The organism is Algicola sagamiensis DSM 14643 (genome assembly GCF_000374485.1).
Taxonomy (GTDB): Bacteria; Pseudomonadota; Gammaproteobacteria; order Enterobacterales; family Alteromonadaceae; genus Algicola; species Algicola sagamiensis.
In genome coordinates this window covers 57,672-115,342 of sequence record NZ_KB894497.1, presented here as the reverse complement: position 1 = coordinate 115,342, position 57,671 = coordinate 57,672, and the positions used below count along the sequence as shown (strand labels likewise).

General features: G+C 43.1%; 50 protein-coding genes, 6 tRNA genes and 1 pseudogene (2 of these 57 cut by a window edge). 19 read left to right on the top strand and 38 right to left on the bottom strand.

The features are described 5' to 3' along the window. A protein-coding gene (locus C505_RS0111865) for a porin (RefSeq protein WP_018692828.1) crosses the window boundary here: on the top strand, positions 1–95 show its 3' end. The gene continues 1,003 nt to the left of window position 1, outside the view; 95 of the gene's 1,098 nt are visible here — the last part of the coding sequence; the start codon falls outside the window, past its left edge; it ends in the stop codon at positions 93–95. Between the two features lie 185 nt (positions 96–280). On the opposite strand, the gene C505_RS0111860 is transcribed toward C505_RS0111865, so the two are convergent. From C505_RS0111860 to C505_RS0111755, 22 genes are all read right to left on the bottom strand, one after another. Further along, positions 281–778: a hypothetical protein gene (locus C505_RS0111860; protein ID WP_157368998.1), complete on the bottom strand. Its 498-nt coding sequence runs from the start codon at positions 776–778 to the stop codon at positions 281–283. 314 nt (positions 779–1,092) lie between these two features. Continuing rightward, entirely contained in the window at positions 1,093–2,913 is a 1,821-nt protein-coding gene (typA, locus tag C505_RS0111855) for a translational GTPase TypA (RefSeq protein WP_018692826.1), read from the bottom strand. A 149-nt stretch (positions 2,914–3,062) separates the two neighbouring features. Then, complete coding sequence (locus C505_RS0111850) at positions 3,063–4,292, bottom strand: aspartate kinase (RefSeq protein ID WP_018692825.1); 1,230 nt, start codon at positions 4,290–4,292, stop codon at positions 3,063–3,065. A gap of 95 nt (positions 4,293–4,387) precedes the next feature. Further along, a complete protein-coding gene (alaS, locus tag C505_RS0111845) occupies positions 4,388–6,988 on the bottom strand; it encodes an alanine--tRNA ligase (protein WP_018692824.1) in 2,601 nt (866 codons plus the stop codon). 4 nt (positions 6,989–6,992) lie between these two features. Then, positions 6,993–7,484, bottom strand: coding sequence for a regulatory protein RecX (locus C505_RS0111840; RefSeq protein ID WP_018692823.1), 492 nt, complete (start codon positions 7,482–7,484; stop codon positions 6,993–6,995). 2 nt (positions 7,485–7,486) lie between these two features. Further along, the gene (locus C505_RS0111835; protein WP_018692822.1) at positions 7,487–8,251 is read right to left on the bottom strand and encodes a hypothetical protein; all 765 of its coding nucleotides are present in this window, start codon (positions 8,249–8,251) and stop codon (positions 7,487–7,489) included. Positions 8,252–8,308: 57 nt separating this feature from the next. After that, a complete protein-coding gene (gene rluB, locus C505_RS0111830; RefSeq protein ID WP_018692821.1) occupies positions 8,309–9,175 on the bottom strand; it encodes a 23S rRNA pseudouridine(2605) synthase RluB in 867 nt (288 codons plus the stop codon). Between the two features lie 21 nt (positions 9,176–9,196). Continuing rightward, positions 9,197–9,790, bottom strand: a complete 594-nt coding sequence (gene scpB / locus C505_RS0111825; protein WP_018692820.1) for an SMC-Scp complex subunit ScpB — start codon at positions 9,788–9,790, stop codon at positions 9,197–9,199. Positions 9,791–9,816: 26 nt separating this feature from the next. Continuing rightward, positions 9,817–10,656 carry a segregation and condensation protein A gene (locus C505_RS0111820; RefSeq protein ID WP_018692819.1) on the bottom strand — a complete coding sequence of 280 codons (840 nt, stop codon included), beginning with the start codon at positions 10,654–10,656 and terminating at the stop codon, positions 9,817–9,819. After that, positions 10,656–11,279: an L-threonylcarbamoyladenylate synthase gene (locus C505_RS0111815; RefSeq protein WP_018692818.1), complete on the bottom strand. Its 624-nt coding sequence runs from the start codon at positions 11,277–11,279 to the stop codon at positions 10,656–10,658. The genes C505_RS0111820 and C505_RS0111815 overlap by 1 nt, the downstream gene beginning before the upstream one ends. Next, a complete protein-coding gene (gene rnm, locus C505_RS0111810) occupies positions 11,276–12,145 on the bottom strand; it encodes an RNase RNM (protein WP_018692817.1) in 870 nt (289 codons plus the stop codon). Before rnm ends, C505_RS0111815 begins: the two co-directional genes overlap by 4 nt. 170 nt (positions 12,146–12,315) lie before the next feature. Beyond that, positions 12,316–14,220, bottom strand: coding sequence for a SurA N-terminal domain-containing protein (locus C505_RS0111805; protein ID WP_018692816.1), 1,905 nt, complete (start codon positions 14,218–14,220; stop codon positions 12,316–12,318). 284 nt (positions 14,221–14,504) lie between these two features. Continuing rightward, on the bottom strand, positions 14,505–14,780 hold the full coding sequence (locus C505_RS0111800; RefSeq protein WP_026317916.1) for an HU family DNA-binding protein: 276 nt from the start codon (positions 14,778–14,780) through the stop codon (positions 14,505–14,507). Positions 14,781–15,017: 237 nt separating this feature from the next. Further along, positions 15,018–17,381 (bottom strand): endopeptidase La, encoded by a 2,364-nt coding sequence (gene lon, locus C505_RS0111795; protein WP_018692814.1) that lies wholly within the window; start codon positions 17,379–17,381, stop codon positions 15,018–15,020. Between the two features lie 209 nt (positions 17,382–17,590). Then, positions 17,591–18,865: an ATP-dependent protease ATP-binding subunit ClpX gene (gene clpX / locus C505_RS0111790; RefSeq protein WP_018692813.1), complete on the bottom strand. Its 1,275-nt coding sequence runs from the start codon at positions 18,863–18,865 to the stop codon at positions 17,591–17,593. A gap of 116 nt (positions 18,866–18,981) precedes the next feature. Further along, positions 18,982–19,617 carry an ATP-dependent Clp endopeptidase proteolytic subunit ClpP gene (gene clpP, locus C505_RS0111785; RefSeq protein WP_018692812.1) on the bottom strand — a complete coding sequence of 212 codons (636 nt, stop codon included), beginning with the start codon at positions 19,615–19,617 and terminating at the stop codon, positions 18,982–18,984. Positions 19,618–19,693: 76 nt separating this feature from the next. After that, positions 19,694–21,001: a trigger factor gene (gene tig / locus C505_RS0111780; protein WP_018692811.1), complete on the bottom strand. Its 1,308-nt coding sequence runs from the start codon at positions 20,999–21,001 to the stop codon at positions 19,694–19,696. Between the two features lie 243 nt (positions 21,002–21,244). After that, positions 21,245–21,321, bottom strand: a tRNA-Pro gene (locus tag C505_RS0111775). Between the two features lie 8 nt (positions 21,322–21,329). Then, positions 21,330–21,414: transfer RNA gene (locus tag C505_RS0111770), tRNA-Leu, on the bottom strand. A gap of 9 nt (positions 21,415–21,423) precedes the next feature. Continuing rightward, a tRNA-His gene (locus tag C505_RS0111765) sits at positions 21,424–21,499 on the bottom strand. A gap of 18 nt (positions 21,500–21,517) precedes the next feature. Then, positions 21,518–21,594 (bottom strand) — tRNA-Arg (locus C505_RS0111760). 33 nt (positions 21,595–21,627) lie between these two features. After that, a tRNA-Pro gene (locus tag C505_RS0111755) sits at positions 21,628–21,704 on the bottom strand. A 271-nt stretch (positions 21,705–21,975) separates the two neighbouring features. Between C505_RS0111755 and folD the strand changes: the two genes are divergently transcribed. After that, the gene (gene folD, locus C505_RS0111750) at positions 21,976–22,839 is read left to right on the top strand and encodes a bifunctional methylenetetrahydrofolate dehydrogenase/methenyltetrahydrofolate cyclohydrolase FolD (RefSeq protein ID WP_018692810.1); all 864 of its coding nucleotides are present in this window, start codon (positions 21,976–21,978) and stop codon (positions 22,837–22,839) included. A gap of 68 nt (positions 22,840–22,907) precedes the next feature. Here the strand turns inward: folD and C505_RS0111745 are convergent, their stop codons facing one another. Continuing rightward, complete coding sequence (locus C505_RS0111745; protein WP_018692809.1) at positions 22,908–23,252, bottom strand: Grx4 family monothiol glutaredoxin; 345 nt, start codon at positions 23,250–23,252, stop codon at positions 22,908–22,910. Between the two features lie 663 nt (positions 23,253–23,915). Here C505_RS0111745 and C505_RS0111740 point away from each other — a divergent pair. After that, positions 23,916–24,500, top strand: a complete 585-nt coding sequence (locus C505_RS0111740) for a Fe-Mn family superoxide dismutase (protein WP_018692808.1) — start codon at positions 23,916–23,918, stop codon at positions 24,498–24,500. A 31-nt stretch (positions 24,501–24,531) separates the two neighbouring features. On the opposite strand, the gene rimI is transcribed toward C505_RS0111740, so the two are convergent. The 7 genes from rimI to punR all read right to left on the bottom strand — a co-directional run bounded on the left by rimI (position 24,532) and on the right by punR (position 29,335). Next, complete coding sequence (rimI, locus tag C505_RS0111735; RefSeq protein WP_018692807.1) at positions 24,532–24,999, bottom strand: ribosomal protein S18-alanine N-acetyltransferase; 468 nt, start codon at positions 24,997–24,999, stop codon at positions 24,532–24,534. Continuing rightward, positions 24,996–25,262: a hypothetical protein gene (locus C505_RS0111730; RefSeq protein WP_018692806.1), complete on the bottom strand. Its 267-nt coding sequence runs from the start codon at positions 25,260–25,262 to the stop codon at positions 24,996–24,998. The genes rimI and C505_RS0111730 overlap by 4 nt, the downstream gene beginning before the upstream one ends. 110 nt (positions 25,263–25,372) lie before the next feature. Continuing rightward, positions 25,373–25,449 (bottom strand) — tRNA-Trp (locus C505_RS0111725). A 104-nt stretch (positions 25,450–25,553) separates the two neighbouring features. After that, on the bottom strand, positions 25,554–26,363 hold the full coding sequence (gene cysE / locus C505_RS0111720; protein ID WP_018692805.1) for a serine O-acetyltransferase: 810 nt from the start codon (positions 26,361–26,363) through the stop codon (positions 25,554–25,556). Between the two features lie 127 nt (positions 26,364–26,490). After that, entirely contained in the window at positions 26,491–27,654 is a 1,164-nt protein-coding gene (locus tag C505_RS23660; protein WP_083938336.1) for an OmpA family protein, read from the bottom strand. An 88-nt stretch (positions 27,655–27,742) separates the two neighbouring features. Next, positions 27,743–28,318: a thymidine kinase gene (locus C505_RS0111710; protein WP_018692803.1), complete on the bottom strand. Its 576-nt coding sequence runs from the start codon at positions 28,316–28,318 to the stop codon at positions 27,743–27,745. A gap of 114 nt (positions 28,319–28,432) precedes the next feature. Continuing rightward, positions 28,433–29,335, bottom strand: a complete 903-nt coding sequence (punR, locus tag C505_RS0111705; RefSeq protein WP_018692802.1) for a DNA-binding transcriptional activator PunR — start codon at positions 29,333–29,335, stop codon at positions 28,433–28,435. Between the two features lie 100 nt (positions 29,336–29,435). Between punR and punC the strand changes: the two genes are divergently transcribed. Further along, on the top strand, positions 29,436–30,647 hold the full coding sequence (punC, locus tag C505_RS0111700; protein ID WP_018692801.1) for a purine nucleoside transporter PunC: 1,212 nt from the start codon (positions 29,436–29,438) through the stop codon (positions 30,645–30,647). A 31-nt stretch (positions 30,648–30,678) separates the two neighbouring features. Here the strand turns inward: punC and argE are convergent, their stop codons facing one another. Continuing rightward, positions 30,679–31,824, bottom strand: coding sequence for an acetylornithine deacetylase (gene argE, locus C505_RS0111695; protein WP_018692800.1), 1,146 nt, complete (start codon positions 31,822–31,824; stop codon positions 30,679–30,681). A gap of 201 nt (positions 31,825–32,025) precedes the next feature. Here argE and argC point away from each other — a divergent pair, with 201 nt between their 5' ends. Genes argC through argH form a run of 5 tightly spaced genes read left to right on the top strand, consistent with a single transcriptional unit; the run spans position 32,026 to position 37,940 of the window. After that, on the top strand, positions 32,026–33,054 hold the full coding sequence (gene argC / locus C505_RS0111690) for an N-acetyl-gamma-glutamyl-phosphate reductase (protein ID WP_018692799.1): 1,029 nt from the start codon (positions 32,026–32,028) through the stop codon (positions 33,052–33,054). Beyond that, positions 33,047–33,853 (top strand): acetylglutamate kinase, encoded by an 807-nt coding sequence (argB, locus tag C505_RS0111685; RefSeq protein ID WP_018692798.1) that lies wholly within the window; start codon positions 33,047–33,049, stop codon positions 33,851–33,853. The genes argC and argB overlap by 8 nt, the downstream gene beginning before the upstream one ends. Positions 33,854–33,864: 11 nt before the next feature. Beyond that, positions 33,865–34,779, top strand: coding sequence for an ornithine carbamoyltransferase (locus tag C505_RS0111680; RefSeq protein ID WP_018692797.1), 915 nt, complete (start codon positions 33,865–33,867; stop codon positions 34,777–34,779). A gap of 39 nt (positions 34,780–34,818) precedes the next feature. Continuing rightward, entirely contained in the window at positions 34,819–36,039 is a 1,221-nt protein-coding gene (locus C505_RS0111675) for an argininosuccinate synthase (RefSeq protein ID WP_026317913.1), read from the top strand. After that, on the top strand, positions 36,036–37,940 hold the full coding sequence (gene argH, locus C505_RS24745) for an argininosuccinate lyase (protein WP_018692795.1): 1,905 nt from the start codon (positions 36,036–36,038) through the stop codon (positions 37,938–37,940). Before C505_RS0111675 ends, argH begins: the two co-directional genes overlap by 4 nt. Positions 37,941–37,956: 16 nt before the next feature. Here argH and C505_RS24070 read toward each other — a convergent pair. Beyond that, positions 37,957–38,916: pseudogene (locus C505_RS24070) on the bottom strand (AraC family transcriptional regulator); the annotation flags it as partial. A gap of 121 nt (positions 38,917–39,037) precedes the next feature. Here C505_RS24070 and C505_RS0111660 point away from each other — a divergent pair. Genes C505_RS0111660 through C505_RS0111650 form a run of 3 tightly spaced genes read left to right on the top strand, consistent with a single transcriptional unit; the run spans position 39,038 to position 43,796 of the window. Continuing rightward, positions 39,038–40,726, top strand: a complete 1,689-nt coding sequence (locus C505_RS0111660; protein ID WP_018692794.1) for an FAD-binding oxidoreductase — start codon at positions 39,038–39,040, stop codon at positions 40,724–40,726. Continuing rightward, positions 40,653–42,197 carry a glycerol-3-phosphate dehydrogenase/oxidase gene (locus C505_RS0111655; RefSeq protein WP_018692793.1) on the top strand — a complete coding sequence of 515 codons (1,545 nt, stop codon included), beginning with the start codon at positions 40,653–40,655 and terminating at the stop codon, positions 42,195–42,197. Before C505_RS0111660 ends, C505_RS0111655 begins: the two co-directional genes overlap by 74 nt. Positions 42,198–42,230: 33 nt before the next feature. After that, the gene (locus C505_RS0111650) at positions 42,231–43,796 is read left to right on the top strand and encodes an FGGY-family carbohydrate kinase (RefSeq protein ID WP_018692792.1); all 1,566 of its coding nucleotides are present in this window, start codon (positions 42,231–42,233) and stop codon (positions 43,794–43,796) included. Positions 43,797–43,799: 3 nt separating this feature from the next. On the opposite strand, the gene C505_RS0111645 is transcribed toward C505_RS0111650, so the two are convergent. Continuing rightward, entirely contained in the window at positions 43,800–44,288 is a 489-nt protein-coding gene (locus tag C505_RS0111645; RefSeq protein WP_018692791.1) for a MarR family winged helix-turn-helix transcriptional regulator, read from the bottom strand. A gap of 129 nt (positions 44,289–44,417) precedes the next feature. On the opposite strand from C505_RS0111645, the gene C505_RS0111640 reads away from it, so the two are divergent. Next, positions 44,418–45,329 carry an EamA family transporter gene (locus C505_RS0111640; protein ID WP_026317910.1) on the top strand — a complete coding sequence of 304 codons (912 nt, stop codon included), beginning with the start codon at positions 44,418–44,420 and terminating at the stop codon, positions 45,327–45,329. Between the two features lie 160 nt (positions 45,330–45,489). Next, the gene (locus C505_RS0111635) at positions 45,490–45,951 is read left to right on the top strand and encodes a hypothetical protein (protein ID WP_018692788.1); all 462 of its coding nucleotides are present in this window, start codon (positions 45,490–45,492) and stop codon (positions 45,949–45,951) included. A gap of 31 nt (positions 45,952–45,982) precedes the next feature. On the opposite strand, the gene C505_RS0111630 is transcribed toward C505_RS0111635, so the two are convergent. Then, the gene (locus C505_RS0111630; protein WP_018692787.1) at positions 45,983–46,702 is read right to left on the bottom strand and encodes a class I SAM-dependent methyltransferase; all 720 of its coding nucleotides are present in this window, start codon (positions 46,700–46,702) and stop codon (positions 45,983–45,985) included. 143 nt (positions 46,703–46,845) lie between these two features. Between C505_RS0111630 and gloB the strand changes: the two genes are divergently transcribed. The 3 genes from gloB to C505_RS0111615 all read left to right on the top strand — a co-directional run bounded on the left by gloB (position 46,846) and on the right by C505_RS0111615 (position 49,970). Next, complete coding sequence (gene gloB, locus C505_RS0111625; protein WP_018692786.1) at positions 46,846–47,631, top strand: hydroxyacylglutathione hydrolase; 786 nt, start codon at positions 46,846–46,848, stop codon at positions 47,629–47,631. Between the two features lie 89 nt (positions 47,632–47,720). Then, positions 47,721–49,358, top strand: a complete 1,638-nt coding sequence (locus C505_RS0111620; protein ID WP_018692785.1) for a lytic transglycosylase — start codon at positions 47,721–47,723, stop codon at positions 49,356–49,358. A gap of 111 nt (positions 49,359–49,469) precedes the next feature. Next, complete coding sequence (locus tag C505_RS0111615) at positions 49,470–49,970, top strand: hypothetical protein (RefSeq protein WP_018692784.1); 501 nt, start codon at positions 49,470–49,472, stop codon at positions 49,968–49,970. Positions 49,971–49,987: 17 nt separating this feature from the next. Here the strand turns inward: C505_RS0111615 and C505_RS0111610 are convergent, their stop codons facing one another. Further along, entirely contained in the window at positions 49,988–50,722 is a 735-nt protein-coding gene (locus C505_RS0111610) for a hypothetical protein (RefSeq protein WP_157368990.1), read from the bottom strand. 410 nt (positions 50,723–51,132) lie between these two features. Then, positions 51,133–53,595 carry an esterase-like activity of phytase family protein gene (locus C505_RS0111605; RefSeq protein ID WP_018692782.1) on the bottom strand — a complete coding sequence of 821 codons (2,463 nt, stop codon included), beginning with the start codon at positions 53,593–53,595 and terminating at the stop codon, positions 51,133–51,135. A 405-nt stretch (positions 53,596–54,000) separates the two neighbouring features. Here C505_RS0111605 and C505_RS0111600 point away from each other — a divergent pair, with 405 nt between their 5' ends. Together C505_RS0111600 and C505_RS0111595 are read left to right on the top strand one after the other, a co-directional pair. Then, positions 54,001–54,969 carry a hypothetical protein gene (locus tag C505_RS0111600; protein WP_157368988.1) on the top strand — a complete coding sequence of 323 codons (969 nt, stop codon included), beginning with the start codon at positions 54,001–54,003 and terminating at the stop codon, positions 54,967–54,969. 79 nt (positions 54,970–55,048) lie between these two features. Further along, positions 55,049–55,603 (top strand): DUF2059 domain-containing protein, encoded by a 555-nt coding sequence (locus C505_RS0111595; protein ID WP_211215072.1) that lies wholly within the window; start codon positions 55,049–55,051, stop codon positions 55,601–55,603. Between the two features lie 100 nt (positions 55,604–55,703). Here the strand turns inward: C505_RS0111595 and C505_RS0111590 are convergent, their stop codons facing one another. Together C505_RS0111590 and C505_RS0111585 are read right to left on the bottom strand one after the other, a co-directional pair. Then, entirely contained in the window at positions 55,704–56,621 is a 918-nt protein-coding gene (locus C505_RS0111590) for a diguanylate cyclase (protein ID WP_018692779.1), read from the bottom strand. Beyond that, positions 56,608–57,671, bottom strand: the end of a protein-coding gene (locus tag C505_RS0111585; RefSeq protein WP_157368985.1) for a PAS domain S-box protein. It continues 2,914 nt past the right edge of the window; only the last 1,064 of its 3,978 coding nucleotides appear in the window; its start codon lies off the right edge, out of view; its stop codon occupies positions 56,608–56,610. The genes C505_RS0111590 and C505_RS0111585 overlap by 14 nt, the downstream gene beginning before the upstream one ends.

The window sequence follows — 57,671 nt, the reverse complement described above, 5'->3', positions numbered from 1 at the left end:
AATACCTTACAAAAGACTACGACAACAACATCGGTGGTACCGATGAAGACGCAGTTGCTGTTGGTTTCAGCTACGGCTTCAGCAAAAGCTTCTAAGCTTTTTGAAAGAAAGCAGGATCATCCTGCTTTCTCCTTCTCCCGCAACCTTTTCAGTTCTCTATTTACTTACTCCCAATACAATGATTTGAATACATGTCGGTAATACGCCAATCATGTATGCAATCGTTTTGATTCGGTATTTAAAATAGTCTCCCATGGATTGCAGATAATAAGTGACATTATCAAGGTTGTGCTTCAGTGTTCTTATTGTGCTCCAACAAAAGCAAATACTCGCTAAGAACAAAATCAGCTGGAAATTGATATCCCACTCCTGATGATTCAGATAGATATATACAACCAAACCAAACATCAAGCAAACCGACTGTAATACCAGCCTGAAGAACCCACCGCTTTGATACAAAAACCATAATAGCCTGACATGCTTGCCAAATATTGGAGTGCATCGACGACTCTTTAGCTTCTGTTCCAGTAGATAGAAATACACTCCGAGAAATAGCCCTACTCTCGTGAGTAAATACACAAGGAATTGAAGCTTCCAGTGAAAGTCGACTTGCAAAAAAGCAGCAAAGAGCAGCACAAAGTAAATCCAGCTCAATGGAAGCAAAACTTTCAATAAGTGGAGTTTGGTTTTGCTTTTTCCCATCCGCTGATAAAAAAAAGATTTCTGCCTTTGTCCAAAATAATAAAAAACTATGAATACACACAAATGCGATGACCACAAAAAACTAAGGCCAAGCCAAAAGCGGAGTGTCAGCGGCGATTACTTCAGTAGTAAGTAACCCGGTAGAGGTGAAAATATCAATACGATGCCATAGGTAAACATCAATAAAAACAAAAGAAAATAATAAAACAGTTAGGAACTGTTGTTCTTTCACAAATCCACGCTGTTAGCAATGACAAAGGATTAATCACGGCGCAAGGAGAGATATTTGGTTATTCCAAATGAACGACGAACAACAAAGAGTGAAGGTTTTTCTGCCGCCTTCGGGCAGGAGAAGAAAAACGCCGCCCGGAGGGGCGGCATTTAGCAAAATTAGCCACGGCTCGCGCGTTTACGCTCAGATTCCGTGAGTAACTTTTTACGAATACGAATCGACTCTGGTGTCACTTCGACTAGCTCATCGTCATCAATAAACTCAAGTGCTCTTTCCAGGTTCATATCAACAGGTGGTGTTAGCTGAAGGTTTTCATCTGTACCTGCAGCACGAACGTTCGTCAGCTGCTTTCCTTTCAAACAGTTGACGGTGAGGTCATTTGCACGACTGTGAATACCAATCACCTGGCCTTCATAGACTTCGACACCATGACCTAAGAATAAACGTCCACGATCTTGCAATGCATAAAGCGCGTATGCCAATGCTTTGCCTTGACCATTTGAGATCAACACACCATTGTTACGCTGGCCGATATTCCCGCCAAGGAATGGACCATAGTGGTCGAATGTGTGATACATCAAGCCCGTACCAGACGTTAAACTCATAAATTCTGTCTGGAAGCCTATCAAGCCACGTGAAGGGATCACGAAGTCGATACGGATACGTCCCTTACCATCTGGAACCATGTCACGCATTTCACCTTTACGCTCACCAAGACGCTCCATGATTGAACCTTGATGCTCTTCTTCGATATCCACAGTCATCGTTTCATAAGGCTCAAGTTTTGTATCGCCATCATCTTTGATGATCACTTCCGGGCGAGAAACTGCGATTTCGTAACCTTCACGACGCATGTTTTCGATCAAAATGCCTAAGTGAAGCTCACCACGACCAGACACCTTAAACTTGTCAGGGTCGTCCATTTCTTTTACGCGAAGTGCAACGTTGTGCTTCAGTTCTTGCGTTAATCTGTCCAAGATTTGACGTGAAGTGACATATTTCCCTTCTTTACCTGCAAACGGAGACGTATTGACCTGGAAAGTCATGGTTACTGTTGGCTCATCGACAGTTAGTGCAGGCAATGCTTCGATTGTATTTGGATCACAGATTGTATCTGAAATTTTCAGCTCACCAAGACCTGTCACGGCGATGATATCACCCGCAGATGCATCTTCCGCTTCAAATCGGTCTAGCCCCATGTAACCAAGAACTTGGCCAACTTTACCGTTACGAGTTTCACCATCAGCACCAACGACTGTCACTTGTTGGCCAACTTTGACTTGACCTCGTGTGACACGGCCGATACCAATGACACCAACGTAGTTAGAGTAGTCTAGCTGAGTGATCTGCATTTGGAATGCACCCGCTGGATCTGCCTCTGGTGGAGAAACTTTTTCTACAATTGCTTCAAATAGCGGCGTCATATCTTCAGAAGCTTCTTCTGCTTCCATCGATGCCCAACCTTCAAGTGCAGAAGCGTAAACAACAGGAAAATCCAGCTGTTCATCGGTTGCACCAAGATTATCGAATAGATCGAAAACTTGATCCATAACCCAATCCGGGCGTGCACCTGGACGGTCAATTTTGTTGATGACAACAATTGGCTTCAAACCATGTGCAAACGCTTTCTGTGTTACGAAACGCGTCTGAGGCATCGGGCCGTCAACAGCATCAACCAAGAGAAGAACCGAGTCAGCCATGGAAAGAACACGTTCAACTTCACCACCGAAGTCGGCGTGACCAGGTGTATCAAGAATGTTGATGCGATAGTCATTCCAAGTGATCGCTGTATTTTTTGCAAGGATCGTGATCCCACGCTCTTTTTCAAGATCGTTTGAATCCATCACACGCTCTTCTTGCTCGCCACGGCTTTCTAAAGTACCGGACTGCTGAAGGAGCTTATCGACTAGGGTGGTTTTACCATGGTCAACGTGCGCGATGATCGCAATATTTCGTAAGTTACTGATATTTGATGACATCTGAGGTTACCGCTTCAAAAGGTTTCCGGGCATTTGGACGCCATCAGGCACAACCTTGCATCCAACTGACCATAAATTCTTAATTTAAAGTGCGCGATTATAACTACATCTTAGACGAATTCATATAAAAACCATGCTGCTATGCTGAATTAATCCGCGATTTTTGGTGCTTTCTCTAATTCGAAAGTATCATGAAGGACCTGCATCCCAAGCGTCATGTACTTTTCTTCGATTAACATTGATATTTTGATTTCTGATGTTGCAATCAATCGAATAGCGATATTTGCATGACCTAGCGCTTCAAATGCTTTCGCTGCAACACCGGAGTGAGATTTCATGCCAACACCGACCAAGGATAACTTCACTAGATTTGGATTGGTTTCAATACTCTGTGCGCCAATTGACTCAATGTGAGGTGTAAGCACATCCATCGCACGGGTAAACTCATTTTGTTGAACCGTGAATGAAAAGTCCATTTGTGCATTCGCCATCGGGTTTTGGATCACCATATCAATTTCGATATCAGCGTCACCTAAAGGCTGTAAAATTTTTGCAGCCATCATCGGAGAAAATGGCACACCAACAAATGTGATCAGCGCTTCGTCTTTTTGGCATGCAATGCCCGTTACAGCTTGGTTCATCGCAGATTCCTTATTTGTGATCAGCGTTCCTGTACCTTCATCAAAACTGGAAAGGACGCGTAATGGGACTTGACGGGTATACGCCATTTCAACTGCGCGGATCTGAAGTACCTTCGCACCAAGGCTTGCCATTTCTAACATTTCATCAAAGGCAATTTGGTCGAGCTTTCTTGCCTCAGAAATGACGCGAGGATCTGTTGTATAGACACCATCCACGTCTGTAAATATCTGACACTCGTCTGCACCAAGGGCCTCAGCAACAGCAACCGCAGTTGTATCTGTCCCACCGCGCCCAAGGGTCGTAATATTATTATCGGGATCCCGCCCCTGATAACCCGCAACAATGACAACACGTCCTTGTTCCAGTTCCTCTTCCAGCCGTTCAGTGGCAACATGAGTAATTCGTGCTCGACCAAACCGATTATTCGTCGCAATCCCAACTTGATCAGCAAGTAACGAAATTGCAGGATGACCGCGCCTTATCAGTGCCATTGCAAGCAAAGCACTACTGATTTGTTCGCCCGCAGAAGCGAGTACGTCCAACTCTCGACGATTTGGCTGTGCATCAACTTCATGTGCAAGTCCAATGAGTCGATTCGTTTCCCCTGCCATTGCTGAGACAACAACCACAACAGCATGTCCTGCCTGACAGGTTCGGATCACACGTTCTGCAACCGCCTCTATTCGTTCGATAGAGCCGACTGACGTACCACCATATTTTTGAACAATACGTGCCACAGATTTGGTTCTAACTTTTAGTCGTGATAAACGAAAGAAAAGCGCAGTTCTTATTCAAGAAAGTGCGCTTTTCAAATGATGAAGACTTTGCTCAATTAGGCAAGCTTTTCCTCAAGCCATGTATGCACTGAGTTCATTGCAGCAGGGACGGCTTGTGGATCCGAGCCACCTGCCTGTGCCATATCTGGTCGACCGCCGCCTTTTCCGCCAACTTGTTGTGCAACCATGTTCACGAGTTCACCCGCTTTCACTTTGCCCGTTAAGTCTTTAGTGACACCAGCGATTAAGCTAACTTTATCGCCTTGAACGACAGATAAACAGATCACACCTGAGCCAATCTTGTTCTTCAGGTCATCAACCATATTCCGCAAAGCTTTTGGATCAGCATCATCTAACTGACTCACAAGCGCCTTCACACCATGGATCTCTTTCACTTGAGAAATCAGACTCTCGCCAGCTTGGCTGCTCAGCTTGTCTTTGAGTTGAGCCAGTTCTTTCTCTAACCCTTTGGAGCGCTCAAGCAGGGTTGATAGCTTTTCAACCAGACTTTGTTCATCAGACTTTAATAGCTTCGCCATCTCTGCCAACTTTGCTTGCTCAGAATGAATTGCTTGGATTGCATCGTCACCTGTGACAGCCTCAATACGGCGAACACCAGCAGCAATGCCGCCTTCACTCAGGATCTTGAACAAACCAATATCTCCGGTTCTAGAGACATGAGTTCCGCCACAAAGTTCCATCGAAAAGTCACCCATGCTGATCACACGGACTTCGTCGTCGTATTTTTCACCGAACAGTGCCATCGCCCCTTTTTCTTTTGCGGCTTCGATTGGCATCAGTTCAGCTGTCAAATCATGGTTTTTGCGGATTTCAGCATTGACCATTGCTTCAATTTGAACAATTTCTGTCGCGGTTACACCTTCAAAGTGTGAGAAGTCAAAGCGAAGACGATCTGGCCCAACATAAGAGCCTTTCTGCGTCACATGCTCGCCCAATAGATTTTGCAAGGCAGCATGCATCAAGTGGGTTGCAGAGTGGTTAAGTTTAATTTTTTCGCGTCGCTCTGTATTAATTGAAGAGCTCGCCATGTCACCAATAGCAATAGGTGAATTTGCTTGACCTTTATGGGCGATCGCTTTGCCGACTTTAATGGTGTCCTGAACATCAAATTGTCCAGCTGCAAATGCCAAAGTCCCTGTATCACCAACCTGACCACCCGATTCTGCATAGAATGGTGTTTCTTCAAGGATAATCAATGCATCTTGCCCTGCATCAAGCGCTTGCACAGATTGACCATCAACAAAAATCTCGGCAACCTTTGAAGCGCCTGCGATATCAGTGTACCCATTGAAGGTTGATTGCTGCTCAGAACTCACCTGCTGATTATAATCCGTGCCAAACTTACCACTTTCTCTTGCAGTTTGACGTTGCTGCTCCATTGCTTTTTCAAAGCCGACCTCATCAATCGTGTAATCACGCTCACGAGCAACATCTGCGGTTAAATCAGCCGGGAAACCGTATGTATCATAGAGCTTGAAGACAACATCACCAGGGATCTCTTTGCCTTCCAATGTTGATAAAACATCGTCTAGCATAATCAAACCACGGTCAATCGTCTTCACAAACTGCTCTTCTTCAACAGTCAGCATTTTTTCAATCACACTACGGCGCTCGTGTAACTCTGGGTACGCATCACCCATCAGCTCTGCAAGCGGTGCAACGAGTTTGTAAAAGAAAATATCGGTTGCACCAAGTTTGCGTCCGTGGCGGATCCCACGGCGGATAATACGGCGTAACACATAACCACGCCCCTCGTTCGAAGGCATTACACCATCCGCAATGAGGAAACTGCATGAGCGAATATGATCGGCAATTACACGTAGTGATTTATCATTTAAATCTTTTGCACCCGTAGCTACGGCTGCTTCCTTGATTAACCGCTGAAACAAATCAATTTCGTAGTTGCTATGCACATCTTGCATAATCGCAGCAATACGCTCCAGGCCCATCCCTGTATCGACTGAAGGCTTAGGTAGTGGCTCCATGGTGCCATCTGCATGACGGTTAAACTGCATGAAGACGAGATTCCAGATCTCAATGTAACGATCGCCGTCTTCTTCAGGGGTTCCTGGAGGTCCGCCCCAGATTTCTTCACCATGGTCATAAAAGATTTCTGTACATGGCCCACAAGGACCTGTGTCACCCATCGACCAGAAGTTATCTTTTGCACCAATACGTGAGAGACGATTTGGATCAACACCGATCTCTTTGATCCAGATATCAGCAGCTTCATCATCTTCTTCAAAGACGGTCACCCAAAGCTTATCTTTTGGAAGCTTCAACACACCCGTTAAGAATTCCCATGCATACTGGATCGCATCTCGCTTAAAATAATCACCAAAACTGAAGTTACCCAGCATTTCAAAGAATGTGTGATGGCGAGCTGTATAGCCAACGTTTTCCAAATCGTTATGCTTACCGCCAGCGCGGACACAGCGCTGTGAAGACGTCGCGCGCGCGTAATCTCGTATCTCTGAACCAAGAAAAGTCTCTTTAAATTGGACCATTCCTGCATTGGTAAATAATAAGGTGGGGTCATTCCCCGGGATCAGGGAACTGCTCGCAACTTTTTGATGTTGCTTACTTTCAAAAAAGTTAAGAAATGCGTTTCTAATTTCCGCAGTCGTCATGTACATGGTGCTACCCTAATATTTCACTTTGCTGCTGCTCTATCGCATAAGCGATTTCTTCGAACGTAAATCCGCGATACTGCATGTATCGCATCCGCTTGGCTTTGTCTTTTGGGTCAAGGATGACTCGCTGTCCGAAGCGCTTGCGATAAGCGATGACGGCTTGTTCAAACCAGTCTGGTTGTAATTCAGCTATTGTATCGGATATCAACGTATCCGACAGCCCTTTTTCTCTTGCTTCCTGGAAAATTCGATATCGGCCGTAACCTTTTTGAATTTTGGCCCGGAGCAGCTGCTCACAAGCACGAGACTCATTCAGCCAATCACGTTCAACCAAATCAGTCAAAACCTTGTGGATCAGCGATTCATCATCATATTTCCGTTTTAATTTCTGGACGAGCTCACGCTGCGTATGTTCACGACGAGAGAGTAAATCCATCGCACTGACTCGAATCTGTCGAGTCAGTTCTTTTTGTTCTTCTTGGGTTCGTTGTTCACACATTTTTATGGAAGGAAAATCGCATTATCTGAATCAGACTTCCCCTCATCGTCCTTGTTGTGCTGATTAACGCCAGAGACTTTCCCTGGGCAAATATCAAAAAATGAAATACAGCCAGAAATAAGAGCGACTGGCATGAAAAGTACAAAACCTGCGCCTAAAGTGAGCACGACAAAAGCGCCACCCACAATACTTAGCAAAAGGGTGTAGGTAAGAATCGGTAATGTATTGGTCAATATCGCACAACAACTAAAGTAGATTGCATTTTTCAATGACTGGTTTTGCAAAATATAAAGCGGCAGTGCAAACATCAAAATAAATTTTACAGCCCAACTGCCAATAATGATCCAAAAAAGTGGCAGCTTTTCAGCCATAGAGACAGATAAATGGTCCGTGAGCAATTTTTCCATCACACGCTCAGGAATAACTTGTAGTTGCAACATCATGAAAAACAAATCAATGAGAATGGAAACCGTACAGAACAAGAATATCTTTCGCGTATTTTCTCGTTTTTCAAAAACGAATTTGAGCACGTTAAAACTCACAGGTAAACCACGTATACGAAAATAGACCGCAAAATAAATGCCACACATGATCACCGTTGAAAGCAAAACGGAAGCAACACCGAATGCCTGATGGATAATCGGTAGAAGGTTCGCTGTAATTAACAATGAACTCAGACCAATCCATAAGCCCGGAGAATCTTTAAACAGTACCCAGGATTGGCGTATCCACTGAGTCGCCTGACTGACTGGAACTTTTCGATACATCTGACACCTTTATTTTTTAATTCTTGAACGAAAAGGAGCCAATCAGGCCCCATCTTTTTAAGATTTCGTTTTTCTACGAACGACTTTCTTGCGCTCTTGATGCTTACGGATCGACTTACGGATTTTGGAAGATTTTTTCCGTTGAACCGCACGCCTTTCATCCGGTTTTACCTTGGTTTCTGTTTCTTTGCGAAGGCCAACGAGCTCGCGTAGATAATTCACCGCACCCAGTCCCATTTCTTCCCAACCACCTTGCGGGAGGTGCTTCTGAAGCTGAATGTCACCAAAACGGATCCTGATCAGTCGCGATACAGTGAGCTCTTGGCTTTCCCATAAACGACGAACTTCACGATTACGTCCTTCTTTGAGGCTGACATGGTACCAATGGTTCATTCCTTCACCACCGGCTTCTTTAATACGAGTGAATTTCGCAAAGCCATCTTCAAGCTTGACACCATGACGAAGGCGCTGGATGTGTGATTGTTCCACTTCACCAAAAACACGTACGGCATATTCGCGTTCAACTTCATACTTTGGATGCATCAAGCGGTTCGCTAATTCACCATCCGTTGTGAATAAGAGCAGTCCTGATGTATTGATATCTAAGCGGCCAACAGCGATCCAACGCGCATCCTGTAATTTTGGCAAACGATCGAAAACCGTCGGCCGACCTTCAGGATCAGAACGAGTACATAGCTCACCTTCTGGTTTATGGTACATTAACACACGACAGACGTTTTCTTTTTCGCCTTTCAGCTTCACCGTATGCCCATCAAGGCGTACCGTTTGTGTGAGTTCAACACGATCACCCAGTGTTGCCACTTTCCCGTCGATTGAAACACGTCCAGCCTGGATCACGGATTCCATTTCCCGGCGAGAACCTAACCCACTGCGGGCAAGGACTTTCTGTAATTTTTCACTCATGGAAGACCTACTTTTAGCATCTCACGATGCGTCATCAATAATATGATCAGATGATTCATTCTGATCGGGTTCATTTAACTCCGGTAAGGGGGGTAAATCCGCAATTGATTGGATTGCAAAATCATCCAAAAACACCTGAGTTGTGGCGTACAATGCTGGACGCCCTGGCACTTCTTTGTGGCCTACAATTTTAATCCAATTTCTTTCAAGCAGGCTTTTGATGATATTCGAGCCAACACTGACACCGCGAATTTCCTCTATTTCTCCACGTGTGATAGGCTGACGATAGACGATAAGAGAAAGTGTCTCTAAAGTTGCGCGCGAATACTTCGGTACTTTTTCTTCCCATAATCGACTAAGAATCGTTGCATAATCAGATTTTGCTTGAAATCGAAAACCCGAAGCGACTTCAACAAGTTGTACACCACGCCCTGTATAGTCGGTTTCCAGTTCAGTCAATACCGCCCGAACCTCTGCTCGGTTTAATCCAAATGGTTCAAGAACACTCCGTTGTAGTGCATCTATGGATAACGGCCTGTTCGCAACAAACAGCGCGGCTTCTATGATTGGTTTAATCTCACTATACACACGCCCACCCAAAGAATCGAACGACACTCACACCTGCTTCAAAACCGAGCATTCTAGTCCGGTTTCACGCATACTTGCAACTCTTTTAATGAAACATACATTGGGGAATAATTACGCATTTGTGTTAAATCAATGACGCCATCCTTCATCAATTCTAAAATTGCAATAAAAGTGACCACAGCACCCGAGCGTCCTTCTTGATATGAGAAAAAATCAGAGAATGGAAGCGGTTCTGTCGTTGACTGAAGTTTTGCTAAAATCGCTGCCATTCGTTCCCGAGTTGATAATTGCTCATGTTGAATTTGATGGTGCTCAAAAGCCTTTGCTCGTTGTAACACTTGTTGGAAAGCCAGTGTTAAATCCTGTAATGACACCTGCGGCCAATGGTTGGTGGGCTGTGTTTCATTGGGTCGCTCAGCCGCTGCTATAAACACATCGCGATCAACCCTAGGCATTTTATCCAATGTCGTTGCCGCTTCTTTATATTGTTCATATAACTGCAAACGACGGACAAGTTCTGCCCGTGGATCTTCCTCTTCTGATTCATCAGAGGGTATTGCCGGTAACAGCAGTCTGGATTTAATTTCTGCCAGCATCGCAGCCATGACAAGATAGTCAGCGGCTAGCTCCATCTGAAGCACCTGCATCATATCAATGTATGCGACATATTGACGAGTAATTTCCTGGATAGGAAGGTTCAAAATATCAAATTGATGCTTGCGGATAAGATACAGCAAAAAATCGAGTGGCCCCTCAAATGCTTCTAATAGAATTTCTAAAGCATCTGGGGGAATAAAAAGGTCAGCAGGTTTATCAATGACCACTTCACCATTCACAAGAGCAAGCGGTTTTTTAAGTTTATCTAACGCATCCTTTTTTAGATGATCATCCATTACGATTCGAATAGGCTTGGATCGCCATGTCCTTCTCTCAAGATGCTGATTTCATCTTCAGACATATCCACCACAGTTGTTGGCATATCAGGCAAAAAACCGCCATGGAGAATTAAATCTACCTGCCTCTCCAGTTGGTTTCGAATATCTTCAGGGTCGGACTCTGACACGTCCTCTCCAGGTAATATTAACGATGTCGATAACAAAGGCGCTTGGAGAAGCTCAAGAAGTTCTAAAGTAATTTTATTATCTGGGATCCGAAGGCCAATCGTTTTCTTTTTTGGATTTAACAGGCGCTTTGGTACTTCTTTTGTTCCTTTAAAGATAAATGTATACGCACCAGGCGTATTCGCTTTCAGCAGCCGAAAATAGAAATTATCGACCCGAGCATAGGTCGATAATTCTGATAAATCTCGAACCATCAGTGTAAAGTCATGATCTTCTGGTATTTGTCTTATCTGTGCAATACGGCTCATCGCTTGCTTATGTCCGACCTGGCAACCTAACGCGTAACCAGAATCTGTCGGATAAACAATAACCCCGCCAGATTCAATCGTTTCAACTGCACGTTTAATGAGTCGTCCCTGGGGATTCTCAGGGTGGATATAAAAAAACTGGCTCATGATGCAACCTCAATATGATGTGGAATATGATTAGGCCAGTGCTCCCAAACTGGGCTACATGTTTCTGGAATATATAAGTTACGTCCAAGATCCATCCAGTTTGTCGGGTAATGGAAATCGGATCCGACAGAGGCAAGTAATCCATATTCACTTGCGTATCTGATGAGTTGAGACCGTTCAGCTGGACTTTGTTGAGATAAAGCGACCTCCAATCCATCACCACCAGACTCTTTAAATACCAGAATAAGACGGCGCAGCCATTTAGCAGATAACTGATATCGTCCTGGATGAGCAAGAATAGCCTGTCCACCGGCATCATGGATCCATTGAATAGCTTCTGCAATTGAGATCCACTCAGAAGGAACATACCCGATCTTCCCTCGCGTGAGGTACTTTTTAAAAACCTGCGGGATCGTCTTCGCTAGCCCAATATTGACAATGTGTTGTGCGAAATGCGCACGTGTCACCGCACCATCACCTGCGAGTTCTTTTGCTGCTTCGTATGCACCTTCAATCTTAGATTTGGCAAGTCGTTCACCAATTTTTTGTGCTCTGGCTTCTCGACGTTCAATTTGGGTTGCAAGACGTTGCTGCAATAGAGACTGTGACTCATCAAAGTTCAAACCAACAATATGAATTTCAAAGCTTTCCCATTTCGTAGAAATTTCAACCCCGGAAATCAACTGGATTGGTAATTGGTTCGATTCGATGTAAGATTTTGCTTCTGGAATGGCAGTTGTCGTATCATGATCGGTGATCGCTAATACATTCACTCCTTTCTCTAAAGCACGCATGAGTAAATCTTCGACTGAGAGTTTCCCATCCGAATGATTGGTATGACTATGCAGATCATACTTTTTAGGCATTAAGCTATGTTTCATGGGCGAGGATTATAGCAATCCAAAGAATGAATTGTAAGCAAGAGTCTATGCTTGTTTTCTGCAACTAGGATTGATCAATGTTAGGAAAATATGATTCATAGGATCAAAAATGGCAGCAAAAATTGCTGCCATTTAAGATCATCTGAGCGCTGAAACTATTCCATTGTTTCTTGTTGCTTCGCAACCAGAATCTCCGACTCATTTCGAAGTGAGTCGATAAATGCTTTGTACTGTGCTTCGACACTTGCACGTGCCAAACGCTCACCAATATTTGTTAGATCGTCAGGTAGTGTACCCGCAGTCTTTGATACGAGACGCACAACCGCAACATCACCATTGGCTAAATCAACCACATCAATTGATGTTTCTTTATCATTTGGAACTGCCATTGAGAATGCACGATTGCGTACTTCTTGAGTAACATCAAAGCTGTTTCTAGTAAGCTTCTCAACTGCTTCATAAGCGAGGCTTTGAGTCTTGGAAACGTCTTCTAGCGACTGGCCTTCACGAACGGTTTTTAACAAGTCTTGTGCTTTTGTTTTCGCAAGCTCTGTTGCTTTATCCTTGATGACCGCTTCTTTTACCTGATCTTTCACTTCTTCCAGTTTCTTCACGCGGCTCGCTTCATGCTCAGCAATACGAACAACAATCACTGATCGATCATCTAACTCAATGACTGAGCTGTTAATCCCTTCTTGTAGAACTTCAGAAGAGAAGATTGCCTGCGAAACTTGTGGTTGATTCAGTGGTGCTGGTAAAGCGAATCGAGTCACTAATTCAGTTGATTGTACCTTCGCATCCGCAGCACTTGCAGCATCGTCTAGCGTATCTGGGATCTCGAAAGCTGTTTCTTCCAAAGAAGTACGCTTTTCAAGGAATAGTTCCGCAGCATGTTGTTCTTGGAGCATTTCAACCACTTTCGACTTCACTTCATCCAATGGCTTCACTTTTTCAGCCTGAATACCAGTGAGTTTAATCAAGTGAAAGCCAAACGAAGAGCGAACAACATCGGTCGTCTCACCTTCTTCTTTCAAAGCAAATACAGCTTCGCCAAAGGCTTTATCCATTGCGTCTTTTTCAAACCAATCTAGATCACCACCTTTCTCACCACTGAATGTATCATCAGAGTTTTCTTTTGCCAGCTTCGCAAAATCTTCACCTGCATCAAGCTTCGCTTTCAGTGCAGTAATTTTTTCTTTCGCTTTCGCCTCATCATCTTTCACTTCTATCAAAATATGAGATGCACGACGACGTTCTGCAACTTTGTAGCGAGATTTTTGTGAATCATAGTACTGTTGAATTTCTTCATCGGTAACTTTCACATCTTTATTGAAGTCAGATGCTTTTAACAAGACATAATCGACTTTGACTTTTTCTTCTGTGCGATAATTATTGCTATTTAAGTCATAGTAACCTTTGATTTGTTCTTCTGTCACTTCAACATCTTTCTTGAGTGGTTCAGCAGAAACAGTGACCATTTGGATTTGGCGGGTTTCATTTTCCAATTCAGCAAAATGTTGTTTTTCTTTTTCAATGACAAAATTGGACGCAACAATTCCTTGAACAAGCTGCTGGCGTGTCATATCTGCACGCATTGATTCTCTAAATTTCTCAACGCTATATCCAGCTTGACGTAATAAGCTCAGATAACGTTCATTATCGAATTTTCCATCTGTCTGGAATTCACGCAATTCACGAATTGCCGTCTTGATCTGCTCATCGCTGACACGCAGACCCAAATCTTTTGAAGCCTGATCTTGAAGAGATTCATTGATCAACTTCTCAAGCACATTTGTGCGAAGGGAATTCATGTACGCTTCGTTTGCAGCCAATGCTTGGTACATGTCTTTAAACTGTGCCTGCATACGTGCTTTTTCGTTCGCAAACGAACGCTCCAGCTCGTTTTGGGTAATTTTTTCGCCATTTACGGAGGCGGCCATATCATCATAGTTATTTGTTAGATAGCCTCCTACGCCTGTAAAGACAAACGCCAGGATAATGAGCACTAAGATTGTCTTAGCGATAATTCCCTGAGAGCCTTCTCTTATTTTCTCTAACATTGTATTACTCTTTTCAATCAGCGATAGGTCATTAGTAAAGCACGCATCTTAACAGATGCAGGTTTTATTATGAAGCCTTGAGAAACATTGGATTTATTAGGTAAGAGTATTCCAAGGATTTTTAACGATTATGGACTGAAAGCCACCAAACCTTATCTTTGAATAGAATACCGATTTTAGTCATGCTTACCATTGCATTGAGATAAACTTTTTATCATCAAAAGAAACAAAAAAACCCTTGGTTTCAAGGGCTTTTTTTGAAATTGAGTATTAAACAACTTCAATTATGCATTGACACTGTCTTTCAAAACTTTACCAGCTTTAAAAGAAGGTACATTTGCAGCAGCAATTTTAATCGTTTCACCTGTTTGTGGATTACGTCCGTTACGTGCTGGGCGAGCACGAACAGAGAATGTACCGAAGCCTACAAGCGCAACTGAGTCACCATCTTTTAGTGAGTCAGATACAGATGAAATAAACGCATCTAGTGCACGTCCAGCAGCTGCCTTAGAAATATCAGCACCTTCAGCCATTTTATCGATAAGTTGAGACTTATTCACAATATCATCCCCTTCCAAATTGTTATTATACTTTCAATGCTCTTCTGCACACAGAGTTGGTTACGATACGACTGCACGGATCATCGCCAATGCGATATCGAATCTAGAATACCAAATGGGCACATGGAACATCTCAAAATCCCTGGAGGCCATATACCTTGCGGCCTCCACCCATGCTCTTAGGCTATCACAGTTTTTCAATATGGGAATACCTAAAAGTAATTTTTTTAGTGAAAACTAGTGATTTTCGTCATTTACAACTACTTTCAGGCCAAATGGCGGCTCTTGTAGTGCAACTTCAAGGACTTCATCAATCCATTGTACTGGCTTGATCACAAGATCTCCTTTCACATTTTCAGGGATTTCTTTTAAGTCTCGTTCATTGTCTTTCGGGATTAAGACCGTCTTAATGCCACCTCGATGCGCAGCAAGCAATTTCTCTTTCAAACCACCAATCGCCAATACTTCACCTCGAAGTGTGATTTCGCCAGTCATAGCAACATCCGCACGTACTGGATTTCCGGTAAGTGAAGACACTAATGAAGTCACCATTGCGATACCAGCACTCGGACCATCTTTTGGTGTCGCGCCTTCGGGAACATGTACATGAATATCACGCTTTTCATAGAAATCGTCATTAATGCGCAGTTTATCCGCTCGACTTCTGACAACAGTCATCGCTGCTTGGATGGATTCCTGCATCACGTCACCTAAAGAACCGGTGTAACTGAACTTACCTTTACCAGATACAGAAGCAGACTCTATCGTGAGGAGATCACCACCAACCTCTGTCCATGCAAGACCTGTCACAAGACCAATTCGATTATTCTCATCAGCCTTACCATAGTCATAACGTTGAACACCCAGATACTCAGCAAGGTTTTCACTTGAGATTTTCAGTGGTGCTTTTTCTTTCTTCAGCAAAATCGATTTCACAGCTTTACGACACAGTTTAGAAATTTCTCTTTCTAAGCCACGAACACCTGCTTCTCGCGTGTATAAACGGATGATGTCATAAATTGCAGATTCATGAATATCCAGCTCACTTTCTTTCAAACCATTTCGTTTGATTTGTTTCGGGATCAAGTGACGCATAGAAATATTGAGCTTTTCATCTTCCGTATAACCAGCCAATCGGATCACTTCCATCCGATCAAGTAATGGCGCAGGGATATTGAAGCTGTTTGATGTCGCAACAAACATGACATCTGACAAGTCATAGTCAACTTCAAGATAATGATCGTTAAATGCCGTATTTTGCTCTGGATCAAGGACTTCCAATAGTGCTGAAGCTGGATCACCACGCATATCAGAAGACATTTTGTCTATTTCATCCAAAAGGAAAAGCGGGTTTTTCACAGCCACTTTCGACATTTTTTGAATGATCTTACCTGGCATAGAACCGATGTAGGTTCGACGGTGACCTCGAACTTCGGCCTCATCACGAACACCACCTAACGCCATGCGTATATATTTACGGCCAGTGGCCTTTGCAATCGACTGACCAAGTGATGTTTTACCAACTCCAGGGGGGCCAACCAAGCAAAGAATCGGTCCTTTGATTTTGTTGACACGTTGCTGAACCGCAAGATATTCCAGAATCCGTTCCTTAACCTTATCCAGGCCATAGTGTTCCGTATCCAAGATTTTCTCGGCATTCGCCAAGTCTTTTTTCACTTTGCTGCGCTTTTTCCACGGAACACTCACCATCCAATCGATGTAGCTGCGAACAACAGTCGCCTCAGCGGACATTGGAGACATTAACTTGAGCTTGTTCAGCTCTGCCATTGTCTTTTCCTGTGCTTCCTTTGGCATGGCTGCATCTTCGATTTTCTTTGCTAGCGCTTCAAATTCATCCGGCGTATCATCCAGTTCTCCAAGTTCTTTTTGGATCGCCTTCATTTGCTCGTTTAGATAATATTCGCGCTGACTCTTTTCCATTTGCTTCTTCACTCGGCTGCGAATTTTCTTCTCAACCTGAAGTAAATCAATCTCGCCTTCCATCAATGCCATGAGGAATTCAAGACGCTCGGCAACATTAGAGATTTCAAGGACGCGTTGTTTATCTTCCAGCTTGAGTGACATATGTGCAGCCATGGTATCAGCGAGTCGCGCTGCATCGTCAATTCCACTGACAGAAGTCAGTACTTCTGGTGGAATTTTCTTGTTTAGTTTCACATAGCCTTCAAACTGATTCACAGCTGAGCGAACAAGAATTTCTTCCTCACGCTCATCAATGCGTCCGCTAGAGATATAGGCGACTTCAGCAATAAAGTATTCGTCTACTTGTGTATATTGCTCAACCGTTGCTCGCTGATTCCCTTCAACAAGCACTTTTACAGTGCCATCAGGCAGCTTTAAAAGCTGCAATATCGTTGCAACTGTACCAATCTGGTAAATTTCTTCTTCTTCCGGGTCATCAATGGAAGCATCTTTCTGCGCAACTAAAAAGACTTGTTTATCCGCTTCCATCGCCGCTTCAAGGCACTTGATTGACTTTTCGCGACCCACAAACAATGGGATCACCATATGTGGATAGACGACCACATCCCTTAATGCTAATACTGGTGTTTCTACACGATCCGTACGTTCGATGGTCATGACTATTTCTCTTCAGAATCGTCTTATTAAATTTATGATAAGAAGATTATATGGGGATAAAAAAATAAAGTTCAACGATTCGGACTTGTTTCTATTTTGCCTCGTATGCTACTGATGCAGCATCACCCTCGTACAGACGTGTTTTCCCTTCATCTACAGGTCCGAAACAAAAAGGAGTGCAAGCACCCCTTTTATTTATGATTCAGTTACTATTCGCCAGCGGCTTGTGGTTCGTTATTCTCATAAATCAAAATTGGCATAGATTCGCCACGGATGACCGTATCATCAATCACAACCTTGCTGACATCTTCCATAGACGGAAGTTCATACATCGTATCCAACAAGACGGCCTCAACGATAGAACGAAGTCCACGAGCGCCAGTATTTCTGTCCATTGCCTTTTGAGCAATCGCCACAAGTGCATCATCACGAAACTCTAACTCTGCACCTTCCATTTCAAATAAAGCTGAATACTGCTTCGTCAGCGCATTCTTCGGCTCTTTCAAAATTTGAACTAACGCAGATTCATCAAGTTCACCAAGCGTTGTGACAACAGGAAGGCGTCCAATAAACTCAGGAATGAGTCCATATTTCACAAGATCCTCAGGCTCTACATCTTTGAACATTTCTGTTAAAGATGCAGACTCATCCTTGGTTTTTACGTCCGCACCAAAACCAATACCAGTCCCAGTTTCACTTCGTTGTTCAATAATCTTATCGAGGCCAGCAAAAGCACCACCACAAATGAACAAAATCTTGGAAGTATCAACCTGTAGAAATTCTTGTTGTGGATGCTTACGACCACCTTGAGGAGGCACTGAAGCAATCGTTCCCTCAATCAATTTAAGAAGTGCCTGTTGTACACCCTCACCAGAAACATCCCGTGTAATAGAAGGATTGTCTGATTTACGACTGATTTTATCGATTTCATCTATGTAGACGATACCACGCTGTGCTTTATCAACATCGTAGTCGCATTTTTGCAGGAGCTTTTGAATGATATTCTCAACATCTTCACCGACATAGCCAGCTTCCGTTAATGTTGTCGCGTCAGCCATTGTAAACGGTACATCAAGTAAACGCGCAAGCGTCTCTGCAAGTAAAGTTTTACCGCTTCCAGTCGGGCCAATCAGAAGAATGTTACTCTTGTCTAACTCAACCCCACCATCCGCTTGTCCACTCCGTAAACGCTTATAGTGGTTATAGACAGCAACAGAAAGAACCTTTTTTGCATGTTCCTGTCCAATGACATAGTCATCAAGATGATTTCTGATCTCTTGTGGAACTGGGAGCTTATCACTTTCTCTCTTTGGTGCTATCTCTTTGATCTCTTCACGAATGATGTCATTACAGAGATCAACACACTCATCGCAGATATAGACGGACGGCCCAGCAATCAACTTCCTCACTTCATGCTGGCTCTTTCCGCAAAATGAGCAATAAAGCAATTTATTGTTACCGTTGCCATTGCGTTCTTCGGACATCAAATTACCTCTAATTATTGCGAAACTGTCGGTTCATCTTTTACTCAATTATTAACTTGAATTGACAGCTTCTCAAAGTTATTTGTCTCTATTTGGGGATATTCCAAATATAACCCTTATTTTCTATCACGGTGTTCCAGCACCTCATCGACAATACCATATTCCATTGCTTCCTTTGCACTCATGAAATTGTCACGGTCCGTATCATTGGAAATAGTATCAATCGGTTGCCCTGTATGATCTGCAAGTAACCGATTCAATTTGTCTTTTAAACTAATGATTTCTTTTGCATGGATCTCGATATCCGATGCCTGCCCTTGGAAACCACCCAGTGGCTGATGGATCATCACGCGAGAATTTGGCAAGCAATACCGCTTCCCTTTTGCACCACCACTCAATAAGAATGCACCCATACTCGCGGCCTGACCAATACACACAGTACTCACATCAGGTTTAATAAACTGCATCGTATCATAAATTGACATACCTGCCGTGACGACACCACCTGGTGAATTAATATAAAGATAGATATCCTTTTCAGGATTTTCTGATTCTAGGAAAAGTAACTGCGCTACGATCAGGTTTGCCATGTGATCTTCAACTTGACCCGTGAGGAAAATCACGCGTTCTTTGAGAAGACGAGAGTAAATATCGTATGATCTTTCCCCTTTTGCCGTTTGTTCAACAACCATAGGAACAAGTGCATTGAGCGGATCCATAACATTCATAGAGAGTTCAGCCTTTGCTTGCATAGTGAGTCCTGAAAAAAAATGGCTCGTGTCGCCACGAGCCATTTAACCCAAAAATCGACACTTAAGTCAATCTTTATTATCCATTTTGAGGATTCATAATTTCATCAAAAGTAGCTGTCTTTTCTTCTACTTTTGCTTTTTCCATGATGAGGTCAATCGCTTGCTCTTCTAGCGCAACATTACGCATCTGCTGCATAAGCTCATCATTTTGCTTGTAGTACTCAACGACTTCGCTTGGATCTTCGTATGCAGAAGCAATTGTTTCAATTAGGCTGATAACCTTTTCATCATCAACTTTTAATTCATTGCCGCTGATCACTTCAGCAAGAAGAAGACCTACTTTTACACGCTCTTTTGCTTGTTCTTCGAACATGCTCGCTGGTAGCTCAGGCATATTTGCTGCATCAAAGTTAGCACCCATACGCTGAAGCGCTTGCTGACGCATATTGTCAACTTCGCTATCAATCAATGCTTTTGGAAGCTCAAGCTCGTTATTCTCAAGTAGTCCTTTGATTACTTGATCTTTGACTTTCGCTTTCAAAGCTTGATCAAGCTCACGTTGCATGTTTTTGCTCACTTCTTCACGAAGTGCTGTAACCGTACCTGCTTCTACACCAAACTTCTGTGCAAATTCATCTGTCACTTCCGGAAGTTGCTGCTCTTCAACTTTACTCACTTTAATTGAGAAAGTTGCTGGCTTACCTTTTAAGTTTTCTGCATGGTAATCTTCAGGGAAAGTCACTTCGATTTCGCCATCGTCACCAGCTTTCTTGCCAAGAACACCTTCTTCAAAACCTGGGATCATGCGACCTTGACCAAGCTCAAGTGCAAAGCCTTCTGCTTTACCACCTTCAAACTCTTCACCATCAATTTTACCAACAAAATCGATCGTCACTTTGTCGCCTTCTTTCGCTTCACGGTCAACTTCTACGAATGTTGCGTGTTGCTTACGAAGCGTATCCATCATCTTATCCAAGTCTGCTTCTTCTACAGAAACCGCAGGCTTCTCAACAACAATGTTCTCTATACCTGTCACTTCAACAGATGGGTAAATTTCAAAAGTTGCCGTGAACTCAAGAGACTGACCTTCCTCATTTGATTTCACTTCTAATTGAGGTGCACCAGCAGGGTTTAATTTCTCTGCAATGATCGCTTCGATGTACTTTTGCTGCATGATACGTGAAGCAATATCTTGTCTCACGGAAAGACCAAAGCGCTTTTGAATGATAGATGCAGGTACCTTCCCTTTACGGAAGCCATCCATTCTTTGGTTCTTTGCGATTTCTCTAAGCTCTTTTTTAACCTGCTCATCAACTTGTTCGGCCGGAACAGTAATGCTTAGACGGCGTTCCAAGCCCTGTGTTGTTTCTACTGAAACTGTCATCTTCATACCTCAATATATCTTTTTTGCCGCAGCACGTATCACTGCGTGCTTATCATCCTGCTGTATCAGACTCTTCATTGTATTAGTCTCATTACAACAGGAAAAAATTCGACGTTATTTATGAGTCAATAAGACCGGGAATTATAGCGATCAGCTTTCGGATAGTCGAGTAAAAAATCGATTCGAGGCGCAATGGATAAATAAACTTTAGAATCAATGGGATATATATAAAAAATAGGGAAATGGTCGGCGAGACTGGATTCGAACCAGCGACCCCTTGGACCCAAACCAAGTGCGCTACCAAGCTGCGCTACTCGCCGAAAAGATATGGTGCGGGAGGAGAGACTTGAACTCTCACATCTTGCGATACTGGAACCTAAATCCAGCGCGTCTACCAATTCCGCCACTCCCGCTGAGTGGATTGGGGTGGCTGACGGGACTTGAACCCGCGACAACTGGAATCACAATCCAGGGCTCTACCGACTGAGCTACAGCCACCACAAAATAAGAGAAAACTGGCGCGCCCGGTAGGACTCGAACCTACGACCCACGGCTTAGAAGGCCGTTGCTCTATCCAGCTGAGCTACGGGCGCGCTGTGCATCGAGGACTACTCGTTTACATGCGATGGTCGGCGAGACTGGATTCGAACCAGCGACCCCTTGGACCCAAACCAAGTGCGCTACCAAGCTGCGCTACTCGCCGTCACATGTTGCGACACCTCTCTTGCGGTGCGGGGCGCATATTAACGCCTTGCATGTATCGCGTCAAACTTTTTTTGCAGGAAAAAGTTTGTTTGAACGATTTTAGACCGATACGAATTTAATTCGTACAATCTGACCTAAAAACATGATTTTTTCTCTATATTCTGCCAATAAATTAACGATTCATCTTCTCGAATATGCATTGAATCTTTTCGCTGCTGCGAATTCATGTAAAATATGCACATCGCTAACCAGGATTTTTCAAATACCCTATGCCTGCCAAAATCATTGAAGGAAAATCAGTCGCTCAATCGGTCCGCTCCGAAGTCAAAAGACGTGTTGCTGAACGTGTAGAACTCGGCCAAAGACGCCCCGGCCTCGCAGTAATCTTAGTTGGAGAGGATCCAGCTTCCAGTGTTTACGTCAATAGTAAAAGAAAAGCATGTGATGAAGTCGGCTTTTTATCGAAGTCTTACGATTTACCAGAACGTACTTCACAGGACGAGCTTCTTCAGTTAATCGACTCACTGAACGCTGATACTGAAATCGATGGGATCCTTGTTCAACTTCCTTTACCTGATCATATCAATGAACCCATTATCATTGAACGGATCACACCCTTTAAAGATGTGGATGGCTTCCACCCATATAATATCGGTCGACTTGCACAAAGAATACCCGCATTACGCCCCTGTACTCCAAAAGGAGTGATCACTTTATTGGACAGCGTAAACACACCTTATAAAAAGTTAGATGCTGTCGTTGTTGGTGCGTCGAACATTGTTGGTCGACCAATGTCACTAGAACTATTGCTCGCCGGTTGTACAACCACTGTGTGTCATAAGTTCACTCAAGATTTGGAAAAACACGTTCGCCGTGCCGACCTTCTGGTTGTTGCTGTCGGTAAGCCTAATTTTATTCCGGGTGATTGGATAAAGCCTGGTGCAATGATCATTGATGTTGGGATCAACCGGTTAGAAAATGGAAAGCTGGTTGGGGATGTTGAGTTCCAAGTTGCCAGTGAAAAAGCATCATATATCACACCTGTTCCTGGTGGTGTTGGTCCAATGACGGTTGCAACTCTACTGGAAAATACGCTTGAAGCATGCGAACGCTTTCATGATGTAGCAGAGTAATATCTACTGTGCAGAAAGGGAGTCTTCCTTTTCTGCACATTCAGCAAAAACGCTAGTCCAAAAACGAATTACTCCGCATTTGCCTCTTCGTCTTTATACTTGCTTGCCGTCTCTTTAATCAGCGTTTGTAATTCACCGCGCTGAAACATCTCCATCAAGATATCACACCCGCCTACCAGTTCGCCTTCAACCCAAAGCTGTGGGAAGGTTGGCCAGTTCGCATATGCAGGTAACTCAGCACGGATATCTGGATTTTGTAAAATATCGACATAAGCAAATGGTTCGCCACAAGACATCATCGCTTGTGCTGCCTGGGAAGAAAACCCGCAGCTCGGAAGTTTAGGAGAACCTTTCATGTATAAAATGATCGGGTTTTCTGAAATCTGCTGTTTAATTTTCTCAATCGTTTCCATCATTACCTCTAATGCACACTATGCGCCACATACGCAAAATCTCTTCATTCAAAGCCCAAAGAGCCAACATATGTGACCATGATACGATAAATTCTGAATAAGAGCACTAGTGATTCATAACAATCAGTCGCGTGTTATTCAATCTCTCATGTAATCTCTCTTAAAATAATAACTCGCTTCATACATAGCCGCAGGCTGTGAAAGTTACTTCATAAAGTTTTGAAGCAGCATTATTGACTCTTACAACAAATATTCACTAAAAGTGAAGCTTTCCCTCATCACAAGATTGCATACCCTAGTATAATCACCTCTAAAAATATAATGAATTGCGCAGAATCCAAAGCCACTTATAAAAAATACAAAATCAACTATATTGTACACAGTACGCGTGTCTGGGCAGTGAAAGACATGCAACCGTTTTCTGATAAGTAATAAATCTCATAGCGCTGCACAATGAATGGTGATATTTTCACCAGCTATCTCTCGGATGTAACTCAACTTTTTTACACAAAGGGATTCCAAGGGCAATATAGATAGTGATAGAATAATAAAGATAATACTTTATTTAATAGTGATGGCAGATCCCTTTTCATGATCTTAATCAGTCCAGGGGTCAATTCTTAATATAAGAAAATTGGCATAATCAAAAGTGGAGAAACAGTGATGGCATTTGAATTACCTGCTCTACCGTATGAGATGAACGCACTTGAGCCGCATATCTCACAAGAAACTCTAGAATTTCATTACGGCAAGCATCACGCAACTTACGTCACCAAACTCAACGGCCTTATTGAAGGTACTGAGCTTGCAGGTAAGACGCTTGAAGAAATCGTTTGTGCTTCCTCTGGCGGCATTTTCAATAATGCAGCACAAATCTGGAACCATACTTTTTATTGGAACAGCTTAAGCCCAAATGGCGGCGGTGAGCCAACTGGCGCACTTGCAGATGCAATCAATGCAAAGTGGGATTCTTTCGAAGAATTCAAAGCAGCTTTCAATGATAAAGCAGTCAATAACTTTGGTTCTAGCTGGACATGGCTTGTCAAGACAGCTGACGGTTCTTTAGATATCGTCAATACAAGTAACGCAGCGACACCTCTGACCGAAGATGGTGTTACGCCACTCATGACTGTTGATTTGTGGGAACATGCTTACTACATCGATTACAGAAACCTACGTCCAAAATACATGGAAGGCTTCTGGGCACTCATTAGCTGGAAATTCGCAAGCGATAACTTCGCTGCTTAATTCCCACGGTTTTTTAAGAACAATAAGCCGATTATACCGATCGGCTTTTTTGTAAACTCATAATCACCGCATCTTCTCGTTCAATCCCTGCTGGATAATAATTAGGCCGACGCCCCACTTCATAAAACCCAACCTGATGATAAAGCTGCTGTGCTGCTTGATTCGAAACTCTCACTTCAAGCCAGAGCGACTCCGCCCCTTTTTCAAAAGAAGTTTTTACAAAGTGCTCAACAAGAACACGACCAAATCCATTGCCCTGATATTCGGGTGCAATACAGACATCCAATAAAGTTGCTTCCCCTGCAATATACTCACCGATATAAAAACCAATGGGTTGCTCACCAGATAACAGCATTTGATTAAAATACCGATTGCCAATACAGCTTTGAAAAACAGCTTCACTCCATGGGTGTTGATGACAAGCACACTCTATCGGATACAATAGCGCAATGTGAGAAGTATCAAACTCAAGATATTGTAATGTTGAAGCTGGCTTCATTGCGCACTCAACCAGCCCCATAGGCGTTTCTTATCTTCTAATTTCAATTGCCCTTGCTGTAAATAGCATGTCAGTTTTGAATCACGCCCTTTAAAGTGAATTTCATTGGCAATCAATTCAAAATGGACTGTTTCAGCTTGACGTTGATGGATTAAGCAGGTCTCCAAATCTTTAATCCATTGGAGATGAGAAGGAAGTTTAGCTTCTTCTTGCAGTCCAATTTGTTGATAGTGGACAACACCAAGTTTCGAAAAGTATGTCACGAATCATTCCAGACTTTAGAATCAATCAAATTCAGGTTTACTCTATTAAAGCAAAATAGATTAGTAGGAAGTTTAACGATTAAAATCAAGAAATGGAAACTGAAGAAAAATGGCAGGGGTGGAGGGACTCGAACCCCCAACCGTCGGTTTTGGAGACCGCCGTTCTACCAATTCGAACTACACCCCTAGCGTGTGAGGTGGCATTATACAGAAGGTGTTCTATTCGTAAAGCCTATTTTCACAAAAAAGCTGTTAAGTGCTGATGATTTAATCGCATTGAATAAAAAGAGATCACTTCTGCTCTGGTAATGGTTGATCCGCTGTTACATCCTGTTCCATTGTTAAAGCAGGCATCTGCGTATCTGGTCGACCAATCACTTGAGCGGGAACACCAACCACGGTCAAATGGGCTGCAATATCATTTAATACAACCGAGTTTGCACCGACCTTGACCCCTTCTCCTATTTCGATATTTCCCAGAATTTTCGCTCCGGCACCAATTAATACACCCCGACGCACTTTTGGATGACGATCTCCACACTCTTTTCCTGTCCCACCCAAGGTCACATTTTGTAAAATTGAGACTTCATCCTCAATCACGGATGTTTCTCCGACAACAATACCAGTGGCATGATCAAACATTACGCCTTTTCCAATCCGACAAGCCGGATGTATATCAACGCCAAAAACCTCTGAGTTACGGCTTTGTAAAAAGCGAGCAAGGGCTTTACGATTATATCGCCATAACCAATTCGCCACACGATGCGTTTGGATCGCATGAAATCCTTTGAGGTATAAAAGGACTGTGATTGCAATTTCAATTGCTGGATCGCGTTGTACGACGGCTCGAAGGTCATAGCTTGCAAACTGAGCAAGTTGCGGCTCACTTTCAAAAGCTTCATCCATAATTTCTTTAATAGAAATTGCTGAAACAACCGTATCAGATAGTTTATTTGCCAGAATAAAACTGAGTGCAGAGGCAATATGGTGATGGCGGATAACAGTGGAGTGTAAAAAACTGGATAAAATCGGCTCATCTGTTGAGAGTTGTAACGCCTCATCAACAAGTTGATCCCAAAGGGTTTGTTCGTACGAGTCCATAAATGACCTTCCTCATAACATAGAGGTCGATATTATCCGATCCAAACACTATACATCAGAATGATTCGGCATATCATATATATGAAAAAGGGCCTTCCGGCCCCCTTCAACATCAAACGATATAAAGTTAGCGATCAACTTCAATTTGTCTTGATGCAGTGATCACCGCTTCGATACGGCGGTTATTCATGTGTGCTTTCGGAGAATTCGATGTATCCAGTGGTTGCGACTCACCATGACCTTTATAATCAACACGATCCCGAGCAATTCTAAAACGTGTGATGAGTATCCGAGCAACATTTCTTGCGCGACGTTCTGATAACCATTGATTATATTTATCATCCCCAACTGAAGATGTATGTCCATGAATCACAACGGTCGATTCCGGATGACGATCCATAAACCCAGCAACACGGGCAATTTCGTGGAAATAGTGAGGTTTCACACGTGAAGCATTATTGTCGAATAATATATTGAGCCGAACGGTCTCTGTTTTCTCTTCAAAGCGAGTACATCCGGTTTCATCGACAGCATACCGTTCATCGCTGTCAGCACACTTATCATCTTGATCAGAAATGCCATCATTATCCGAGTCGACGAAGACAGGTGTCACTGGCTCAGGTTCTAGCTCCAATTCTGGTTCTGGCTCAGGTTCTGGAGTAGGCGGTGGAGGGGTTGGTGTCACACTCAACTCCGATGCTTCACCAAATGATTCTTCCTCTGGCTCTTCCTCTGTTGCAACAACAGGTGATGGCGTTGCAACAGGTGCGACGTAACCGCCGCCGAAGAAGTAGGATAATCCAAACTTCAAGCCAAAGTGAGTAAAGCTTTGATCAACTTCATGATAGCTATCCCCTTCAAGGTTGAAGCTTAAACTATCTGTCAGCATAAACCGATAACCAGCACCAAGACTTACGGCTCCTTCTGCGTCACCAATATCCATATAACGCCCACCAAGAAAGAGGTAGAAAGGATCCGTTCCCGGGTAATACATCAAATCCAACCCGTATCGATAACCTTCCTCATCATCCCCTGATGTTGCATCTAAAAACATCATCCCTGTTTCTAGGCGAACACCCAGGCTTTCCATAAATCTATATTCAAATTCAAAGCCAAGACCAGGGCCACTATCCGCAAAGGAATCTTCCTTTTTATTGTTACTGTCCACATCCGGAACAAAGTACTCTCCGAAAACAGTCACGGAGAAAGGATCATCGAATGCTGTCGCCCCCATTGAAACAACACTCTGAGTTACGGCAAAAGCAAATAACGCTACGGGTTTTATTGTCATCGTTATGCAGTCCCTGTTGTCTTCGCTGTGCTGTACAGGAAAAGTGGATAATAAAGAAGCAAATTAAAGTGTTAGGTTAACACATCGTTTAGATTTCTGACACTTTTAGTTTTTCATAATAGCATTTTGTACAAGCAGGGAGGTATTTCTCTTCTGCTCCAAGATCGACAGTGGGTCCCTGTAATGTTGCTTGCCCATTGATTAGTTTCATATTGAAAATGGCTTTTCTGTTACAGAAATTACAGGTTGTTTTAACCTCTTCAATGGTGTCGCAAAGTTCTAGCAAACGCTTAGAACCTTCAAACAGGTGCCCTGTGAAATCTGTCCTTAATCCATAACAGATCACAGGGATATTCATATCAATCGTCACGTGGCGCAGCTGTTCAATTAAAGATGTCGAAAGAAACTGTGCTTCATCAACAAGGATACAGTGCAGCCCTTCAAACTGGTTCACATCCAATACACTATCAGCCTCAACAAGAATATCGGCACTTTTTTCAATCCCAGCACGGGAGCGGATCAATTCCACACCAAATCGACTGTCCAACTTTGGTTTAATTAATAAGACATTCTTATCCTGCTGTTGGTAATTGTGCGCTACAGCCAGTAAATTCATTGTTTTCGCACTGCCCATCGTGCCGTAACGAAAATATAATTTTGCCATCAGGTTCTTCTATCAATTGTCTTTTATTCGTCAGCTGTCGCTATTGTACTATATTCATCAAAGATGTCTTCATCTATACACCCTTCACAAAAAAGCATTCATGTGAAATGATGTTCAAGCTAACCATTCCTGGTGTAACTGCTCACTATCACCCAAATATTCTAGGAGCCAAGCAAGCGCTGGGTTTTGTGAATCTAAGTTCCATGCTAAGCAACAAGGGCTATCTGGGTGTGGTTGCCACATCTCAAGTGCAACCAGTTGTTTTTCTTCGATAAGTGGTTCTGCCATATGTGCAGGCATCACACCAACACCAAGCCCTTCTTTAAAACACTGGGCTGCACTGTGCCAATTTGGAACGACAAGGCGGCGCTGGTTATCAAGCAGCCATGTGGTTCTTTTTGGAAGTATTCGAGATGTATCTTCTAAACAAATCGCCGGATACTTCGCCATACTCAGCTCACTCAGTGGTTGAGGCTCATTGACAAGCGGATGATCTGGACTCACTACAAAGCGCCACGCCAACATGCCCATATCCCGATAAGCGAAGTTACCTCCTACAGGGATTGCACGTGTGGCCCCTATCGCTATATCTGCACGGCCTCCAGATAATGCATCCCAAACACCATTAAATACTTCCATGCTGATGAGAAGCTCAACGTCTGGAAAGTGTCTGTAAAAGTCCCTCACCAACGCACCAGCCCGTTCTTCTCGTACAACATTATCGAGGGCAAGCGTTAAACTCGATTGCCACCCATTCGCAACTCTTTGTGTCTGAAATCGAATATCATCCATTTGTTTGAGTATTGCCCTAATCTCACCAACGAAGTATTCACCCGCAGGGGTTAAAGCCACTTCCCGGTGGTGTCTTTCAAATAAGGCAACAGCAAGACGCTGCTCAACTTGCCTGACGGTATAGCTGATCGCACTGGGTACCTTGTGAAGCTCTTTCGCAGCAGCCGAAAAGCTGTCGCATCGAGCAATCGTCTCAATCACGACGAGTTCTTGTTGAGAAAACATTGCATTCAAAATTTTTGAAAGGAGTGTTCAAATCTTAACGTTTCACATTCATCATTGCCAGCCGTAAACTGCCCGCATTTTGTGCTTAGGATAATTGAACATGACAAAAGCAAAGCCGTTGACGTTTTTCTGGCTGATGGGCCTCAGTATGCTCGGGTTTCTTGCGACGGATATGTACCTCCCTGCATATGAGTCCATGCGAGTGTATTTTGGTACACAGGAAAATCTTATCAGTGCAAGTATGAGTATCTTCCTCTTAGGAATGGCGTTTGGCCAATTAATTTATGGTCCAGTATCCGATCGCTTTGGACGTATTGTCGCGCTGAAGTTCGGCTTAACTTTGTTTATTATTGCCAGTGCTGCCTGTGCCCTATCGACAAGTATTGAGTTTTTATTGATTTCGCGGTTTTTCCAAGCTTTGGGGGCTTGTAGTGCAGCTGTGATCTGGCAAGCAATCATCATTGACCGATACCCTGGAGAAAAAGGCCAGCGTCTCTTCGCAACCCTGATGCCTCTGGTTTCTCTATCACCCGCTCTAGCGCCAATTCTTGGCGCAGTCATCGAGCAACAAGTTGGGTGGCAAGTGATTTTCTGGGTGCTTCTTGGTATCGCACTCTTGTTACTTGCACTCACATTTCGTGAGACGGAATCAGCGCCAGTGCAAGAAAACCCAGAAAAAATCACGCGTCAATTGAAGCTTCATTTGAAAGGCATTCTAAGTTCAAAAAATTTCATCGGTAACTTACTCATTTTTGCTGCTTGTTCTTCTGCATTCTTTGCTTGGTTAACTGGGTCACCTTTTATGATGACGAAGCTTGGTTATTCCGCACAAGACATTGGTCTGAGTTTTATCCCACAGACGATTGCGTTTTTGGTCGGTGGTTTTGGCTGCCGTTTACTACTAGAACGTTTCACAGCACAACAACTACTCCCTTGGGGTTTGGCATTATTTGTGACCAGTATTGCAGTCATTAGTAGCACAGCATTAATCGTCGAATTAACTAGTATCTGGCCTTTATTAATTCCATTCTGCTTCTTAGCTGTCGCGAATGGCGCAATTTACCCGCTTGTGATCAACAGTGCACTTTCTGAATTCAAACACTGTGGTGCGACTGCATCCGGATTACTGAACTTTTTACAAACGTTGTTGTGCTTCCTGGCAAGTAGCATTGTATCCATGTTTGCTGAGCAAGCAATTATATCGGTCGCATGGGTGATGCTTGGTCAAGTCGCAATCATCGGGATTGCCTGTGTGTTTCTTTATGCACGAAACACGCAATCTTTGGTCGCAACGACTGACGCATCACATTAAGCTCCATTTCAAAAGGGGGAAATCTTCCCCCTTACAAACAAACATCCCGGATCAGACTACGAAGTAGATGCTTTGTTGGCTCAATCATCTGATGGTCCAAAAATTCATTCGGCTGATGCGCTTGAGTAATGTGTCCAGGTCCTAAAACTATCGTTTCACATCCGAGCTGCTGGATAAAAGGAGCCTCTGTACAGTAGTTTACTGCCGTTGAAGATTGGCCGGACAATGCCTCCATGTATTGCGCAAACTGCCCATCAGGCTCACCTTGAAAAGGGGGTAATGGATCGTGCAAATGAAATAACTCAATCGCATCTGGATATTGCTGTTGCAATGGATGCAATTGCTCATGGAGGAGCGCCCAAAGGGATTCAACAGACAAACCAGGTATCGGTCGCATATCCAAGTGTAATTCACAGCAACCACATATCCGATTTGCACCGTCTCCACCATGAATATGACCAAAGTTCATCGTTGGATATGGCACTTCAAATGCATCATGTTGATACCGTTCTATCATTGATTGGCGCATGTCCTTCAATCGCCCAAGAACATCCATCATCACATCAATTGCATTCAGCCCCTTGGAGGGGTCACTCGAATGACCACTTTTTCCGGTGATCCGAATGCCCTCTGCCATATGGCCTTTATGCATGACGATTGGCTGTAATCCCGTTGGTTCTCCAATAATGGCAACCTCAGGTTGAATCGATAGATGTTTTGTCGCATGCATCGCACCCGCCATTGTGATCTCTTCATCTGCAGTAGCCAGGATATGAAGGGGTTTCGAGAATTTATCACACTCAAACTCTCGAAGCACATCAATAATAAATGCGAAGAACCCTTTCATATCAATCGTTCCAAGTCCGTAAAAACGATTGTCTTTTTCTAAAAGTTGAAATGGGTCACTTTGCCACCGTCCTTCATCAAAAGGAACGGTGTCTGTATGCCCACTGAGAAGTAATCCACCAGGTCCGGTTCCTAAACTTGCAAGCAGGTTGTACTTCTTTCTGGTTTTACAAACTAGCATGACCTCACAATGGAACCCCATCGATTCAAATATGTTCGCTAAATAGGTGATCACTGACTCATTACTTTGGTCCCATGCCTCATCAAGCGCACTAATTGATGGAAATGCAATCAACTGACGATAAAGTTCTAAAAAAGTTGGGGTAGTCATAAAAATTTCCCTTGCAAAAAAATGAAAGGACAATATAGTAATACATATTATTTCATATAAACAGCATAAATAGCCAAAATGACGTTTAGCGCTTACTACACATTTTACCGACGATAAAGCCTCACTTTTGACGTTCATCATGCATTGATGAGCACTCCCTGATTTTTCGATTTATTACAAATAACTGAACTGGAACACATCATGCAGAAAGTCATCATTATTGGGGCTTCAGGTTATACTGGCGCAACTTTAACTGGTCTTGTTTTTCAGCACCCAAATCTGGAAATTGCAGGGCTTTATGTCTCTGAGCATAGCCAAGATAAAGGCAAAAGTTTTTCAGCGCTCCACTCAAAGTGGCAATCTCTGATCGATTTACCACTTCAACCACTTGCACTGTCGGATATTAAAACCGTAGCAAATCATGCGGATATCGTATGCTTGGCAACCTCCCATGAAGTCAGTCATGCCTTAGCACCGAGATTTCTTCGTGAAGGCGTACGAGTGTTGGACTTATCTGGGGCATTTCGCCTTCAAGATTCAACTCTTTATTCTCAATATTACGGTTTTTCGCATCAAGAAAGTGAATACTTACAGCAGGCTGTTTATGGTCTCGCTGAGTGGTATCCAGACGCGATAGCAACAGCCTCTCTCATTGCTGTGCCAGGCTGTTATCCGACGGCGTCTTTACTTGGGTTAAAACCACTTCAAGAAGCGGGGTTAATTGCCAAAAATTCACCTCCCATTATTCATGCTATTAGTGGTGTCAGCGGAGCTGGACGAAAAGCATCTATAAAGAATCATCTGTGTGAATTGAGCGTCCAGCCATACGGTGTTTTTGAACACCGTCATCAGCCTGAAATTTCTCAATTACTACAACAGGAAGTTATTTTTACGCCACACCTTGGCGCTTTTCCAAGAGGGATCTTAGCAACAATCACGCTTGAGCTACTTGAAGGAACTTCGGATACCCTAATCCAGGATGCTTTTGAGTCTGCATATCATGCAACGCCACTTGTAAGAATACTCAAAGGTCAAACACCGAGCATTCACGGTGTATCGAGTACTCCATTTTGTGATATTGCATGGAAAAGACACAACAATCACCTCATTGTCATGAGCGCAATTGATAATTTGCTGAAAGGTGCAGCAAGCCAAGCCATTCAATGCATAAATATTCAAAATTCATTTTCTAGTGATTTAGGACTAAATAGAGGCATCATCAATGGCTAAACAGTTATCAACGAAAACAACAGCGAAGCAACTTTGGGTGATCAAGCTCGGTGGGCAAATCTTCACCAATCAAAAATCCATTCAAACACTGATGGAAACAATTAAAGGGTGTGAGCGTGAATTTCAATCCCAGTTTATTCTCGTCCATGGTGGTGGCAAGCAAGTGGATGAATTATTGGAAAAACTTGGCTTTGTTATCGAAAAACAAGGAGGGCTCAGAGTCACACCACCCGATCAAATCCCGTACATTGTCGGAACGCTCGCAGGCACACTGAACAAACAACTCATGGCTGAAGCGATTAAATCTCAGCTATCACCAATAGGATTGAGCTTAACAGATGGCAATACATGTCATGTTGAGCAATCATCGCTGTCACTTGGTCATGTTGGACTGTGCCAAGGAAAATCTCCAGCATTTCTTTCGCAGCTCCTTGAACAAGGGCACACACCAATCGTGAGTTCCATTGGAATTGCACACGATGGCACATTACTCAATGTCAATGCTGATCATGCAGCAACAGCCATTAGCCAATGTATGAACGCTGAGCTGATCTATCTTTCCGATATTTCTCATGTATTAGACAAGCAGGGTAATCCTATCAATACACTGAATGAAGTTGAAGCCGACGCGATGATCCAACAAGGGGTGATCCGAGATGGTATGAAAGTCAAAGTCGAAGCGGCAGTTCAAGCAGCTAAAACATTGAAGAAAACAATCACAGTGATGAGTGGATTTGAGCCAGAAACGATTTATCAGCGTATCCAAGGTCAGCCTGTTGGCACACAAATTTCAGCATAGGATATAAAACCATGAACAACCTCCAACATTTACTTGATACCGCTGACATGACTGCGGAGTCAATTTTTGCGCTTTTCGAGCTGGCAAATAACTTAAAAGCGGATCCAGAAAAATTTTCAAATGTATTAGCAGGAAAAAGTATCGTCACACTTTACGAAAAACCATCTCTCAGAACTCGAGTCACATTCGATATTGGAATCAATAAGCTCGGTGGACATGCAGTCTATCTTGATCACAAAGATGATCCGATTGGACAAAGAGAAGCAATTCAAGATTACGCCAAGAATCTGTCCCAATGGGCTGATTGCATTGTCGGCAGGGTATTTTTCCATGAGACATTGGAAGAAATTGCCAAATACAGTAGTGTTCCTGTCATCAACTCACTTTGTGATCGATACCATCCTTGTCAAGCACTTGCTGATTTCTTGACACTATATGAACACCATGATGATGTGTCGAAGCTTAAAATTGCTTACTTGGGTGATGGCAATAATGTCTGCCACTCCTTGATGCTGACAGGTGCAGTATTAGGCGCCACTGTCACCGCAGTCACACCAATTAGCCACAGCCCAAATGCGATCATTGTGAAACAAGCACAAGACATCGCTGCCAACACAGGTGCCACCATTCAGATCACATCAAACATCAATGATGTTGAAGGATACGATGTCATTTACACCGACACTTGGATCTCCATGGGTGCTCAAAAATCCTTGGAACATGTTCTCCCATCATTCTTACCTTATCAAGTGAACAAAACACTGATGAAGCAAGTCGGTGCGCAACATGTTCTTCATTGTCAACCCGCCCATCGAGGTCAAGAAATTACTTCTGATGTGATGGACAGTGATCAATCACTCATTCTCCCACAGGCTGAAAACAGAATGCATATTCAAAATGCGATATTAGTCAGTCTACTTGCTTAATTTGAAATGAATAGATAGAAAACAATACTGAGAATTATGATGAAAAAAATCAAAAAAGTCGTCCTTGCTTATTCTGGCGGATTAGATACGTCCACTATTATCCCTTGGTTAAAAGAAAATTATGGCTGTGAAGTCGTCGCATTTGTTGCCGATGTCGGTCAAGGCGCAGAAGAACTCTTTGGAATCGAAGAGAAAGCCCTTGCTTCTGGAGCCTCAAGCTGCCACGTCGTCGATTTAAAAGCACAACTCGTCGAAGATTATATTTTCCCAACGCTGAAAACAGGAGCAATTTACGAAGGTGCGTATCTATTAGGCACCGCAATGGCCCGTCCAATTATTGCCAAAGCTCAGGTTGAGCTGGCATTGCAAGTCGGCGCAGATGCACTGGCTCATGGGTGTACTGGTAAAGGAAATGACCAAGTACGCTTCGAGTCCTGCTTCGCCGCACTAGCGCCCCAACTTCAAGTGATTGCGCCTTGGCGGATATGGGACTTAAAGAGTCGCGAAGATTGTCTGGACTACCTGGAAGAAAGACAAATACCATGTGCCAGTACGAAAGCCAAAATCTACAGTAGAGATGCCAATATCTGGCATATTTCCCATGAAGGCGGAGAACTGGAAGATCCGTGGCAACAACCTTCTGATCAGGTTTGGACACTCACCAACTCCCCAGAACAAGCACCTGATGTTGCTGAAATGGTTCATTTACACATTGAAAAAGGTATTGTAAAGCAAGTCAATGGTCAAGATTTCTCTCCATACGATGCACTTGTTGACCTGAATGAAAAGGCAGCCATACATGGTGTTGGAAGAATTGATATTGTCGAAAATCGCCTCGTTGGACTCAAGTCCCGTGGCTGCTACGAAACACCTGGAGGCACAGTGATCATGGCAGCATTAAGAGGGTTAGAAGAGTTAGTCCTCGATAAAACAACAAGAGCCTGGCGCGAAAAAGTTGCGGGAGAGTTCGCTCATCTTTCTTATGATGGACGTTGGTTTACACCGCTTTGTAAATCCCTCCTCGCTGCTGCGAATACTATCGCAGAAGAGATTACTGGCGATGTGGTGGTAAAGCTCTATAAAGGTCAAGTAACGGTGGTCCAAAAGCGCTCACCAAATAGTTTATATAGCGAATATTACGCGACATTTGGCGAAGATGACGTCTATAACCAGCAACATGCAGAAGGTTTTATCCATCTTTATTCACTAGCAAGCCGGATCAAAGCAATGCAGCAGCAATCCACAGGAGAAGCACCATGACACTCTGGGGAGGACGGTTTCAATCACAAAGTGCACCTGATTTTGCACAATTTAATGATTCTTTACCTTTTGACTACCGCCTTGTCGAGCAAGACATTCAAGGTTCGATTGCTTGGGCAAAAGCGCTGGCAAGTGCAAATGTCCTGACTCAATTGGAGTCAAAAAATTTAATTCAAGCATTATTGAATATTCGGGATGAGGTTGTTGCTCATCCCAGTGCAATCTTATCCAGTGATGCTGAAGATATTCATACTTGGGTTGAATGCGAATTGATCAAGCGCCTGGGCAATCTCGGGAAAAAACTCCACACTGGCAGAAGCCGGAACGATCAAGTCGCTACAGATTTAAAGCTCTGGTGTATTGATCAAGGTAAACAGCTGCAAGACAGTATCATCCAGTTACAACAAGCTCTGTTTGAACTCGCAAAGCAGCACCTCGAAACTGTCTTTCCGGGTTTTACTCATTTACAGCAGGCTCAGCCAATTTCTTTCTCCCATTGGTGTCATGCTTATTTCGAGATGCTGGAAAGAGATCACGCAAGGCTCAGTGACGCGCTAGCAAGAATGGATACTTGTCCACTTGGAAGTGGCGCACTCGCTGGTACAGGGTTCCCCATTGATCGCCAAGCACTGGCATATTCACTCAACTTTACTCGTCCAACTGCAAATAGTTTGGACACTGTGTCAGATAGAGATTTTGTGTTTGATCTGCTCAGCGTTGCAAGCTTATCAATGCTTCACTTATCGCGGATGGCTGAAGACCTGATTATTTATAATTCCGGAATGTGTGATTTTATTTCTTTCTCTGACGAAGTCACATCTGGATCTTCACTCATGCCACAGAAGAAAAACCCAGATGCAATGGAATTGATCCGGGGTAAAACAGGAAGAGTATTGGGGGCACTTCAAGGTTTTTCAGTTACATTAAAAGCCTTGCCAATGGCGTACAATAAGGATTTACAGGAAGATAAAGAAGGGCTATTTGATACGATCAAAACTTGGAAAGATTGTTTGAATATGGCCAGCCTCTCCTTGAGTGGTCTTCAAGTGAACCAAGAAAACACATTAAAAGCAGCAAAATCAGGTTATACCAATGCGACGGCATTGGCTGATTATCTTGTGCAAAAAGGGATACCCTTTCGTCAAGCCCATCATATCGTTGGTCAAATTGTTCTGCATGCAATCCAACAGCAGACTCCATTGGAATCCGTATCACTCGAAAGCATGCAATCCTATTGTCCTGACATTACCTCAGATGTCTATTTTCACTTATCTATACATGCGGAAATGCAATCCAAACAAGCGCTTGGAGGCGTCTCCCAACAACAACTTCAGGCTGGCCTTGGTCGAATGAAATCATTGTTGTCGAATAAGACACATGGGCATCTTGTCCGCCCCGCTACACTGAATGACTTGCATGCCATCGCAAAGCTGGTCAATCACTGGGCAGACGCTGGAGAAAACCTGCCAAGAACATACAATGAGATCACGCGTTCGATTGCCGATTTTGCAGTGACAGAAAAAGATGGTCGCGTCACTGGCTGTGCTTCATTATATATCTATGACTCTGGGCTTGCCGAGATCCGCTCATTAGGCATTGAACCTGAAATACAAGGTGAAGGACAAGGCCGCTTGCTTGTTCAATTTTTAATTGAAAAATCGAAAAAGCTCGCTGTAAAGAAAGTTTTTGTACTCACCAGGGTTCCTGGTTTCTTTCAAAAACTTGGGTTTGAAACCAGCGAAAAATCAGCACTTCCAGAAAAAGTTCTCAAAGACTGTGACTTATGTCCAAAACAGCATCGCTGTGATGAAATTGCTTTGGAGATGTCACTAGTTGCTTCAAATGAGCAGGCATCTGTTGCAAACGATACTGATATGGTGATTGTCCGCTCCAGCGCTTAAATCCGCGGTGGAAGCTACTTAAATCCCGAAAACCCAAACGATGGGCGATCTTTTCTAAGGGCCAGTTCGTTTGGGCTAACCAAGTTTGTGCGTATTGTAAACGAACGCCATCCAAAACAGCTTGAAAACCTGTCCCTTGCTTTTGTAAATAGCGTTGCATTGTTCGACCTGACATACACATTTGCTGTGCAAGTTTTTCACGGCGAATGGTGTGGCCACGCATCAATGCTTCACCAATAATTTTTTGGATCTGACGCAAAGGTGTCATCATTGGCTGATCGCATAACTTTTTCGCTGTATGCTCAATCAGCACTTGCGCCACATCTGATTGGTAAGAAGGAATTGGGTGGTTGAGTAACTGATTGGATAGCTCAATGCCATTGACAGATTTAGAAAAGTAGATGGGACACTTTAGTACTCGATGATACACCTGTTTTACACGATGGACTGGTTGAGTTCGTTGCAAATATACAGAACGAGGCGATTCAACACCAGGACCCAAAATCTGACGGATCAGCACAAACCAGGAACAAAGCATGGCATCCACCATCAGTTGTGAGACTTCAGGCAGTGGATAATGACACTGCCAAGTAAAAAAACCACCTGACTCATTCAATGTTAATTTTGCCTCACCAATATTTCCTAAAACCCCTTGTAAAGGGATGATAGACTGGATTGCATCCTTTAATGTTTTGGCGTTCATCACAATAAAACCAAGCGAGCCAAACGTTCCTGGCCGAACATGCGCCGCCGCTTTCACACCGATAAGCTCATCCTCAGAAATCCAGCGCAAAAAAGAGAGTAAAGTCATGAATTGGTGACCAGGAAAGTAGGCTTGTGGGTCCTTCAATTGCTCGAGTGTAATGCCAAGCTGTGCCCAAAATTCGTCTTGCGGAATTGGCAATTCATCTACCAGCGAAAAATAAGGATAAATAATGGAGTTTATGACATTTCCTAAATCGTAAGGGTGAGTCATGGTATTATTTTCAAGCATACTGTCCATATATGTCAGTGACTTTCTTTGCTTCTATTGTACGATGAGATTTACCGATATCAATGCCAAAATTCGAATCTAAAACTGAGGAAACCTGAGCCGCATGAATTGGGATCACACCTATGAGCGTCGCTGGAATGGCTGGGGAGCAACCCATATTTCATTCCCCCTAAAATCAGAAGCACACCAGTTTTTGAAAGAAAAATTAGGGCAAACGGCACCACTGAAAAATGCAACATTAGAACAAGCACTACAAACGATACCAGATAGTAAGCTCCCACAGCATTCATGCTATTCGATATGCGCTGAAACACGCCTGCGTCATGCAAGAGGCCAGAGTTTTCCCGACTGGCTCGCAATGAAAAGTGGTGAACTGATCCATTTTCCAGACGCCGTGGCATTTCCAGAAAGTGCCGATGAAATCAGAACACTGCTCTCACTTGCACATCACCATGGTTATGTTCTGATCCCTTATGGTGGTGGTACGAGCGTTGTTGGGCATATCAACCCGATTCCAGATCAGCGTCCAATCATCACCGTATCACTTGCACGAATGAACCGCTTAATCGACATCGATAAAGACAGTCTCCTTGCAACTTTTGGGGCAGGAACACCAGGTCCTTTGGTCGAAAGCCAACTACAACTCAATGGCTATACATTAGGTCACTACCCCCAGTCATTTGAACTCTCCACATTAGGCGGTTGGGTTGCGACACGTTCCAGTGGGCAGCAAAGTCTTCATTATGGACGGATTGAACAATTATTTGTGGGGGGGATGCTAGAGACCTTTGATGGCACGATTCATATGTCACCTCATCCCGCATCGGCGGCTGGGCCAGATTGGCGTCAAATGGTTCTTGGCTCGGAAGGACAACTGGGGATCCTGTCAGAAATTATTGTGAAAGTTCGGGCTTTGCCAGAACAAGAATACTTTGGTGTCGCCTTTCTACCGAGTTGGTCGCAGGCAGTTCAGTGCGTTCAAGCCCTAGCTCAACAAGGTATTGCATTATCAATGCTTCGCCTCAGTAACCCACAAGAAACAGAAACGCAGCTCAAGTTAGCTACTGGTGATACTCAAAATCAACTCCTCCATCGTTACTTATCCTTCCGCGGTCAGTCAAATACACCCTGCATGCTCACCTATGGGCTGACAGGTAGTGATGTGCAAGTACGTTCGAGCAAAGCACAATTTAAAAATTTACTCAAACAACACCAAGGCGTGAACCTCAGTAAAAAACTTGGGGACTTTTGGAAAGAAAAACGTTTTAACTTCCCATACCTTCGAGAAACACTATGGGAACTTGGTTACGCTGTCGATACACTGGAAACTGCGATTTCATGGCAACATGTACCTGCGCTCGTGGAAGCTATCGAAACAAATCTACGCCACGGTTTAGATGATATGGGCGAAAAAGTGCATGTATTTACACACCTTTCTCATGTCTATCCAGATGGTGCCAGTATCTACACAACCTATTTATTTAAAGTCAGTGATAATTACCCTGCCACGCTGTCACGCTGGCAACGGTTAAAGTCAACAACATCTCAGTTGATCGCGGATTTTAGAGGCACTATCAGTCACCAACATGGTGTTGGATTGGATCATATCCCTTATATGACTCAAGAAAAATCCATGCCTGTGATCCATGCACTCAAAGCAAGTCGTAATGTCTTTGACCCAAATCACCAACTCAACCCAGGAAAGCTTTACCCCAGTTATGAAATTCCGAACGATCACACAAGCGAAAGAGGAAGCACTCGCATCCCTCAATCAAGAAAAGCCTCAGTTTGACGCGATTATCATCGGTGGTGGCGTGACTGGTGCAGGCATCTTTCACGCAGCAACTGAGAATGGCTTAAATGTTTTACTCGTCGAACAAAAAGACTTCGCCTGGGGAACATCGAGTCGTTCCTCGAAGATGGTACACGGTGGTCTGCGCTATTTTGCCGCAGGAAACGTTTCCCTCACTCGACATGCGGTCAGTGAGCGAGAATACCTATTAAATAAGCTACCAGGTCTGGTTGAAAAGTTACCCTATGTCATGGTGCATAAAAAAGGAGAATTTCCTCCGCCCTCTCTCTTTGGGTTACTGGTTCGAATGTACTATGCATTAGGCGGTCTCTTTCATTTGCCAAAACAACAGCGCTCTTTTTCACTAAGGACTTTGCTTGGCTTACAACGGAGTAAGTTTGTTGGATTTAGTAACTTTTACGATGCGATTACCGATGATGCTAGACTCGTGATCCGCCTCTTACAAGAGGGCGCATCTCATGGTGGCAAACTCTTAAATTATGCGCCAGTAGAGCAGCTGATTGAAGAAGAAGGTATCGTCAAAGGTGTATTGCTCAATATGGGCGGCCAAATGAAACCTGTGTATGCAGCTGAAGTTATCAACGCGACAGGCGCCTGGGCAACGCGTCTACATTCTCACCCTGAATATCGGCTTCGTCCACTCAGAGGGAGTCACCTACTCCTTCCTTTTCATAAATTACCGTTGTCAGCGAGTCTCACAGTTTTCCATCCGAAAGATAAGCGACCGATTTTCGTTTACCCTTGGGAGGGCTGCGCCGTCATTGGTACCACTGATCTGGACGATGAACTACCGCAAAGCACTGATCCATCGATTACTGATCAAGAAGTTGAGTACTTATTGGAAGTAGCGAATAGTTTATTTGAAGAAAATAAAGTCAATCGAGATGATATTTTATCAACATGGGCTGGTTTTCGCCCTGTATTTTCGACTGATGCAAATACGCCACCATCAAAAGAAAAACGAGACCATGCTATCTGGCAACGTCCTGGGCTCATCAGTATCAGTGGTGGCAAGCTCACCACTTTTGCAATTATGGCTCAGGAGGTACTGGAAGCTTACCGAAGAGAACATCCAAGTCGATTGGGTGACTTACAGCCAACAAGCTACTCTCAAAGCTCACGCCATTCTTGCGCGCTGAAGCGACTACAAGGTCGCTATGGAAATGCTGCATGTGCAGTGAGCCTTGCTGGACAAAATCAACGTATTCATGCCACCAATACACTATGGAGCGAGCTGAATTGGGCACTGCAAAGTGAGGCCGTTTGCCACTTAGAAGATTTATTGCTTCGCAGAACACGTCTTGGCAATCTGATTGGCCCAAAACTCAAAGATTATGAAAGTGCCATCAATGGATTGTTACAAAAACACTTAGGATGGAGCGAGACTAAAATCCAGGCTGAATGGGAAAACTTCTGGCAATTATGGCAACAAAGTTATAGGGTCTCTTGATTGCATTAAAGTTGAGGTGAATGCGAGGATCCCATGCCGTCATCCCGAAGTGACTGGATATTAGCAATTGATAATGGCACACAAAGCGTTCGTGCGCTGGTGATTGATCTAGAAGGACAAATCATTGCAAAGTCCCAAGTCAAATTAACACCCTATTTTTCCAGGCAACCGGGCTGGTGTGAGCAAGATCCTTCATATTATTGGCAGTCACTTGTTGATTGCCTCCAACACCTATGGAAGCAAGGTGTTGATCGTTCACGGATAAAAGGCGTCAGTGTGACCACACAACGGGGAACCATTTTTCCGATTGATGAAAACCTGAATGCCCTCAGACCAGCTATTTTATGGTTAGATCAACGAAAAGCACATCGTCAACATCGCCTCAACCTACTTTGGCAGAGCTTATTTAAAGTTGCTGGTGCAAGCAAAACGATTGATGCACTCTTGCAAAAAGCACAGCCGAACTGGATTTTCCAATTCGAAAGGGACATATGGGACAAAACTCACAAATTTGTTTATCTATCTGGTTTTTTCCACGCTAAATTAACCGGTGAGCTTTCCGATAGTATTGGCAGCCAAGTCGGTTATTTACCTTTTGATTATCAAAAGCAAGACTGGGCAGCCCCTTTTGCTTGGCAGTGGCAAGCCTTAAATGTCAAAAAAGGGCATTTGGTCAATCTGCTACAACCAACTGAAACCGTTGGTGTGATCCACGCAAAAGCAGCCGAAGAAACAGGGATCCCACAAGGGCTTCCCGTGATTGCATCCGCAGCGGACAAAGCATGTGAAGTCCTTGGCTCTGGTGCGCTCGAAGAGCATATCGGCTGTTTGAGCTTTGGCACAACAGCAACAATCAATGTGACAACCCCTCGTTACTTCGAAGCCATTCGATTTATGCCACCTTTTCCAGCTGCAATCCCACAACATTATTGTGCCGAAGTCATGCTCTACCGCGGGTTTTGGATGGTCAGCTGGTTTAAAGAACAGTTTGGCTTATATGAAGCGATTCAGGCCAAAGCGCAAGGCTTAGAGGCGGAAATGTTATTCGATGAACTTGTGAATGCCGTTCCGGCAGGATCGATGGGGCTGATGTTGCAGCCATATTGGGGGGCTGGAGTGAAAAAGCCAGGCCCGGAGGCCAAAGGAGCAGTCATCGGCTTTGGCGATGTCCATACTCGCGCACACCTTTATCGAGCCATTCTGGAAGGCCTTGCTTTCGGTCTCAAAGAAGGACTTTCCAATATTGAAAAAAAGGGAAAACTGAAAGTCAATGCGTTGCGTGTTTCCGGTGGAGGCTCACAAAGTAGTGCCGCTGTTCAGATTGCGGCAGATATTTTTGGTCTCCCTGTGACACGCCCCCACACTTATGAAACATCTGGCCTAGGTGCTGCCATGAATACAGCAATTGGACTTGGATATTACAGTGATCACCAAAGTGCAATTCAATCCATGGTGCATGCAAGAGACACTTTTACACCGCAACCAAACAACGAACAACTCTATCAAGCGCTTTATGAAGAGGTTTACTTAAAAATGTACACTCGCCTGAAGCCTATTTATCAAAAAATCCAAGAAATCACAGGCTATCCGGAAGTGTAGAAGCTATCGTGCTTCTTCTTTTTCAAGCAACCATCGTTTCAAAAATCCAGCGAGTTGCTCTTTTTCTGAATCTGAAAATGGCGCTAAGATCCGATTTAAGTTCTCCACATGCACGCCAACTACTTTATCAATCAGTTCCAAGCCTTCCGCAGTCAAGTTGACATAACAACTGCGGCGATCGCCTTCACTCGCAATCCGTTGGATCATCCCTCGCTGAACAAGGTGCTCTATTCGCGTACTCATTGCACCTGAAGATAACATCAATTCCTGATATAGCTCTGTTGGTGTGAGTGGTTGATTGTTACGTCGCATGGTAGCAAGGATATCAAATTCAACTTGGCTCAGTTGATGTGCACGGAATACATGTTGTAATTCCTTACTGATCAATACACTTGCACGGTTTAACCTCCCGATAATCCCCATTGGAGAACAATCCAGATCTGGACGCTGTCGCTCCCATTGTTCAAGTATTTGTCCAACATGATCTTGCATCAGTGTTTTCTCTCAAGAATGTATCTTTCAAAAAAGATACTTGATCCAAAAAGTAGATTCCAATATATTTATGCAAAATAATATCTTTTCAAAAAGATACTTTCATTAGAGATTAAATTTGGAAGAAAAATGTTCAAAATACCACCACAGTTTTCGCTGATTTTCCTGACAGCCCTAGCGCCTGCTATCTGGGGAAGTACATACATAGTAACAACTGAATTTCTTCCAGATGGAATACCGTTGTTAGCTTCAACATTGAGAGCATTACCAGCTGGCATACTTCTCATTCTATTCTGTCGCCAGTTTCCCCAAGGAAGCTGGTGGTTGAAACTCTGCTTGCTCGGCATGTTGAATATCGGAATATTTTTTGTATGTCTTTTTATCGCAGCGTATTACCTCCCTGGCGGTATCGCAGCTTTTGTCCTTTCTTGCCAACCGATTCTGGTCATCTTGCTCAGCACTCTCTTTTTGAAAGAGCAATTCACATCACAATACATCCTCACAATATCACTTGGGATCACTGGTATCGGACTGCTTGTTTTAAATACAGACAGTGAAATGAATTGGCAAGGCATTATCTCGGGTATATTCGGAGCCATCTCGATGTCACTTGGTATTGTGTTCTCAAAGTATTGGGGACGTCCTCAAACGATGTCACTCATCAGTGTTACGGGATGGCAGCTATTCTTCGGTGGCCTTTTTTTGCTACCAATTGCCATCTGGTATGAAGGCTTTCCTGAGTCATTCTCACCACAAAACCTGCTTGGCTTTGGTTACTTGAGTATTTTTGGTGCAATATTAAGCTATTTTATTTGGTTTTATGCGATTGAAAAACTATCCGTTGTCAGTATGTCATTTCTTGGAGCGCTCAGTCCCTTAACTGCAAGTTTACTCGGTTACCTCATTCTGGAGCAGTCTTTTCATACATCACAAGTACTCGGCGCAATCGCAATATTACTCTCGGTCTACTTTTCGATACCAAAATCAGCGCTTGGCGTTACAACTCACGAAAAGCAAAACAATATGGGGTCTATAGACTAGAACATCAGATTCTTAGCTTGTGCAAGCTATATTTGGAAGATGTTCACAACCTTTGCAAATGCGTTAAACGATGTAGATCACTAAAACGTTCTAGTTTATGTTGAATATACAGGCAATTTGCGTATAATTCTTGCCCCCAAGGACTTGTTGTGATCTTTCAATGTTTAAGCAAACCGACTTTCAAAAAAAGAGATTATTCTGGCTACTCTATTTAATTCCTATCTCACTGTTACAAGTGAGTCTGCTTTTTTCGGACCAGCCACCATTGACTTCCATCGAAGACTTCACCTTTCAAGATTTCTTGAACTGTATTGATGATATTGTCGGGGTGATACTTTGCTTAGGCGGATTATTTTATGTGTTTGGCGTGCGAGCACTCCATTTTATATTTTGGCGGTTGTGCTTTGGTCTTTATTTTGCTCTAAAGCTCTACTACATCTATAGCATTGTGGGTCATTACTATGCTGATCCCATACAAGCATCAATCAATGAAATGTATAACTATGCTGAGCGATTTTTTATTATCTACATCCCCTTGGTACTCACCATTCTACTCATTATATGGCTTTATGCATTTGAGAGTCCGAAAATATGGGATTACAGCACCGAAGAGAATGATTAAAAACTTCTTTTAGATGCCCAAATAATCCTGATTACGCATTGGCACTTTTCACAGCAGGGTTAAAATGAGGTCGAACACGCCATTTGGGGCGGATAGGTGTTAACGGTAACACGCGCTTCTTAGCGATAATTAAGTAGTGTCCCCCCAAAAACTGATGTGCGTAATCTTGGAGCTTCCCAGTCCAGTTCATTTCATCATCATCAACACGGTAAGCTCTCCCAGCATCAAAACGGGTATCAAAGAGAATCTCAAATCCAAGCAAAGCCAGCCAGTCCTTAACCCTACCTGGGGTAAAAAATCGTCCGATATAGGGATACGCTTGCTGTTTAAAAGGTTGGATTTTAACCAGACCAAAAAGACTCACAGGATGAATCCCTGATAAAACTAAGACGCCGCCAGGAAGTAAGATACGATGGATCTCTCGAATGGTATGGTGTGGATCGGCACAAAACTCGAGTGCATGTGTACTGATAACCAAATCAATACTGTGCTCTAGAAATGGTAACGCGTCTAAATCAGATAAAATGTTGGACTCTGGCCATAATCCCACTTCAACACGATGTTTAATTGAAGTCGCAGAACAGTCAATCTGGCTACTCAGTTGACCTAATGTGACATAGTGATACCCAAAAAATTGTGGCAACCACGGTAACAACAAGTAGTCCAGTGCTGATCTTGTTTTATCCCCTTTTGGTAGCATCTCCCAATGCTCAGGCGGGACAACATCATGTGGGCTGACGGCTGGTTTCATCGTTTCGCGCTTAGTCCCTGATAACTGATTGTCTATAAACCATATCTTTCTTCTCGCCTCCCTGCAAGCCATGTAATTCAACTTGTGATTTTGAAGGAAATTGGAATAATAGGGTCTAATGAGACAGAGCATAGGCATTTATAATGACTTATCAAGTGACCCCTATCCATGCTTTTCGTGATAACTACATCTGGTGCATTACACGAAAAGATACCAATGAATGTATCATTGTTGATCCGGGTGATGCATCACCTGTCATTGCATATTGCGAACAGAATAATAAAAAAATCTGTGCCATTCTTATCACGCATCATCATGCGGATCATATTGGCGGTGTCTCTGGGCTTGTACACAGTCAGTACATGGTATCAAATGCAACCATCTATGGCCCTGAAGAAACACCTTGCTCCCATATAAATCATCGTTGTCGGGAAGGCGAGCAAATTGATATTCCCCCCTTAAATATCACATTATCTATTCTAGAAGTACCGGGTCATACCATGGACCATATTGCCTATTACAATCAAGACTGGCTTTTTTGTGGCGATACACTCTTTAGTTGTGGGTGTGGTCGATTGTTTGAAGGCACACCTGAGATCATGTTTCATTCACTCAGAAAAATTCATGCACTTGATGATAACACACAGGTTTTTTGTGCTCATGAATATACCCAATCAAATATTGATTTCGCCCTAACAATTGAGCCAAATAACACCGCATTGCAACAATATGCAAACCATGTGAAACGCCTTCGAGAAAATCAGCAAGAAACTTTACCTTCAACGATAGGTCTAGAGAAAGACGTGAATCCATTTTTAAGATGGCATGATGCACAACTCAAGGAAAATCTATCTAGACATTGGCAATGTGAAGTTTCTGATGATATTGAAACACTTGCAATGACTCGACGCTGGAAAGACACCTTCTGATGCATTAGCCTTCATACAAATGAACAACTTTTAATTCAATCCGTGAACGTGTACTATTCGCACCTCACATTGAGGGCATCAGAGGAAATATGATTGGAATGAGGTATTCTGGAATACTTTCTATTTTCGGCGCAGCTGTATTGACTGGCTGTCAGAGCACAACAACTGTACCCGTCAGTAAACAACCGCTTGAGGAAATGACAACACCTGTTGAGGCGCAAACATCGCAGGAAGCACAAGCTTACGCCTCTGCTGAAGATGTTCTGAATGCATTAACTCTTGATACTTTGCTTGTCGATGGAAAACTACAACAAGAATCAACTGAGCCAGCGTTGGAAGATTACAATAATCTTTGGATGCGCATTCGATCTCAATTCTCATTTGATATTCCCCAGAATCGCCGTGTTGTCACTCAACGTAACTGGTATGCCAAAAACCAGAAATACCTCAACCGTGTTGCCAAAAGAGCTGAACCTTTTCTTTACTTCATTGTTGAAGAAATAGAAAGGCGAAATATGCCAATGGAATTGGCGCTGTTACCGATCGTTGAAAGCGCCTTTGATCCATTTGCTTACTCTCATGGCCGCGCATCGGGCATGTGGCAATTTATCTCTGGAACAGGTACGCGTTACGGGCTAAAACAGAACTGGTGGTACGACGGACGTCGTGATGTCATCGCATCCACGCGTGCAGCCCTTGATTACCTTTCGTTTTTGCATAAAACCCTCGACGGCGATTGGATGAATGCCATCGCAGCATATAATTCCGGAGAAGGACGAGTACTTCGTGCAATTAAGAAAAACAAACGTAAGCATTTACCAACAGATTTCTGGTCATTAGATCTTCCTAACGAAACCGACATGTACGTCCCAAAGTTACTGGCACTTGTTGATTTGTTAAAACGCCATGAAGAATTCAAAATGACTTGGCCACAGATCGCAAACCATTCCGTCGTTGAAATCGTTGATACGAAACGCCAGACAGATTTATCTGTCGTAGCCGACTTATCTGGGTATGCGATTGATGACTTATATAAGCTCAATCCTGGATATAATCAGTGGGCCAGCGATCCAAAAGGACCACACACTTTCTTACTCCCGAAGAAAAACGCAGCTTTACTTCGCAGTAAACTCAGTGATGCAAAACTGACCGCAAGACCAAACTGGGAACGATATACAATCCGCTCTGGTGATTCTCTGAATAAAATTGCCGTCAAATTCAAGACAACCGTTGCCGTCTTGCAGTCGGTCAACAATATTAAAGGCAATATGATCCGCGAAGGAGGCACACTCCTCATCCCAGTTGCTGCAAAAGACCCGAAACGATATCAACTTGTACTTGCTTCCAAGAAGAAAGTCGCAAAACAACTGAAACGGACATCTGGTACATCTAGAATTGATTACACCGTCAAAAAAGGTGACTCATTTTGGAAAATCGCCCAGAAGTTTAAAATTTCAACCAAGCAGCTTAGCAAGTGGAACCAAAATAAATTACCAAAACAAATCAGGCCTGGTGACAAGCTCGTCATTTGGAAAACCAAAAGTAAAAACGCAAAAACGTTGCGTACAATCACCTATAAAGTTCGCAGCGGTGATTCTCTGGCACGTATTGCCAAAAAATTTAAGATCTCCGTCAATGATATTCTTGCCTGGAACCAATTGGATGAGAAACAATTCATCCAACCAGGACAAAAACTGAAGCTACACATCGACGTCACGCGTTCTTAATCTCTTCCACTTCAGTCGAGGGGACTCATTCCCCTCATCTTCCCCTGACTTGGCGAAATCGGCTAAAAAAACTAGTCTTTATTAAGTGTTGGATATAAAGATGGAACACTAATGAATCAAGTCCATAAATTGATCATCTTGCTTGCACTTGTTTCTTTCTGTTGCCGAGCTGAATTCCAGCTGCTAGGCAGTGGTAGTGCTCTTCTCATGGACGGAAAGAGAAATGAGATTGATTTTGGATTTAGTTACTTAACCAAGGAAGGCGCAGGGAAAACATTTCATGTTGGAAAACAAGAAGTGAGCGTTGAGGATGTTCCAGAGAAATACACGCTTACCATTCTTCTTCAAAACAAAGACAAATATGTCTGGATCCAGGAGTTTGCTCCAGCCCTCATTGAGACTTTTCACTGGAAGCTCGGCGAGCATGTTTTCAAGCTGGAAAAAAATAAGGACAGCAAACTCACCCCCAAAGGCAATTACGTCTTTTTCATTGACGGGGAGAAAAACTACTTCGCACAAGGAATGGGCCAGATCATTTTTTACTTCAAGGATGATGGCCTCGACAAAATAGAAACAAATGGATTATCCAGCAAGCCCAGAAATTATCAGTAACCCCAACCTGGGCCGAATTAACTACGATTGAATGTGCGTTCCGTATTTGGATGCTCAGGATTTGGTTGCTCAGAATATGAATGTGCAACAGCCGTTGTCGCCGGCGACACATGTTTACCATCCACTTCCCAGCGTTTCGATACACGCTGTGCATGCCGAGAAAAACAGTCTTGCTGCCATAGCTCCATATGAATCGTCATTCGTTTTTCCATATCAAACTCGATGAGTTCTACTTTGCTTGCCTTGAGGATCTTACGACGATTGCTTGGGCAACGAGTATGATTCACGCCAGGCTCTGTCGAGAACCCTGTTTTTAGCAACTTTTTCTCATGAAGCACCATTTTATCATCTTTCACTATGCTGACATAAAAACCTTCATATCCGACTCCTTGATGCTCAGTCGATAGCTGCGTGATTAATAGCACTTCATCATCTTGCACAATGGAGCATTGAATGTTTTGAGATCCTTTTGCGAGTCGTGTCATGAATCCGTGATTCACATTCGCAAACCAAAGCCCGATGTGATGACGCCCCCCTTCAGCCCATTCTATAGGAAATAGATATCTGCCCTTTCCATAATCCAATACCAATTTCGGCAGGGATTTAAACTTTTTTGAACCCTTTAGCAACCGTTCAAGCTGAACCGTATTGACTTGATAGCGAGGCTTCATTTCCTGATGACACGACAATGCCTTCACTGTTTGTGAAAAAAATAGTCCAATCCAAAGACTGAATAAACAGAAAGCTTTCACAGCCCAACATCCCCACATGGTTTATTCTTATTTGCGAAAAAGTGATTCACTCAAACTGTCTTCATCCATTGAAGAAAAGACGCGCAATTGTAATCACTTCCCCTTTTTAGATCTAGTGATAGCAAGGAATATACAACTGCATTGGTCACAAATATCTTGAACGATAAAGAAACAATGAAAACAAAGTTGAATTGAGCTGGGCTGATCTTGACAAGATAAGAAAAAATTAGCAACTCAATTGGATAAATATCGTTGTAAAAAATTGAAAATGATGTAAAAAATAGAAAAAAGAATGAGTTAAATTCACCCAAATTACCGAAAATGGTTATTTCACTCTCATTCTATAGTTGTTATTAAACCCTGAAAGAGTTGTGAATCATGGAGAGAGTATTCCTCTCTCCATGAATAGATTACTGCTTGAGAGGTAATGGCTGCGGTAAAGATAAGATTACAATTTCTGAATCATCTGGTGAACCACTTCCCACATGGCGTCCAACAGAAAATGGAAAATTATTGTCATTCATCACAGCAATGTGGTTTTTATCAACAATTGCAATGCTTTCAATGGTCATATAGGGCATCGCAAATGAGCCATTACCAATTCCAAGATCGCCCGTTTCTCCTTTCGCGACTTTATTCGGATCTGCAATTTTCATCAAATCCACCAGCAAGTTTTTTTCAACTGTCCCATCTTCTTTCAATTCGATGTGAAAAACCTGCTTAAACCCTGATAAGTCTGCTTGAGTGTTATCTCTTTCGACAATGAGGCCCTGCATTTCGTTAAATAAAGTGAATTCAGCAATGCGATTTTCAGGTTTAGATAACGCATACTGGAATTTCTTTCCTGTATAGGCTTTCTGCTCAATATCAAATTCATAAATAGAAACAAGGCCGCTATCCTTTTGAGAAATAAACGGCTTCTCAAGAGCTGGATACAAATACTTTCCATCATGAGACATTGCCACTCCTTCAAAGCCACCAGAGATTTGCACTTCTGGCTGCACCTTATAACGGGTATCTCGCCAAGGCCATTTTACATTTGGCATCCATGGAGAGCTGGTTCCTGCTTCAGGCTCCAAGTTTGTTCCATCATCCTGAACAGCACTAGGAAAGTCCCCAAACAAATAGACCGTTCTGATTTGTGGATACTGTTTTTGTGTCACAAGCAATGTACTGAAGTCAAAACTCTGGATCGTCGTTTTATTTTCCTTCTGACGGCTCATTACCTTTGCAGCCACTGTTTTTGCGAATGTTTCTGTATCCACCGTTTTATGCACATAATCCTGTCTTGGATTTCGCTTCGTTTCAAGATTAAAACGAACACGACTTGCATTTTTAGCACGAACCTCAGCGTCACTCATACCTCGACCAGCACCAGTCGTATAATACGTGACGTAAAAGTCGACAAAGTCATATAAATTATCAAGTGACGGCATCATATACGCATGATTGAGCCCTTTATCTCGGACGAATGCTTCTGTGACCGGTGGGATTGAATCGGTTTGAGACGCGCCGCGAGTCAATTTATTGCATACATAATTGCCTTGTATCTCAGCGAGGGTAAGCGATTTAATCAATGGTTCTTCCGGTGTTTCTCCAGCACCGACAAATTGACAAAACTTTTGATGGATCACGGGGTCATGGCTTAAAACAACTTGTCCATCTCGAGTAATACCAGTATCGGTCTCCAGTGTATTCATCAAATAATCGAGGGCGACTTCAAATGCTGGCAGGGTATTTTCTGGTTTTAAATTTCTGGCACCACGATGCCCTTGTGCATCAAAGAGATTCGGATCAATCAAACCATCTTCTGTTAGCAGTCTTTTCGCAATCGCTTCGTTACCACGTATCTCACCCAACAACAGATCGGGTCTATCTGATATCACACCGTCAACACCTGCTTCAATGAGACGCTTCATTCGTTTGGAATCGTTGACTGTCCAAGTGACAACAGGATATCCCGCATTTTGAATTGACTTTAAGTCAAAGATTTCTTCTGGTGCGTATTGATACCCTTGTGGTGTCTTATTGCCACGAGAGTATGGCTGCGTCATACATCCAGGTTTATTGTTTAATTTCCCTGCCGTATCCATACAGTCTTCCAAAATTAAATGGACATGCCAGGGGGAAAATACTGGACGAACAGTCGGTGGGTTTTGCACTTGAGATGAATCATCAACTTGAGAGAAAGCGTTCATCACTCTTACCGTTGCACCTTCTTCAAAGTCAGGGTGTAAAGCCGTCCGTAATAACTTGCCATTCACTTGAAGTGAAATCGGGGCTTCGAGTAAAACTCCTTGTGCATCTGTATGCAATAAGAAAGGCCCAAACTCATCACCAAACCAAAACGTACCATCTGGAGCGCGTTGCATTGATTCTATGTCAAAGTCAGCACCCGTCAGCACTCTGTTTTCACTAAATTGATTGGTAATCGCGAACGGGATTTTTTTATTTGGATCAGAGAGCGTAAAAGCATGCTGCTCATTAATGGTTTGGTGCGTCTCAAAATCCGGATCCAGTTGATAAACACGCAGCTCAAAGTCAGCTGAATTTTCCAATGTACCAAAACCGTTATCAGCCATGGCAAGGTACGTTCCATCGGATTGCCGGATCATTGACGAAAAACCCTGAACGGGTTGTTTGAGTTGAAATGGCACTGTCTGGCCATTAATTTGAGTTTTCCCCAATCCTGTGCCAGACGTTGTCCCTGCTGAAAATGTATCCGCAGGAAGAACCGCTCGTTTGACCAATGTGACCATATCATAGGATTTCACAGATTGGTCATTCGCATTATCACTAGAACACCCACTGAGCACAAAACTTCCGAAACTAAGTAACAAGATCCGTGTCAATTGATTGTGTTGAAATATCATATCTTTCTCTTTTTAATTCCCAAACGAAGGCAAGGAGAACATCCTGCCAATGACAGATGAAAGGATCATGACAACATTAAAAAATATTAAAATCGGTACATTTTCTGATTCATTTTTGAAATTCTAAACTTTAGCTGTTTATCTCTTGGTCAATCAAAAGAAAAAGACAAAAAAATCGAAAATGACTGAACTCTTTTCAACAAGCTGTGTCTGATATTACAGGTATCAATTATCACCGCATAATTGCTAGCGCAGAGAGTTAGGCCGATAGAAATATCGGCTTTTTTTTGTCTTTTTTATATACTGCCCAGCACTTACTCCAATTCACATACGAATAAATAACCAAGAAATTTGGCATTATTTCCTATTACACAAATACTAAAGATTGGGAGATGGAAATTTTGTGTGTCAATAATGCGGATCGTCTGCTACCTCACTGCCTTTGTATTGTTCACTCCTTTATTGCGAGCGGAACAAATCAACTTCAATCTTGAGCGTGATAAAAATACCACTGAGTTCAACTATCATTGGCGAGATGGCAAAGGGACAGAACACCAAATAGGGTTTGTCATGGATAATGAAGTCCTCTATGGTACCTTTCGTCATTTTAAAGCCTATCGGCAGTCTGCAGCACAACGGTTTGTTTTAAAACAACTCAGGGAAATTAGCTCAACGTTTGACCCGAGAGATATCCGTGTGCAGCTTTCTCTCACCCAGGCAGGTATTCAGGTTGAAGCAAGTAGTGTGGATGAAGAATCTTCACTGGCCGTTCTTCAAACACTCCGTAAAGCACAGCAGGAAAGCTTTGATGAGTTCCTGAAAAACAACTATTTCTCTCCTTATATCGATCCGTTTGGCGTCGAAGGTGTAAACCCAGACCATGGCCGTTTTGCAGCGGAAAGTATCGAACTATTGAAGCCAATAAAAGAGGCATTTAAAAAAAAGTATGGACGGATCCGTTCCAAAAAAATGCTCTCTATCGTTCTGTCATTTGTTCAATCAATTCCTTATCATGATCAGGTATCCGAAGCCGATAAAAATGCAGGGTTTATTCCACCAAATAAACTGCTCTACCGTAATCTTGGTGATTGTGACAGCAAATCAACACTATTTGCATCACTCGCAAAAGCCATGTATCCGAAACTGGGAGTTGCAATGATTTACATCCCAAACCATACACTCGTTGGCTTGCAAATTGCCCATGTTGGCCAAGATCAATGGATCAATCACAATGGGATCCACTATATTCTGGCCGAACCTGTCGGTCCTGAATTATTACCAATGGCTAAAGTTGCCGATTCATCAGAAAGTTACGTCTTTGGAAAAATGTATCGTGTCGAAAAAGTGAAACGCCCCAAGCGAAAACGAAAATAAGCCATTCCTTTCTAATCACAAAAGGAATACAATCGTGAAATTAATGTAATCATGAAAATAATTTAATTTGGTTTAAATGATGAAACGTTTTCTACTTCCTGTTTTACTGACATTATCGACAGCAACTTATGCTGATGAAGCTTCCCACAAAGTACTGACTGAAAAACTCTTAGAAACAACCAATGCTCAGTCATCTCTGACCGAAGCGTATACCCAGATTGAGCAAGTATTTATCACGTCGATGAAAGAATTGCGCCTTCCAAAAGACATGCAGCCGAAAGTCGAATCTCACATCGAAAAAATGCAGAAAGTACTCAAGGAAGAACTGGACTGGCAAAAGTTGAAACAGCCTTTAACTGAGCTGTATATGAAAACTTACACTGAATCTGAGATGAAAGAAATCTTGGCATTTTATAAAACAGAAGCAGGTCAAAAGCTTTTACAAAAAGCACCAGAGCTAATGAAAGAAAGCATGGATATCTCTGGCAAAGTACTACAGAATACACTTCCTAAATTACAGGCTATCCAAATGGAGCTTCAAAAAGCTGTTTCTGAGGAAATCGCGAAAAAAGCAAAAGAAGCAGAAGCTGCCATCGAAGAAACAAAAAATAAAGTAAAAGAAAGTACGGACTAAGAAGTATCCTCACTTTTTTCGGTCAGCTCTTCGAGCTGGCTGAGACTTTTGTTGAGTTATCATGAAGAAAAAGACCTAACCTATTCAAAGCAGATTTCATTTATGAGCAAACGGTGTTTCTTCCTGAGTTTTTGGCGCAGTATAGTTGTTTATCGGCAGCGTTAATCAGTTCATCCACCATGATCCCTCGGCTGGGAGTCAAGGTGGCAACACCACAGCTAATCGTCACAACAGAGCTTGCCGATGAATATTCATGAGAGATAGCCAGCGATTCTACTTTTTCTCTGATACCTTCCGCCAGTTGGCAGGCAGATTGAATTTTTGTATCACTCAATAAAGCAACAAACTCTTCTCCACCATATCGGGCAACCAAATCAGCCCCGCGGTGGACACAACTATCAATGCAACGAGCAACGGCTATGAGCACATTATCTCCCTGCCTGTGTCCATAATTGTCGTTAAATGCTTTGAAATGATCAATATCCATCATGATAATCGATAATGGTTGCAACATTCGCATACCTCGACGCCATTCTCGATCCAGCATTTGCTCAAAAAACCTTCGATTGGGGATCTCAGTTAAACCATCCATCGAGACTAATCGTTCAAGCAAGTCATTCTTCTGTTTTAACGCCAATTGATTTCTGACTCTGGCAACAACAATTGGAAGTACATAGGGCTTGATAATATAGTCCATTGCACCAAGCTCCAGGCCCTTCACCTGATCGTCTGCACCTTCCCTCGCCGTGACAAACATGACTGGAATATGCTTTGTTTCTTCACTGGCTTTCAGCTCAGTAATGATTTCAAAACCATCGAAGTCTGGAAGCTGAATATCAAGAATAATTAAATCCGGAACCGGGGAACGGAAACATGTCGCGAGTGCTTCCTTGCCTGTACTAGCAATCTCTACCTTATTCTCTTTTGCTAAGGCATACTTCAGCATATCCGCATTGACAGGATCATCATCGACAATCAAAATTTTTGGTTGCTTCGATTGCTCGTTATACTGGCTCATCTGTGCTTATCTGTTTTTCCTGGATTTCTTTCTCGCGTCCCACGAGTGACTTCATTTGTTCAATACTAAAATACAGCGCATCAATCAGAGGAATTAACCGTTCAAATGTAACCGATTCATTTCTCCACTCATCCTCAAATGTTTGGACTTCCTGATAAATGTACACGAGGCCAAGGTTTCCAACCATGCCTTTCAGTGTATGAACTCTGTGTTTTAGCTCGTTTCGCTGATTGAGACGGAATGCCTCTAACATCCGCTCTGGCTCGCCTTCTATTCTTTGAATAAAAGTTTGCAGGAGTTTTAAAAGTGAATGACGATCATCTTGCGTTTGCTTAAGTGCAAATGCCCAATCAAACCAATCTATCTGATGTCGCCTTCCTTGATGGATCAACATTGAGAGTATTTGATACAATGTCTCTCTTAATATTGGTTTGGTTAAATGCGTATCCATACCAGCCCTTTCGCTCTTTATTTTGTCTTCTTCCGAACAATGTGCCGTCATTGCAAGTATAGGCAATCGAGACCACTTTTGCTGGACGCGGATAGCACGGGCTGTACTCAACCCATCCATACCCGGCATCTGAACATCGAGCAAGACAGCGTCAAAAGCTTCTTTGTGCAGCACCTCTAATGCAGCTTGACCATGAGAAACCACGGTTACAGTCGCTCCAGCCTGTAGCAGCATCAGCTCAACAAGTTGTTGATTGACTTCATTATCTTCTGCAATAAGAATACGCTTTCCTTCCAAGAGACCGCCTCGAATATTCTCTTGCAAATGTTGGCGGTTGGAAGAACGCCAGAAATCTCGAAGTTGTGCAGCGCTGACAGGCCATCGGATCACTGGAAATGGAAGTTCATTCGGTAATCTTTGATTTTTCCCTGTATCAATATATTGAATTGATATCTGCTTTAACCGCTCTGGCGGGATTAACTTCTGTAAAGTTTCATATTGATCCGTCACGATCAGTATGTCAGCAAGTTCATACTGAGACTGTTGGATATCCTGCACACTGAGGCAAGTAACCTGAAGTTGCCTCAGCTTATTTTTCA

Coding starts and splice junctions, on each gene's coding strand:
- typA (WP_018692826.1), bottom strand. CDS start 2,913: ATGTCATCAAATATCAGTAACTTACGAAATATTGCGATCATCGCGCAC.
- alaS (WP_018692824.1), bottom strand. CDS start 6,988: ATGTACATGACGACTGCGGAAATTAGAAACGCATTTCTTAACTTTTTT.
- C505_RS0111840 (WP_018692823.1), bottom strand. CDS start 7,484: ATGTGTGAACAACGAACCCAAGAAGAACAAAAAGAACTGACTCGACAG.
- C505_RS0111835 (WP_018692822.1), bottom strand. CDS start 8,251: ATGTATCGAAAAGTTCCAGTCAGTCAGGCGACTCAGTGGATACGCCAA.
- rluB (WP_018692821.1), bottom strand. CDS start 9,175: ATGAGTGAAAAATTACAGAAAGTCCTTGCCCGCAGTGGGTTAGGTTCT.
- C505_RS0111820 (WP_018692819.1), bottom strand. CDS start 10,656: ATGGATGATCATCTAAAAAAGGATGCGTTAGATAAACTTAAAAAACCG.
- C505_RS0111815 (WP_018692818.1), bottom strand. CDS start 11,279: ATGAGCCAGTTTTTTTATATCCACCCTGAGAATCCCCAGGGACGACTC.
- rnm (WP_018692817.1), bottom strand. CDS start 12,145: ATGCCTAAAAAGTATGATCTGCATAGTCATACCAATCATTCGGATGGG.
- C505_RS0111805 (WP_018692816.1), bottom strand. CDS start 14,220: ATGTTAGAGAAAATAAGAGAAGGCTCTCAGGGAATTATCGCTAAGACA.
- lon (WP_018692814.1), bottom strand. CDS start 17,381: ATGACCATCGAACGTACGGATCGTGTAGAAACACCAGTATTAGCATTA.
- clpX (WP_018692813.1), bottom strand. CDS start 18,865: ATGTCCGAAGAACGCAATGGCAACGGTAACAATAAATTGCTTTATTGC.
- clpP (WP_018692812.1), bottom strand. CDS start 19,617: ATGCAAGCAAAGGCTGAACTCTCTATGAATGTTATGGATCCGCTCAAT.
- tig (WP_018692811.1), bottom strand. CDS start 21,001: ATGACAGTTTCAGTAGAAACAACACAGGGCTTGGAACGCCGTCTAAGC.
- folD (WP_018692810.1), top strand. CDS start 21,976: ATGCCTGCCAAAATCATTGAAGGAAAATCAGTCGCTCAATCGGTCCGC.
- C505_RS0111745 (WP_018692809.1), bottom strand. CDS start 23,252: ATGGAAACGATTGAGAAAATTAAACAGCAGATTTCAGAAAACCCGATC.
- C505_RS0111740 (WP_018692808.1), top strand. CDS start 23,916: ATGGCATTTGAATTACCTGCTCTACCGTATGAGATGAACGCACTTGAG.
- rimI (WP_018692807.1), bottom strand. CDS start 24,999: ATGAAGCCAGCTTCAACATTACAATATCTTGAGTTTGATACTTCTCAC.
- cysE (WP_018692805.1), bottom strand. CDS start 26,363: ATGGACTCGTACGAACAAACCCTTTGGGATCAACTTGTTGATGAGGCG.
- C505_RS23660 (WP_083938336.1), bottom strand. CDS start 27,654: ATGACAATAAAACCCGTAGCGTTATTTGCTTTTGCCGTAACTCAGAGT.
- C505_RS0111710 (WP_018692803.1), bottom strand. CDS start 28,318: ATGGCAAAATTATATTTTCGTTACGGCACGATGGGCAGTGCGAAAACA.
- punR (WP_018692802.1), bottom strand. CDS start 29,335: ATGTTTTCTCAACAAGAACTCGTCGTGATTGAGACGATTGCTCGATGC.
- punC (WP_018692801.1), top strand. CDS start 29,436: ATGACAAAAGCAAAGCCGTTGACGTTTTTCTGGCTGATGGGCCTCAGT.
- argE (WP_018692800.1), bottom strand. CDS start 31,824: ATGACTACCCCAACTTTTTTAGAACTTTATCGTCAGTTGATTGCATTT.
- argC (WP_018692799.1), top strand. CDS start 32,026: ATGCAGAAAGTCATCATTATTGGGGCTTCAGGTTATACTGGCGCAACT.
- argB (WP_018692798.1), top strand. CDS start 33,047: ATGGCTAAACAGTTATCAACGAAAACAACAGCGAAGCAACTTTGGGTG.
- C505_RS0111680 (WP_018692797.1), top strand. CDS start 33,865: ATGAACAACCTCCAACATTTACTTGATACCGCTGACATGACTGCGGAG.
- C505_RS0111675 (WP_026317913.1), top strand. CDS start 34,819: ATGAAAAAAATCAAAAAAGTCGTCCTTGCTTATTCTGGCGGATTAGAT.
- argH (WP_018692795.1), top strand. CDS start 36,036: ATGACACTCTGGGGAGGACGGTTTCAATCACAAAGTGCACCTGATTTT.
- C505_RS0111660 (WP_018692794.1), top strand. CDS start 39,038: ATGAATTGGGATCACACCTATGAGCGTCGCTGGAATGGCTGGGGAGCA.
- C505_RS0111655 (WP_018692793.1), top strand. CDS start 40,653: ATGAAATTCCGAACGATCACACAAGCGAAAGAGGAAGCACTCGCATCC.
- C505_RS0111650 (WP_018692792.1), top strand. CDS start 42,231: ATGCCGTCATCCCGAAGTGACTGGATATTAGCAATTGATAATGGCACA.
- C505_RS0111645 (WP_018692791.1), bottom strand. CDS start 44,288: ATGCAAGATCATGTTGGACAAATACTTGAACAATGGGAGCGACAGCGT.
- C505_RS0111640 (WP_026317910.1), top strand. CDS start 44,418: ATGTTCAAAATACCACCACAGTTTTCGCTGATTTTCCTGACAGCCCTA.
- C505_RS0111635 (WP_018692788.1), top strand. CDS start 45,490: ATGTTTAAGCAAACCGACTTTCAAAAAAAGAGATTATTCTGGCTACTC.
- C505_RS0111630 (WP_018692787.1), bottom strand. CDS start 46,702: ATGAAACCAGCCGTCAGCCCACATGATGTTGTCCCGCCTGAGCATTGG.
- gloB (WP_018692786.1), top strand. CDS start 46,846: ATGACTTATCAAGTGACCCCTATCCATGCTTTTCGTGATAACTACATC.
- C505_RS0111620 (WP_018692785.1), top strand. CDS start 47,721: ATGATTGGAATGAGGTATTCTGGAATACTTTCTATTTTCGGCGCAGCT.
- C505_RS0111615 (WP_018692784.1), top strand. CDS start 49,470: ATGAATCAAGTCCATAAATTGATCATCTTGCTTGCACTTGTTTCTTTC.
- C505_RS0111605 (WP_018692782.1), bottom strand. CDS start 53,595: ATGATATTTCAACACAATCAATTGACACGGATCTTGTTACTTAGTTTC.
- C505_RS0111595 (WP_211215072.1), top strand. CDS start 55,049: ATGAAACGTTTTCTACTTCCTGTTTTACTGACATTATCGACAGCAACT.
- C505_RS0111590 (WP_018692779.1), bottom strand. CDS start 56,621: ATGAGCCAGTATAACGAGCAATCGAAGCAACCAAAAATTTTGATTGTC.